At 43.4% G+C, this 57,671-nt stretch carries 52 protein-coding genes, 1 tRNA gene and 1 riboswitch (1 of these 54 running past the window's edge); of the genes, 12 read left to right on the forward strand and 41 right to left on the reverse strand.

Annotated elements, in window-relative coordinates:
* Positions 1 to 43 precede the first annotated feature (43 nt).
* The 9 genes from purD to purC all read right to left on the reverse strand — a co-directional run bounded on the left by purD (position 44) and on the right by purC (position 9,919).
* Positions 44 to 1,330, reverse strand: coding sequence for a phosphoribosylamine--glycine ligase (gene purD / locus IGI89_RS14520; RefSeq protein ID WP_438735778.1), 1,287 nt, complete (start codon positions 1,328 to 1,330; stop codon positions 44 to 46).
* 16 nt (positions 1,331 to 1,346) lie between these two features.
* Entirely contained in the window at positions 1,347 to 2,882 is a 1,536-nt protein-coding gene (purH, locus tag IGI89_RS14525; protein WP_438735779.1) for a bifunctional phosphoribosylaminoimidazolecarboxamide formyltransferase/IMP cyclohydrolase, read from the reverse strand.
* Positions 2,875 to 3,459, reverse strand: a complete 585-nt coding sequence (purN, locus tag IGI89_RS14530; RefSeq protein WP_016620869.1) for a phosphoribosylglycinamide formyltransferase — start codon at positions 3,457 to 3,459, stop codon at positions 2,875 to 2,877. Before purN ends, purH begins: the two co-directional genes overlap by 8 nt.
* Complete coding sequence (gene purM / locus IGI89_RS14535; protein WP_438735780.1) at positions 3,456 to 4,502, reverse strand: phosphoribosylformylglycinamidine cyclo-ligase; 1,047 nt, start codon at positions 4,500 to 4,502, stop codon at positions 3,456 to 3,458. Before purM ends, purN begins: the two co-directional genes overlap by 4 nt.
* A 124-nt stretch (positions 4,503 to 4,626) precedes the next feature.
* A complete protein-coding gene (purF, locus tag IGI89_RS14540) occupies positions 4,627 to 6,051 on the reverse strand; it encodes an amidophosphoribosyltransferase (protein ID WP_016613330.1) in 1,425 nt (474 codons plus the stop codon).
* On the reverse strand, positions 6,036 to 8,264 hold the full coding sequence (gene purL / locus IGI89_RS14545; protein ID WP_016620870.1) for a phosphoribosylformylglycinamidine synthase subunit PurL: 2,229 nt from the start codon (positions 8,262 to 8,264) through the stop codon (positions 6,036 to 6,038). Before purL ends, purF begins: the two co-directional genes overlap by 16 nt.
* Positions 8,257 to 8,934 (reverse strand): phosphoribosylformylglycinamidine synthase subunit PurQ, encoded by a 678-nt coding sequence (gene purQ, locus IGI89_RS14550; protein WP_438735781.1) that lies wholly within the window; start codon positions 8,932 to 8,934, stop codon positions 8,257 to 8,259. The genes purL and purQ overlap by 8 nt, the downstream gene beginning before the upstream one ends.
* The gene (gene purS, locus IGI89_RS14555; RefSeq protein WP_005230018.1) at positions 8,931 to 9,203 is read right to left on the reverse strand and encodes a phosphoribosylformylglycinamidine synthase subunit PurS; all 273 of its coding nucleotides are present in this window, start codon (positions 9,201 to 9,203) and stop codon (positions 8,931 to 8,933) included. The genes purQ and purS overlap by 4 nt, the downstream gene beginning before the upstream one ends.
* On the reverse strand, positions 9,194 to 9,919 hold the full coding sequence (gene purC, locus IGI89_RS14560; protein ID WP_005236408.1) for a phosphoribosylaminoimidazolesuccinocarboxamide synthase: 726 nt from the start codon (positions 9,917 to 9,919) through the stop codon (positions 9,194 to 9,196). The genes purS and purC overlap by 10 nt, the downstream gene beginning before the upstream one ends.
* 214 nt (positions 9,920 to 10,133) lie before the next feature.
* Between purC and IGI89_RS14565 the strand changes: the two genes are divergently transcribed.
* The 3 genes from IGI89_RS14565 to pbp4 all read left to right on the forward strand — a co-directional run bounded on the left by IGI89_RS14565 (position 10,134) and on the right by pbp4 (position 13,325).
* A complete protein-coding gene (locus IGI89_RS14565) occupies positions 10,134 to 10,568 on the forward strand; it encodes a hypothetical protein (protein ID WP_086332312.1) in 435 nt (144 codons plus the stop codon).
* Between the two features lie 101 nt (positions 10,569 to 10,669).
* On the forward strand, positions 10,670 to 11,275 hold the full coding sequence (locus tag IGI89_RS14570; protein ID WP_438735782.1) for a DUF1054 domain-containing protein: 606 nt from the start codon (positions 10,670 to 10,672) through the stop codon (positions 11,273 to 11,275).
* A 1-nt stretch (position 11,276) separates the two neighbouring features.
* The gene (gene pbp4 / locus IGI89_RS14575) at positions 11,277 to 13,325 is read left to right on the forward strand and encodes a penicillin-binding protein PBP4(5) (protein ID WP_438735783.1); all 2,049 of its coding nucleotides are present in this window, start codon (positions 11,277 to 11,279) and stop codon (positions 13,323 to 13,325) included.
* A 45-nt stretch (positions 13,326 to 13,370) separates the two neighbouring features.
* On the opposite strand, the gene purB is transcribed toward pbp4, so the two are convergent.
* The 9 genes from purB to IGI89_RS14620 form a co-directional block, all read right to left on the reverse strand.
* Positions 13,371 to 14,669, reverse strand: a complete 1,299-nt coding sequence (purB, locus tag IGI89_RS14580) for an adenylosuccinate lyase (protein WP_008381467.1) — start codon at positions 14,667 to 14,669, stop codon at positions 13,371 to 13,373.
* A 13-nt stretch (positions 14,670 to 14,682) separates the two neighbouring features.
* The gene (purK, locus tag IGI89_RS14585) at positions 14,683 to 15,801 is read right to left on the reverse strand and encodes a 5-(carboxyamino)imidazole ribonucleotide synthase (RefSeq protein WP_172634721.1); all 1,119 of its coding nucleotides are present in this window, start codon (positions 15,799 to 15,801) and stop codon (positions 14,683 to 14,685) included.
* Complete coding sequence (gene purE, locus IGI89_RS14590) at positions 15,794 to 16,282, reverse strand: 5-(carboxyamino)imidazole ribonucleotide mutase (RefSeq protein ID WP_139960191.1); 489 nt, start codon at positions 16,280 to 16,282, stop codon at positions 15,794 to 15,796. Before purE ends, purK begins: the two co-directional genes overlap by 8 nt.
* A 331-nt stretch (positions 16,283 to 16,613) precedes the next feature.
* Entirely contained in the window at positions 16,614 to 17,918 is a 1,305-nt protein-coding gene (locus IGI89_RS14595) for a nucleobase:cation symporter-2 family protein (RefSeq protein ID WP_438735785.1), read from the reverse strand.
* On the reverse strand, positions 17,918 to 18,499 hold the full coding sequence (locus tag IGI89_RS14600) for a xanthine phosphoribosyltransferase (RefSeq protein WP_016613323.1): 582 nt from the start codon (positions 18,497 to 18,499) through the stop codon (positions 17,918 to 17,920). The genes IGI89_RS14595 and IGI89_RS14600 overlap by 1 nt, the downstream gene beginning before the upstream one ends.
* Positions 18,500 to 18,575: 76 nt before the next feature.
* A riboswitch (purine riboswitch) is annotated at positions 18,576 to 18,673 on the reverse strand.
* Between the two features lie 82 nt (positions 18,674 to 18,755).
* Positions 18,756 to 19,433, reverse strand: a complete 678-nt coding sequence (locus IGI89_RS14605) for a hydrolase (protein WP_008381475.1) — start codon at positions 19,431 to 19,433, stop codon at positions 18,756 to 18,758.
* A 20-nt stretch (positions 19,434 to 19,453) separates the two neighbouring features.
* Positions 19,454 to 20,059 carry a glycoside hydrolase family 73 protein gene (locus IGI89_RS14610; protein WP_005236425.1) on the reverse strand — a complete coding sequence of 202 codons (606 nt, stop codon included), beginning with the start codon at positions 20,057 to 20,059 and terminating at the stop codon, positions 19,454 to 19,456.
* Positions 20,056 to 21,066, reverse strand: a complete 1,011-nt coding sequence (locus tag IGI89_RS14615; RefSeq protein WP_016620877.1) for a M15 family metallopeptidase — start codon at positions 21,064 to 21,066, stop codon at positions 20,056 to 20,058. Before IGI89_RS14615 ends, IGI89_RS14610 begins: the two co-directional genes overlap by 4 nt.
* A 32-nt stretch (positions 21,067 to 21,098) precedes the next feature.
* Positions 21,099 to 21,602 (reverse strand): hypothetical protein, encoded by a 504-nt coding sequence (locus tag IGI89_RS14620; protein WP_139960193.1) that lies wholly within the window; start codon positions 21,600 to 21,602, stop codon positions 21,099 to 21,101.
* 123 nt (positions 21,603 to 21,725) lie between these two features.
* Here IGI89_RS14620 and IGI89_RS14625 point away from each other — a divergent pair, with 123 nt between their 5' ends.
* Positions 21,726 to 22,682, forward strand: coding sequence for a Gfo/Idh/MocA family protein (locus IGI89_RS14625; RefSeq protein WP_016613320.1), 957 nt, complete (start codon positions 21,726 to 21,728; stop codon positions 22,680 to 22,682).
* Positions 22,683 to 22,715: 33 nt separating this feature from the next.
* Here the strand turns inward: IGI89_RS14625 and IGI89_RS14630 are convergent, their stop codons facing one another.
* Positions 22,716 to 23,678 carry an aromatic acid exporter family protein gene (locus IGI89_RS14630; protein WP_086332307.1) on the reverse strand — a complete coding sequence of 321 codons (963 nt, stop codon included), beginning with the start codon at positions 23,676 to 23,678 and terminating at the stop codon, positions 22,716 to 22,718.
* A 98-nt stretch (positions 23,679 to 23,776) separates the two neighbouring features.
* Between IGI89_RS14630 and IGI89_RS14635 the strand changes: the two genes are divergently transcribed.
* Positions 23,777 to 24,376 (forward strand): FUSC family protein, encoded by a 600-nt coding sequence (locus IGI89_RS14635; RefSeq protein ID WP_005231932.1) that lies wholly within the window; start codon positions 23,777 to 23,779, stop codon positions 24,374 to 24,376.
* 44 nt (positions 24,377 to 24,420) lie between these two features.
* Here the strand turns inward: IGI89_RS14635 and IGI89_RS14640 are convergent, their stop codons facing one another.
* The 5 genes from IGI89_RS14640 to IGI89_RS14660 form a co-directional block, all read right to left on the reverse strand.
* Positions 24,421 to 27,843, reverse strand: coding sequence for an FtsX-like permease family protein (locus IGI89_RS14640; protein WP_438735787.1), 3,423 nt, complete (start codon positions 27,841 to 27,843; stop codon positions 24,421 to 24,423).
* A complete protein-coding gene (locus tag IGI89_RS14645) occupies positions 27,844 to 28,545 on the reverse strand; it encodes an ABC transporter ATP-binding protein (RefSeq protein WP_086317272.1) in 702 nt (233 codons plus the stop codon).
* Between the two features lie 160 nt (positions 28,546 to 28,705).
* Positions 28,706 to 29,545, reverse strand: coding sequence for an SDR family oxidoreductase (locus IGI89_RS14650; protein ID WP_438735788.1), 840 nt, complete (start codon positions 29,543 to 29,545; stop codon positions 28,706 to 28,708).
* Between the two features lie 122 nt (positions 29,546 to 29,667).
* Complete coding sequence (gene nagA, locus IGI89_RS14655) at positions 29,668 to 30,813, reverse strand: N-acetylglucosamine-6-phosphate deacetylase (protein WP_438735789.1); 1,146 nt, start codon at positions 30,811 to 30,813, stop codon at positions 29,668 to 29,670.
* Positions 30,814 to 30,881: 68 nt separating this feature from the next.
* A complete protein-coding gene (locus IGI89_RS14660) occupies positions 30,882 to 31,727 on the reverse strand; it encodes a helix-turn-helix domain-containing protein (protein WP_438735790.1) in 846 nt (281 codons plus the stop codon).
* Positions 31,728 to 31,887: 160 nt separating this feature from the next.
* Between IGI89_RS14660 and IGI89_RS14665 the strand changes: the two genes are divergently transcribed.
* Positions 31,888 to 32,067: a hypothetical protein gene (locus tag IGI89_RS14665; protein WP_005236448.1), complete on the forward strand. Its 180-nt coding sequence runs from the start codon at positions 31,888 to 31,890 to the stop codon at positions 32,065 to 32,067.
* A 55-nt stretch (positions 32,068 to 32,122) separates the two neighbouring features.
* Here the strand turns inward: IGI89_RS14665 and IGI89_RS14670 are convergent, their stop codons facing one another.
* The 4 genes from IGI89_RS14670 to IGI89_RS14685 form a co-directional block, all read right to left on the reverse strand.
* Positions 32,123 to 33,340 (reverse strand): pyridoxal phosphate-dependent aminotransferase, encoded by a 1,218-nt coding sequence (locus IGI89_RS14670; protein WP_438735791.1) that lies wholly within the window; start codon positions 33,338 to 33,340, stop codon positions 32,123 to 32,125.
* Positions 33,341 to 33,507: 167 nt separating this feature from the next.
* Positions 33,508 to 34,383 (reverse strand): ABC transporter ATP-binding protein, encoded by an 876-nt coding sequence (locus IGI89_RS14675; protein WP_194187991.1) that lies wholly within the window; start codon positions 34,381 to 34,383, stop codon positions 33,508 to 33,510.
* Between the two features lie 10 nt (positions 34,384 to 34,393).
* Complete coding sequence (locus IGI89_RS14680; RefSeq protein WP_005236453.1) at positions 34,394 to 35,608, reverse strand: ABC transporter permease subunit; 1,215 nt, start codon at positions 35,606 to 35,608, stop codon at positions 34,394 to 34,396.
* Positions 35,605 to 36,717 carry a hypothetical protein gene (locus IGI89_RS14685; protein ID WP_016621170.1) on the reverse strand — a complete coding sequence of 371 codons (1,113 nt, stop codon included), beginning with the start codon at positions 36,715 to 36,717 and terminating at the stop codon, positions 35,605 to 35,607. Before IGI89_RS14685 ends, IGI89_RS14680 begins: the two co-directional genes overlap by 4 nt.
* Before the next feature lie 196 nt (positions 36,718 to 36,913).
* Between IGI89_RS14685 and IGI89_RS14690 the strand changes: the two genes are divergently transcribed.
* The 3 genes from IGI89_RS14690 to IGI89_RS14700 all read left to right on the forward strand — a co-directional run bounded on the left by IGI89_RS14690 (position 36,914) and on the right by IGI89_RS14700 (position 40,053).
* Positions 36,914 to 36,996, forward strand: a tRNA-Leu gene (locus tag IGI89_RS14690).
* A 404-nt stretch (positions 36,997 to 37,400) separates the two neighbouring features.
* A complete protein-coding gene (locus tag IGI89_RS14695; protein ID WP_086338129.1) occupies positions 37,401 to 38,636 on the forward strand; it encodes an Ltp family lipoprotein in 1,236 nt (411 codons plus the stop codon).
* Positions 38,637 to 38,781: 145 nt separating this feature from the next.
* On the forward strand, positions 38,782 to 40,053 hold the full coding sequence (locus tag IGI89_RS14700) for a hypothetical protein (protein ID WP_086338128.1): 1,272 nt from the start codon (positions 38,782 to 38,784) through the stop codon (positions 40,051 to 40,053).
* 92 nt (positions 40,054 to 40,145) lie between these two features.
* Here the strand turns inward: IGI89_RS14700 and IGI89_RS14705 are convergent, their stop codons facing one another.
* The 12 genes from IGI89_RS14705 to IGI89_RS14760 all read right to left on the reverse strand — a co-directional run bounded on the left by IGI89_RS14705 (position 40,146) and on the right by IGI89_RS14760 (position 52,015).
* Positions 40,146 to 40,373: a hypothetical protein gene (locus tag IGI89_RS14705; protein WP_005229963.1), complete on the reverse strand. Its 228-nt coding sequence runs from the start codon at positions 40,371 to 40,373 to the stop codon at positions 40,146 to 40,148.
* A 64-nt stretch (positions 40,374 to 40,437) separates the two neighbouring features.
* Positions 40,438 to 41,310 (reverse strand): VOC family protein, encoded by an 873-nt coding sequence (locus IGI89_RS14710; protein WP_086338127.1) that lies wholly within the window; start codon positions 41,308 to 41,310, stop codon positions 40,438 to 40,440.
* 165 nt (positions 41,311 to 41,475) lie between these two features.
* Entirely contained in the window at positions 41,476 to 42,309 is an 834-nt protein-coding gene (locus tag IGI89_RS14715) for a sugar phosphate isomerase/epimerase family protein (protein WP_438735792.1), read from the reverse strand.
* Positions 42,310 to 42,458: 149 nt separating this feature from the next.
* Entirely contained in the window at positions 42,459 to 43,952 is a 1,494-nt protein-coding gene (locus IGI89_RS14720) for an extracellular solute-binding protein (RefSeq protein WP_016613309.1), read from the reverse strand.
* A 3-nt stretch (positions 43,953 to 43,955) separates the two neighbouring features.
* Positions 43,956 to 45,548: a glycoside hydrolase family 43 protein gene (locus IGI89_RS14725; RefSeq protein WP_438735794.1), complete on the reverse strand. Its 1,593-nt coding sequence runs from the start codon at positions 45,546 to 45,548 to the stop codon at positions 43,956 to 43,958.
* Positions 45,545 to 45,991 carry a DUF4064 domain-containing protein gene (locus tag IGI89_RS14730; RefSeq protein WP_086299534.1) on the reverse strand — a complete coding sequence of 149 codons (447 nt, stop codon included), beginning with the start codon at positions 45,989 to 45,991 and terminating at the stop codon, positions 45,545 to 45,547. Before IGI89_RS14730 ends, IGI89_RS14725 begins: the two co-directional genes overlap by 4 nt.
* On the reverse strand, positions 45,988 to 46,905 hold the full coding sequence (locus IGI89_RS14735) for a pectinesterase family protein (protein ID WP_086299535.1): 918 nt from the start codon (positions 46,903 to 46,905) through the stop codon (positions 45,988 to 45,990). The genes IGI89_RS14730 and IGI89_RS14735 overlap by 4 nt, the downstream gene beginning before the upstream one ends.
* On the reverse strand, positions 46,866 to 47,756 hold the full coding sequence (locus tag IGI89_RS14740; RefSeq protein WP_429969922.1) for a dienelactone hydrolase family protein: 891 nt from the start codon (positions 47,754 to 47,756) through the stop codon (positions 46,866 to 46,868). The genes IGI89_RS14735 and IGI89_RS14740 overlap by 40 nt, the downstream gene beginning before the upstream one ends.
* On the reverse strand, positions 47,753 to 49,069 hold the full coding sequence (locus IGI89_RS14745; protein WP_086299537.1) for a glycoside hydrolase family 28 protein: 1,317 nt from the start codon (positions 49,067 to 49,069) through the stop codon (positions 47,753 to 47,755). Before IGI89_RS14745 ends, IGI89_RS14740 begins: the two co-directional genes overlap by 4 nt.
* Positions 49,066 to 50,187 carry a glycoside hydrolase family 88/105 protein gene (locus tag IGI89_RS14750; RefSeq protein ID WP_429969923.1) on the reverse strand — a complete coding sequence of 374 codons (1,122 nt, stop codon included), beginning with the start codon at positions 50,185 to 50,187 and terminating at the stop codon, positions 49,066 to 49,068. Before IGI89_RS14750 ends, IGI89_RS14745 begins: the two co-directional genes overlap by 4 nt.
* A 166-nt stretch (positions 50,188 to 50,353) precedes the next feature.
* Positions 50,354 to 51,031, reverse strand: a complete 678-nt coding sequence (locus tag IGI89_RS14755; RefSeq protein WP_438735795.1) for a DUF624 domain-containing protein — start codon at positions 51,029 to 51,031, stop codon at positions 50,354 to 50,356.
* Between the two features lie 15 nt (positions 51,032 to 51,046).
* Positions 51,047 to 52,015: an ABC transporter permease gene (locus IGI89_RS14760; RefSeq protein ID WP_438735796.1), complete on the reverse strand. Its 969-nt coding sequence runs from the start codon at positions 52,013 to 52,015 to the stop codon at positions 51,047 to 51,049.
* Positions 52,016 to 52,274: 259 nt separating this feature from the next.
* Between IGI89_RS14760 and IGI89_RS14765 the strand changes: the two genes are divergently transcribed.
* On the forward strand, positions 52,275 to 53,162 hold the full coding sequence (locus IGI89_RS14765) for a carbohydrate ABC transporter permease (protein WP_008381527.1): 888 nt from the start codon (positions 52,275 to 52,277) through the stop codon (positions 53,160 to 53,162).
* 62 nt (positions 53,163 to 53,224) lie between these two features.
* Here IGI89_RS14765 and IGI89_RS14770 read toward each other — a convergent pair whose 3' ends face one another.
* Complete coding sequence (locus IGI89_RS14770; RefSeq protein ID WP_086317240.1) at positions 53,225 to 55,438, reverse strand: AraC family transcriptional regulator; 2,214 nt, start codon at positions 55,436 to 55,438, stop codon at positions 53,225 to 53,227.
* Positions 55,439 to 55,600: 162 nt separating this feature from the next.
* On the opposite strand from IGI89_RS14770, the gene IGI89_RS14775 reads away from it, so the two are divergent.
* Both IGI89_RS14775 and IGI89_RS14780 read left to right on the forward strand, forming a co-directional pair.
* A complete protein-coding gene (locus IGI89_RS14775; RefSeq protein ID WP_087664232.1) occupies positions 55,601 to 56,581 on the forward strand; it encodes a LacI family DNA-binding transcriptional regulator in 981 nt (326 codons plus the stop codon).
* A 70-nt stretch (positions 56,582 to 56,651) separates the two neighbouring features.
* Positions 56,652 to 57,671: the 5' portion of a tagaturonate reductase gene (locus IGI89_RS14780; RefSeq protein WP_438735797.1), read on the forward strand. Its footprint extends 384 nt past the window's final position; 1,020 of the gene's 1,404 nt are visible here — the first part of the coding sequence; its start codon is at positions 56,652 to 56,654; its stop codon lies off the right edge, out of view.

Consider the following 57,671-nt stretch of genomic DNA (forward strand, 5'->3'; position numbering starts at 1 on the left):
GCCCTCCTTTTTTTTCAGTTTGTGTTATGCACAGAAATATTCTTTACTTCATCGCCTTTGATGAGTTGCTATATTGCAAGGCTTTATCGCCGATATCGTTTCGGTAATATAAGCCAGATAAAGACAACCTGCTGATTGCTTCATAGACGTTCTTTTGTGCAGCAGCTAAATTCTCAGCTGATGCTTCCACAAGAAAAACGCGCCCACCAGCTGCCGTCAAACCACCTTGGTCGGCAGCTTCATCCACTCCTGCATAAAAGAATTGCGTTCCTTCTCCTTCTGGGCTTGGGACAGGCATTCCTTGCTGATACTTGCCTGGATATCCTTGAGAGGCAATCACGACACCGATCGAAGCCGATTGATTCCATTGGATCGTAGGTACTTGGTCCTGTAAGAGATCATCAATGATCTGGGCTAGACTGCTTTCTAAGCGACTTAGCACGACTTGTGTTTCTGGATCGCCAAAACGCGCATTGAATTCGATGACTTTCGGTCCATCATTGGTAGCAATCAGACCTGCATAGAGAATCCCCGTAAACGGTGTATTGTTGCGAATCATCCCTTTTGCTGCAGGAAGTAAAACTTCTGCTACCGCTTGATCGACCATTTCTTGCGGAATCTGCGGTACCGGCGTATAAGCCCCCATACCTCCTGTATTCGGACCTAAATCGCCATCGAAGGCACGTTTATGGTCTTGGGCAATGACCATTGGATAGACGGCTTCGCCCTTCACAAATGCCAATAGCGAAAACTCCTCGCCAGCCAAAAACTCTTCGATCACCACTTTTGCACCACTTTCACCGAAAGCATTTTGCTCCAGCATCGCTTCGACTGCTGCGTTTGCTTCTTCAATGGTTTCCGCGACAACCACGCCTTTGCCCGCCGCTAAACCATCTGCTTTGATGACGATTGGCGCACCTTTACGTTGGATATAGGCTTTTGCCTGGGCACTATCTGTAAAGCTTTGATAGTCTGCTGTTGGAATGTGATTGTCCCGCATCAATTCTTTGGCAAACTCTTTTGATCCTTCGATCATCGCTGCTTGGCGATTGGGGCCAAAAATTTTCAAGCCCGCCGCCTGAAAATCATCTACGATGCCATTTAGCAACGGAACTTCCGGACCAACGAAGGTCCAATCAACCTCCTGCTCTTGAGCAAAAGCAATTAGACTTTCATGATCGGACTCTTCAATTGCGACTGTCTTGATCCCGTCTTTTCGCATACCGGGATTACCCTTCGCACAAAAGACTGTTTCCACTTGAGGATCCTGCAGAAACTTTTTTGCGACGGCATGCTCTCTACCGCCACTACCAATAACAAGTATTTTCATCGTCTTCTCCTATTTCTTAGTGTTTAAAATGACGAACACCAGTAAAGACCATCGCCACACCGTATTTATCTGCCATGTCGATCGACTCTTGATCTTTTATACTGCCACCAGGTTGAATAATCGCTTTGATTCCTTGTTGCGCTGCATATTCAACACTGTCATCCATTGGGAAAAAGGCGTCGCTTGCCAGCACTGAACCGGCCAATTTATTGTTTTCACGGGCTTGTTCGACGGCGATTTTCACCGAACCCACGCGGTTCATTTGACCAGCGCCGATCCCGACGGTTTGCTGTTGATTGGCTAAAACGATGGCATTAGATTTCACGTGTTTCACCGCTTTCCAAGCAAAAGCCAAAGCTGCGCTTTCTTCTGTTGTTGGCTTTCTCTTTGTCACCACGGTCCAATCTTCTGGTGTTTCCATTTGATCATCTGGTTCTTGCACCAATAAGCCTCCAAGGACAGAGACAACTTCTGGCTGTTTGGCTGCTTTTTCGAAATCAACAACCAGCAGGCGCAGATTTTTTTTCTTCGTTAAGATTTCTAGTGCTTCTTCTTCAAATGCAGGTGCAATGATGATCTCAAGAAAAATCCGCTGCAGTTGCTCCGCAGTTGCCACATCAACTGGACGATTCAAAACAATGATCCCGCCAAAAATCGACACTGGGTCTGCTTCGTAAGCTTCTTGGAAAGCTTCAGCAATCGTTTCTCCACTTCCGATTCCACAGGGATTCATGTGCTTGAGGGCTACTGCAGTTGGCTCTGTAAATTCTTCTGCGATCCGCAAGGCAGCGTCAGCATCTTTAATGTTGTTGTAAGACAATTCTTTGCCGTGGATTTGTTTTGCGCTGGCAATCGAATAGGGCACGGGTAATGCATCTTGATAGAAGGAAGCTTTCTGATGACTATTTTCACCATAACGCAATGTTTGTTTCAAAACATAGGTTTTCGTCAAGGTCTCTGTTTCTGTTTCAGCCACCGCTTTGGTCAAGTATTCACCAATCAAGGCATCGTAAGCGGCGGTATGGCGGAAGACTTTGGCAGCTAATTTCTTTCTTGATGCCAACGTCGTATTGCCTTCCTTCAGCTCAGTTAAAACCCAGTCGTAATCGTTGGGATCAACGACAACAGTTACTGAGGCATGATTTTTCGCCGCAGAACGTAGCATGCTTGGTCCGCCGATGTCGATATTTTCGATTGCGTCGGCTTCTGTGACGTCAAGCTTACTGATGGTTTCTTTAAATGGATAAAGATTGACGACAACAAGGTCGATCGGTAAAATGCCATGCTCAGCCATTGCCTCCATATGAGAAGGCAGATCACGCCGTCCTAACAGACCACCATGCACCCGTGGATGTAGCGTCTTGACCCTACCATCCATCATTTCAGGAAATTCTGTGACCGCTTCGATGCCGATCGGTTGAAGCCCCGCTTGTTCCAAGGCCGTTTTTGTCCCGCCGGTTGAGATAATCTCAAATCCTAAATTGGTCAATTCTTGGACAAATGGTACGAGTCCTTCTTTGTCAGACACACTGATTAATGCACGTTTATTCACGATTCGATAGCCCCTTTTCCACGATTTCAGCTAAAACAGCTGGATAGATTTGATGTTCTACTTGATGAATTTTTTCTGTCACATTTGCTAATGTATCGTCGGTGTCGATCCGAACGATTTCTTGGGCAATGATTGGCCCTGTGTCAATGCCGGCATCGACATAATGAACCGTCACTCCCGTCACTTTCACGCCGTAAGCGAAGGCATCCGCGATCCCAGATTTACCTGGGAAACTCGGCAACAAGGAGGGATGGATATTGATGACTCTGCCTTCATAAGCGGATAATAGAGTGTTGCCGATGATTCGCATATACCCTGCTAAAACAATAAAATCGATGGCATGATCCTGCAATTCTTCGATCAATTTATTTTCAAAGGCTGCTTTTGATGCAAATGCCGCTGGCTCTATGACAAGCGTTTCATAGTCTCTCGCGCGGGCTTTTTCTATTACTGGCGCTGCAGGTTTATCGGAAAAGACCAACCCGATCTGCGCTCCTTTGATTTTATTTGCTTGGATCGCATCGGCGATCGCTGTAAAATTGCTGCCCGTTCCAGAAGCAAAGACGGCGATCCTCATCGGACTGCCTCTTTGAAGCAAACGGCTTCGTTGTTACGTTTGGTCACTTTACCGATCCGGTATGCTTGTTCTTCATTGGCGGATAGAAGTGCCATCACTGCCGCAACATTTTCTGGCGCAACGGCTAAGACCATACCGATACCCATATTGAAAATCTCGAACATTTCTTGATGAGGAATCGCGCCATGAGTAGCGATCATATCAAATATTGGCAACTGCGGCCAAGTGTCTAAGGCGATTTCTGCCGCAAGTCCTTCAGGCAGCATCCGTGGGATATTTTCAACAAAGCCGCCACCAGTGATATGAGAAATTCCAGCTAACAATCCTTCTGTCAATAAAGGTTTCAGTGCATCAACGTAAATTCTCGTTGGCGTCAATAAACTTTCTGCAAGCGTTTGGTTACCAAGTTCCGTAAACGTTTCTGCTCCTGTATAGCCATGCTGTTCAAAAAAGATTTTTCTGACTAAAGAGTACCCATTGGAGTGAATGCCTGAAGAAGGCAAACCAATCAGCTCATCGCCTTCTTTAATGGTTTCTCCAGTGATCAAGCGACTTTTTTCGACGATCCCTACGGCGAAACCAGCAAGATCATATTCTTCTGGCTGATACATCCCCGGCATCTCAGCGGTTTCCCCACCAATCAGGGCAGCCCCCGCTTGCACACAGCCCTCTGCGACACCAGCAATGATTTGTTCGATCTTTGCCGGATCGTTTTTACCAACTGCAACATAGTCAAGGAAGTAGATAGGTTCTGCCCCTTGAGCGACGATATCATTCACGCACATCGCGACGCAATCAATGCCGATCGTTGTGTGCTGTTCTTGTTGGATCGCCAACAAAAGCTTGGTTCCTACACCATCTGTCCCAGAAACGAGTACCGGTTCTTTCAATTGGTACGATGATAAGTCAAAACAGCCACCAAAGCCCCCGATTGCCCCCATCACGCCTAGCCGTTCTGTTCGTTTCACATGCTTTTTGATCCGTTCGACTACTTCATAACCGGCTTCGACATCGACACCGGCTTTTGCATATGCATTTGCCACGTTCGTTCCTCCTCAATCATTCATCCGCTTTTCTTCATTCAGCTCATTCGTCGTTAACGCAAGTAAACCAGCGGTCCTTCACTGCTTCGTTTGAAAAACCATTTTTGCCTACTATTTATTCAGCTTATTCAGCTAAAGACGCGAGATAGTTTTCTTCATAATCATACAAAGGGGTTGGATAATCGCCATTGAAATAGGCCATACACAATCCTGAGTAAGGTGCGTCGAAATCTAAACCGATCGCTTCGATCAACCCGTCTTCACTTAAAAAGGCCAAAGAATCTGCTTCGATTTTTTCGCAAATCTCAGCTTCCGTATATTTGGCTGCGATTAATTCTTTTCTCGTTTGAATGTCGATCCCGTAAAAACATGGATAGCGCAAAGGCGGCGAACCGATACGCACATGAACTTCTTTGGCACCTGCCTCTTTTAGCAGTTGCACGATACGGCGGCTGGTGGTTCCTCGGACGATCGAATCGTCGACTAGAATCACTCGTTTGCCTTCGACTACGCCACGAACAGCTGAGAGCTTCATTCGCACGCCTTGCTCTCTTAACTCCTGTGTCGGTTGAATAAACGTTCGTGCAATGTATTGATTTTTTACTAAGCCCAATTCATAAGGAATACCTGAAGCTTCTGCGTACCCGCTGGCAGCAGATAAGGATGAATTCGGTACACCAATGACCATATCCGCTTCGATCGGCGCCTCTTTTGCCAAGCGACGGCCCATATTTTTACGGGCACGATGAACATTGACGCCAGCGATGTTGGAATCAGGACGGGCAAAATAAATAAACTCCATCGAACAAATCGCCGGTTGTACTTCTTGGGTATACTGCTCGATTTGAATGCCTGCATCATCAATGATCACGACTTCGCCCGGTCGGACATCACGAATAAATTCCGCACCGATGACTTCCAACGCACAGGTTTCTGAAGCCACCACATAAGCACCATTGACCATTTTCCCGATTGACAATGGCCGAAAGCCATTGGGGTCTAGTGCTGCGATCATGGCATTTTCCGTCAGTAAAAGGTACGCAAATCCACCTTTAACTTGATTTAATGCCTCCTTGACCCGATCCATAAAAAGCGGTTCTTCGCTGCGACGGATCAAGTGCATGAGAATCTCTGTATCGGAATTCGAGTGGAAAATCGCACCAGCCTCTTCTAATGATTTCCGTAGACTTTTCGCATTCGTCAAGTTGCCGTTATGAGCTAAGCCAATCTGCTGATCAAAAAATTTGAATAAAAATGGTTGAATATTATCAACGCTACCATTACCAGCAGTTGCGTAACGAACGTGACCAATGGCAGCATCTCCTGTCAGACGCTGGAGGACACGTTCATCCGAAAACACTTCCGCTAGCAAACCTAAATCACGGTGACCATTGAGTTTTCCCGCATCATTCGTGACGATCCCAGCACCTTCTTGGCCGCGATGTTGCAAACTGTGTAGTCCGAAGTAGGTGACACGAGCGGCATCTGGATGACCCCAAACACCAAAAACCCCACATTCCTCGTTGAGGCTCTTTACTTCATTAAACATGGAATGGCTTCCTCCCATTTCAATTTCGCCTCAGTAAGGGGCATCTCGATCGTATCATCTTGTGCTTGCATGCGAATCTGGCCATCAGCAGTCACTTCCCCGATCGCTATTGCAGCAGCACCTACCAGTGCTTCAAAAGCTGCTTGCTTATCAGGTGCGACTGAAAGCACAAAACGGGATTGGGTTTCTGAAAACAATTGTGCTGCTGGCAATGACACGGTCACATTTAGACCAAAGCCCTTGTCAAAAGCGGATTCGGCTAAAGCGATCGCTAAACCACCTTCGGCACAGTCGTGGGCACTTTGAACAAGACCTGCTTGGATCGCTGCGGTAACCAATTGTTGGTTCATTTTTTCTGTTTCAAGGTCAAAGGACATTAAACGCCCAGCGATCTTTCCTGTCTGCAGTTTTTGCAATTCAGACCCATTGAAATCAGCATGGGTTTCCCCTAGGACATAGATCACATCCCCTGCTGCTTGGAAATGCTGCGTCGTGATATGCGCCAGCTCTTCGATCAATCCGACCATCCCAATTACAGGCGTTGGATAGACCGATTGTCCGTCCGTTTCGTTGTATAAGGAGACGTTCCCAGAGATTACTGGTGTCTCTAGTACACGACAAGCTTCTGAGATCCCGTCAGCAGCCGTAGATAACTCCCAGAATCCTTCTGGTTTATCTGGCGAGCCGAAGTTAAGGCAGTCAGTGATCGCCAATGGACGCCCACCGGAAGCGACGATATTTCGAGCAGCTTCTGCAACTGCGATCTGTCCGCCGACTTCAGGATCTAAGTAGAGGTAACGAGCATTACAGTCAGTCGTCATCGCCAAGGCTTTATTGGTTCCCTTGATTCGTAAAACGGCCGCATCACTGCCGGGTCCTACCACGGTATTGGTACGAACTTGCGAATCGTAGGTTTCAAAAATCGAGCGTTTCGAAGCGATCGTCGGCTGCTGCAGCAGGTCCGCAAATACAGACGTTGCTGAATGAATCACTGGAACAAAGTCCGGTGTTTCCTTAAACACTTTGATCCGTGCTGGTTCTGCCATCTCTTTGTAGTAAGTCGGTGCATCTTCAGCTAAAGCATCCACTGGTAAATTAGCGACTTCCTGTCCATGATGGAACAAACGATAGTTGCCATCATCCGTCACTTCACCGATCACGACTGCTTCTAGATCGTATTTCTTAAAGAGGGCTTCCACTTCAGCTTCATGCCCTTTTTTGACACAGATAAGCATCCGCTCTTGGGATTCTGACAACATCATTTCATAAGGCGTCATATTGGTTTCTCGTTGTGGAACATCATCTAATGTTAAGCGCAAACCTGATCCGGCTTTTGATGCCATCTCGGCACTAGAAGAAACCAATCCAGCAGCACCCATATCTTGAATTCCGACTAAAATGTCCGAATGATCCACGATCAATTCCAAACAAGCTTCCAACAAAAGTTTTTCCATAAAAGGATCACCGACTTGTACGGCGGAACGTTGTTGTTCTTCTCCTTCGACAAATTCTTCCGATGCAAAAGTCGCCCCATGTATCCCGTCGCGTCCTGTTTTTGCGCCGACATACATGATGGTGTTCCCAACACCTTTGGCCTGCCCTTTTTGAATATCCTTGTGGGCAATGATCCCTACACACATGGCATTGACTAACGGATTGCCTTCATAACAAGGATCAAATGCCACTTCACCACCAACGGTCGGAATCCCGATACAGTTGCCATAGCCACTGATCCCAGCAACGACTTCTTCCAAAAGATATTTCGTTCTTGGATTATCTAACTCACCAAATCGTAAGGAGTCTAAAACAGCAATCGGTCTTGCTCCCATACTAAAGATGTCGCGGATGATCCCACCAACACCAGTTGCTGCTCCTTCATAAGGTTCCACCGCAGAAGGATGATTATGGCTTTCCGCTTTAAATACGACAGCTAGATCATCGCCGATATCCACGATGCCCGCACCTTCTCCCGGACCTTGCAGTACTTGCGGCCCATCTGTCGGGAATTTCCGCAAAACAGGTTTGGAATTTTTGTAAGAACAATGTTCACTCCACATCACTGAAAAGAGTCCAGTTTCGGTATAGTTTGGTAAACGTCCCAAAATATCTTCTGAGATCATCCGATATTCTTCTTGGGTCAATCCCCATTGCTCGTATAATTTCGTGTCTTTGATTTCTTGTGGTGTAGGTTCTTTTACGATCATTTTATCCATTTACCGGCACCTTCCCAAAATTTTTCAATAATGAAGCAAAAAACTTCTTGCCATCTTCTGAGCCTAATAAACTTTCCATCGCTCGTTCTGGATGGGGCATCATGCCTAGGACATTGCCTGCTTTGTTGCAGATACCAGCGATATTGTGTAGACTGCCGTTGACGTTATCTTCATAACGGAAAACGATTTGATTGTTGGCAACCAATTCCTGATAAGTCGTTTCATCACAATAATAATTGCCCTCACCATGAGCGACAGGAAGCGTAATGACTTGATCCGTTTCATATTCAGAAGTAAAAGCTGTTTGATTATTCACTTGCAGACGGACCGGCTTGCAAATAAAATGCAATGATTCATTTCTTTGTAAAACCCCTGGTAACAAGCCCGCTTCCGTTAAAATTTGAAACCCATTGCAGGTACCAAAGACAGGTTTGCCTTCATTTGACAAACGAATGACCTCTGACATGATCGTAGAAAAACGGGCAATCGCTCCGCATCTTAAGTAATCACCATAAGAAAATCCTCCTGGAAGCAAAACACCGTCAAAACCGGCTAAGCTTTCTGCATCATGGCGCACATATTCTGCTTCTGCCCCCATGATATCTTTGATTGCCCACATCAAATCAACATCACAATTTGATCCAGGAAAGACGATCACTGCAAATTTCATAGGGCTGCTTCCTCCATTTGAACTATTTCATAACGGTAGGTTTCCATATTGACGTTTGCTAAAAGTTTGTCACAGATCGCTTCAATCTCCTCTGCTACTGCTGCTTGTGTTTGATTGTTGGAAGGTGTCACTTTGATTTCAAAGTATTTCCCGATGCGAATATCACTGACATCTTGATATCCTAAGCGATGAACAGCTCCTTTGACGGCTTCTCCTTGAGGGTCCAAAACAGATTCCTTATAAGTGACGTAAACTTTGACTAAATACATGTTGAATTCTCCTTTTCTAAACGATTTAAAACTTCTTCATAAACAGGAACGATGTCCCCTAAATCACGACGATAGACATCTTTATCAAGATGTTCATTTGTACCCATATCCCATAAGCGGCAAGTATCTGGTGAGATCTCATCAGCCAGGAGCAACTCGCCCTTCTTGGTTTTGCCGATCTCGATTTTAAAATCGATCAGTTGAATCTGGATACTTGCAAAGATTTCCAGTAACGCAGCGTTGACTTGTAGTGCCAGTTTTTTGATCAGGTCCAGTTCCTCTTTTGTGGCAAGACCCAAATAGAACACATGATCGTCATTGATAAACGGATCATCTAAGCGATCCTCTTTGTAGTAAAACTCCACGATCGGCTTTGGCAGTTTGGTTCCTTCTTCGATGCCCAAGCGCTTTGAAAAACTACCAGCAGCCGTATTGCGAACAACGACTTCTAAAGGAATCATGGTGACAGCTCGAATTAATTGTTCGTGTTTAGACACTAATTGAAGAAAGTGACTTGGGACATTTTTATCAGCTAAACGCTGAAAAAGATGCGCAGTGATCTGATTGTTTAGGGCACCCTTCCCTGCGACTGCATCTTTCTTTAAACCGTTCAGCGCAGTTGCTTGGTCCAGATAAAGGACTCTCAACACATCTTCTTCGTTGGTTTTAAACAATTTCTTGGCTTTTCCTTCATAAAGAAGCACTTCTGATTCCATATTCCACCTCAGTTAAGTATTATTTTTCACATAGCGATGACACACATCTTTATTTGTTTATTATTCTAACAACGCTGAAAAAGCGGGTCAACGATTATCTGTACATTTACACATTAATAAACACGAATGTTCGCCTTTTATCCCATCAAGCAAGTTTACCTCTCCCGTTTGACTGGCGAAGGGTTTTATAAAGCGTTTACAACATTCTATTTTCATGCTATATTTAGGTCGTATTGTAGCTACATTCAAGGAGGAGTACTATATGTGGTCGCTAAAGAATCGTGCTGAACTTTTTTTAGCTCATCTAACAGACAAAGAAAAACAACAGCTCCATAACGAATTATTGGCCGTGCAGCAAATCCTTTCCATTAACCAACAAACGAGTTTCTATGTATTCAGTCCCTTCAAAAAAGGGGCACGTCCTCACTATGCAGAAGAACAAAAAAGAGTTCTACAATTTCAAAATGGCCGCAATGACGAATTGATCATTCACCAGATACATCGTCAAAGCTTATTTAAACATACGTATTCTTTCCGTATTTATTTTAATTTAGAAGAAACGGACTTTTCTTTTTTAGACGATCTTTTGCATCTTTTGAAGGAACAAAGTCAAGCCCCTACCTTTAACTTAAGTCACGCTACGCACTGACGGGTAATCACTAAATAAAAATAAGATAAAATAAACAAAAGCCCGAAATTTTACGGGCTTTTTTTGTTATACTGTTTTCAGACAAAAGAAAGGACACGATTATGCTATTTACAAAACAGTCATTTGATGCTTTTGCTTTAGAAACATTAGAAGAAAGAATGGAAAAAATCCGTTCAGAGATCCAGCCGGTTTTCCAAACCATCGGCGAGGCAGCGATCCCATTATTTGAAGAAAGCTGTCAAGACCCTTTTTATTTGCATATCGCACAGCATCGGCGTAGAACCGTCTACCCTCCTGCCGAAACGTGGGCGGGGATCGGCCCTAACAAGCGTGGTTATAAAATGGATGCCCACTTTCAAATTGGAATCAATCAAGCGTATGTCTTTGTTTGGCTCAGTGTGATCGATCAACCGAAAAATCAAGCAACGATCGCGGAATCTTGGCTGGCTCAAAAAGAATTATTTGATCACTTGCCAGCAGACTTTACGCTATCTCCTGATCATACCAAGTATGACCACTCTCCAATCGCTAAATGGCCAACCTACTTAGAACGATTACAGAAAGTCAAAAAAAGTGAACTTCAAATTGGCAAGATCTTTCCAAAAGAAATGATCGAAGACGTTGAAATGGCGGATATTTTAGCAGTTTATCAAACGCTGTTGCCGCTTTATCACGCCCGTTTGTCGGCACTAAAGGAGGAACAATAATATGTCAGAAAACCGGCGCTCTCGCAAAGAAAAACCAGCGAAAAAACCTAAGCGTTTCGTCTGGCTGGCACTCCCTGCCGCCTTATTAGTACTTGGTGGCGGTTATTATGGCTATACAGTCTATCAAAATCGACAAGAAGAAGCAGCAGCAAAAAAAGTCCTCAATTCCTTTATCGATGCTATATCTGATCAGAAGTACAGCGATCTATCTGCTTTACTGACCGAAGAAAGTTTGGAATCAAACGGCTTTACCGCAGACGAAGTCTCAGCAAAATACGAAGCAATTTTCACTGGTATCGGTGCCGAATCATTTAAAGCTTCAGGAATTGAGGTAACGCCCGATGATAAGGATTCCGATCAATTCAATTTCCAATACAACGGTTCCTTAACCACCTCGTTAGGTGAATTAACCGAGCTGTCTTATAGTGGCACGATTACTCTGGCTGATGACCAAGCCAAGATCGATTGGTCGCCTCAATTGATTTTTCCGGGAATGGAAGGACAAGACAAAGTTAGTATCTCTGTAGATAATGCCACACGTGGAGAAATCTTAGACCGAAACAACGAACCGCTAGCAGAAAATGGCACGCTCTATCAACTAGGCGTCATTCCAGGGCAGCTGGGTACGGGAGACGAAAAAACCGCCGATATCAAAGCAATCGCGGAACGTTTTGACCTATCAGAAGAAGCGATCGATCAAGCGTTGGCGCAATCGTGGGTCCAAGATGAGTTGTTCGTTCCCTTGAAGATTATCGAACCAACCGACGAAATGCCAACTGGAACAAGTTTAAAAGAAACGACGGGACGGACTTATCCTCTTGGAGAAGCCGCTGCCCAGTTGATTGGTTATCTAGGGAACGTGACTGCAGAAGATATCGAAAAAGATGAAACACTAGCAAGTAACGGACAAATTGGTCGTAGTGGTCTGGAAGCTGCCTTTGACAAAGAGTTGCGGGGCGAAAATGGCGGAAAAATTGCCATCACTGATGAAGACGGTGCTGAAAAATCGGTTCTTTTAGAAAAAGAACGGGCAGATGGTAAAGATATCCAACTGACCATTGACGCACAAGCCCAAAAGACAGCTTTTGACGCCTTACAAAATCAGGCGGGCTCCACGGTCGTCACAGAACCAAAAACCGGTGATCTGCTAGTATTAGCCAGCTCACCAAGTTATGATCCCAATAAAATGACCCAAGGAATCTCACAAGAAGACTATGATGCGTATGAACAAAATGAAGACTTGCCTTTCATCAGCCGCTTTGCTACGGCCTATGCGCCAGGTTCGACCTTTAAGACCATCACGGCAGCGATTGGCTTAGAAAACAGTACGATCGACCCTACCCAAAGTATTGCGATTGATGGATTGAAGTGGCAAAAAGACAGCTCGTGGGGAGACTACTTTGTCACCAGAGTCAGCGATGTAGCTTCTGTCAATCTAAAAGATGCACTGGTTTACTCTGATAACATCTATATGGCACAACAAACCTTAGCTATGGGTGAAGATGCTTTTCGTAATGGCTTGTCGAAATTGATTTTTGGCGAAACGTTTGATTTACCGATTGCGATGAATCCTGCTCAAATTTCCAATGAAGACTCCTTCAACTCAGAGATTTTACTGGCAGATACCGGCTATGGACAAGGAGAACTGTTACTGAATCCCATTCAACAAGCTGCTGCTTACTCGGTCTTTGCCAATCAAGGGAAGCTGGTCTATCCCCGTTTATTGAAAGAGACAGAACAAAAGGACAAAGAAGTCTTTAAAGCAGAGACGATTGAGCAAATCAATCAAGATTTAACGGCGGTTGTCTCAGATGCCAACGGAACGGCACACTCTTTGGCAGCGCTGAACATTCCACTAGCTGCCAAAACAGGAACTGCTGAAATCAAAGAAAAGCAAGATGAAAAAGGCCAAGAAAACAGCTTCTTATTCGCCTTCGATTCGCAAGATCAAGGATTTCTGATGGTTTCCATGTTAGAAGATCGCCAGGATAACCAATCAGCAACTGGTTTAGCACCTGATCTATTGACCTACTTAGCTGAAAATTATTAAAAAAGCCGCAACCTTAAGACGGAGGTCTCAAGGTTGCAGCTTTTTTTATTCGGCTAAACCGACACGTTCAAAGATCGTGTCAACTTGTTTTAAATGATGGTTGTAATCAAACGCATCATCCAAATCAGCTTTGGTCAAAACATCCGTGATTGCTGGATCAGCTTCTAACAATGGGCGGAAATCCGTTTGTTCATCCCAAGCTTGCGCTGTTTTCGGCTGAACCAAGTCATAGGCTTGCTCTCTGGTCATCCCGTGATCGATCAATTTCAACATCACCCGTTGGCTGTAGATCAATCCAAAGGTCGCATTCATATTGCGCTTCATATTCTCTGGGAAAACGGTCAGATTTTTGACGATATTGCCAAAGCGATTCAGCATGTAATCGATCAAAATCGTCGTATCCGGAATAATGATCCGTTCTGCCGATGAATGTGAGATATCCCGTTCATGCCAAAGGGAGACATTTTCATAAGCCGTCACCATATGACCGCGAACGACTCTTGCAAGTCCGGCCATATTTTCAGAACCGATTGGGTTACGCTTATGGGGCATGGCAGAAGAACCTTTTTGTCCTTTGGCGAAGAATTCTTCAACTTCCCGCGTTTCTGATTTTTGTAGTCCACGGATCTCGGTGGCGAATTTCTCAATGCTGGTTGCGATCAATGCCATTGCTGAGAAATATTCTGCATGTAGGTCACGAGGCAATACTTGCGTGGAAATATCTTGCGCACGAATCCCTAGTTTTTCACAGACATACTCTTCGACAAATGGAGGGATATTTGCAAAGGTTCCAACAGCACCACTGATCTTTCCAGCTTCGACCCCTTTTGCTGCCCGCTCAAAACGTTCAACATTGCGTTTCATTTCTGAATACCACAAGGCTAATTTCAAGCCAAAGGTCGTTGGTTCCGCATGAACACCATGGGTACGTCCCATCATCACGGTATGCTTGTATTCTTTGGCTTTTTCGCCAATGATCGTCACGAAACGGTTCAAATCTTCCCGAATCAAATCGTTGGCCTGTTTCATCAAGTAACCATACGCCGTATCAACAACATCCGTCGACGTCAAGCCGTAGTGGACCCATTTACTTTCATCACCCAAAGATTCAGAGACTGCTCGGGTAAAAGCAACCACATCATGTCGCGTTTGCGCTTCGATCTCTAAGATACGGTCGATATCAAAGGATGCTTTTTCACGAATCAATGCAACATCCTCTTTCGGTATCTCTCCTAATTCCGCCCAAGCTTCGTCAGCTAAAATCTCGACTTCTAGCCACGCTTGGTAGCGATTTTGATCGGTCCAAATAGCACCCATTTCTGGTCTTGTATAACGCTCTAACATGTTTTTATCTCCTTTAATCCCAAATATTGGTTTGATAGATTTCTTCAGTGGTTTCTGCAATGTCTTCCGTCAAAATAGTGATATGTCCCATTTTGCGACCGGTTTTTGCTTCTTCTTTGCCATAGTAATGAAATTGCCAAGCAGGTTTTGTGGCAATCAGATCATAGGTTTCTGTCAATTCATCTCCTAAGACATTGACCATGACTGCTGGTGAAAGCAAAGAAACTTCCGGCAACGGCCAGCCACAGATGCCGCGGATATGAGCGTCAAACTGACTCATGGAGCAAGCTTCGATCGAATAGTGACCCGAATTATGCGGACGTGGCGCCAATTCATTGACATACAAGCCGCCGCTTTTGGTCAGGAACATTTCGATGGCTAAAACGCCTTGCAGATCCAAAGCTTTTGCAATAATGTGAGCGATCCGTTTGGCTTCTTCGGCAACTTCTGGATCAATGTGCGCAGGAGCGATCGTTTGATGCAAAATATTGTTACGGTGGATATTTTCTACCACTGGGAAAGTGGTAAAGGTTTCTCCATTACCGGCAACTAAAATCGATAATTCTTTTTCAAAAGGAATCCATGCTTCTAATTCGCAAGTTCCTTCGCGAAGTAAATTCATGGAAGGCGCCAAATCAGCCGTACTGTAAAGCACGTGCTGTCCTTTTCCGTCATAGCCGCCTCTGGTGGTTTTTAATACACAAGGGTAACCAATGCTATCGATGGCATCTTGGATGTCTGTCGGGCTGATGATCGTGGCATAAGGTGCAATCACGATATTGTTTGCCTCTAAAAATGACTTCTCTAACAAACGATCTTGAGTGATTGCTAACAGATCGGTGCCTTGAGGGATATGTGAGTAAGGCAAAATAGAGTTCAATGCTTCAACACTGACATTTTCAAATTCATAGGTGATTACATCGGCACGTCGAGCCATTTCTTCTAAAGCAAACACATCATCATAGGCAGCAACAATATGCCAATCAGCGACTTGGGCTGTTGGACAATTGGCAGTAGGGTCTAAAACGCCAACCCGAAAGCCCATTTCTTTGGCACTCATTGCCATCATACGACCTAGCTGTCCTCCGCCAACGATTCCGATCGTTGCGTTGGGCATTAAAGGTTTAATCAAGTTGATCACTACTTTCCAATACGATTTCTTTTAATGTATTTCTTCGTGCGTCTAATTTCTCCGCTATCTCTAAATCATACATGGAAAGCATCTGGGCTGCAAGTAGTCCTGCGTTAGTTGCGCCAGCTTTTCCGATCGCCGTTGTTGCTACTGGTACACCACCCGGCATTTGCACGATCGATAAAAGGGAATCCAAACCGTTTAATGCGCGGGATTGGACGGGAACACCAATGACCGGCAATGTTGTTTTAGCTGCCACCATTCCAGGCAAATGAGCAGCGCCACCCGCTCCTGCAACAATGACTTTAATCCCTTTTTCTCGGGCTGTTTCTGCAAATTCGAACATCAAATCTGGTGTACGATGTGCCGAAACGACTTTTTTCTGATAAGGTATCGCTAACTCATCTAAAATCAAGCAGCACTCCTTCATTGTTTCCCAATCTGACTTGCTCCCCATAATCACTGCAACTGCTGGTTTCATTTGATTTTCCCTCCAACGATTTTTTACGATTCTCTTCTGAATAAACCTCAGAAGTATTTTTCTTACGAAAATCATTTTGTTAGCAACCTTTTATCGCTACGCCTGAGATATCCCGAAGTCACATGGCTCTGCTAACAATCACTTTCACCTCTAAATAGTAACGAGTAGCCCGAGCAATGTCAAAATATTTTCGAACTATTAACAAATTTTACTTTTCATTGTTCGCTTTTATCTCAAAGATATGTATTCAACACGTCAGATATCCGATAATAAGACAAATAAAGGAACAATACAAAAAATCCAGACGAATCCTCGTCTGGATCAAATAAACTTACTGTTGCAAGCGCAATTCCGTCACTTCGTCTGTTTCTTTCGGCAGTCCATTAAAGAACAGATTCAAAACAATGGCAGTCAAACTACTCATGACGATCCCATTGCCTGTAAACATTTGAACGGTTTCAGGCATTTGACTGAATAAAGTGGGCATCATATTGAACCCTAAACCAAAACCGATTGATACTGCAATCACTAACAAGTTCTTGTCATTCATAAAATCAACTTTGCTCAGCATTCTCATCCCTTGAACAGCCACCATGCCAAACATCACTAACATGCCGCCGCCAAGCACTGCCTCTGGAATGATCTGTGCGATGGCACCGACTTTTGGAAACAACCCTAATACGATCAAAAAGATTGCTGAAAAGAAAATCGGACGGCGCGTCTTAATGCCTGAAAGTTGAACCAAACCTACGTTTTGTGAAAATCCAGTATAAGGAAACGTATTGAAGATCCCACCAAGGATCACCGCCAAGCCCTCCGCACGATAGCCGCGCTTTAAGTCATTGCCTGTAATCGGTTTTTCAGTAATGTCTCCCAGTGCAAAATAAACGCCTGTGGATTCTACCAAACTAACGATGGAAATAATGATCATCAAGACGATCGACCACAGATCAAAGGTTGGTAAACCGAAAAAAAAAGGCTGAGGCAAATGAAACACAGGTGCATGAGTGATGGCAGAAAGATCAACCAAGCCTAATAATGCTGCTAAAATAGTCCCACCGATCAAACCGATCAGTACGGCAATCGAGCGAATAAAGCCTTTGCCAAACACTTGCACGCCAATGATCAGGGCAATCGTCACAAAGCCTAACAATAAATTCGTTGGATCACCAAAGTTAGCAGCTGCGGCATCCCCTCCACCGATTTTGGTGATGGCGACTGGAATCAAGGTCAAACCGATGACGGTAATCACCGTTCCCGTCACCAATGGGGGAAACAAAACTTTGATTTTCGAAAAAATGCCGGCGATCAAGACAATGAAAATCCCAGCGGCAATGATCGCTCCGTAAATCGCACTGATTCCTGATTTGGTGCCAATCAAAATCAATGGGGAGACAGCTTGGATGGCACAACCTAAAACGACTGGTAGGCCAATCCCAAAAAAGCGGGTGACGACTAATTGCAAAAGCGTAGCGATTCCGCACATGAAAATATCGATCGAGATCAAATACGTCATCTGCGCTTCATTAAAGCCGAGGCCTGTTCCAATCAACAAAGGGACGGCAACAGCTCCTGCATACATCGCTAGCAAATGCTGCAAGCCCAAAACTGCTGAACGGCTATTCGTCTCTTTCATTAGGCATCTCCTTCTAAAAAGCTAACTTGGCCTTCCGACAATGAGGCGATTCGTGCTAAGGAAACAACGGGGATTCCCATTTCTTCAAGCAATTGTCGACCAGTTTGGAATGATTTTTCAATGACGATCCCAATGCCAACGACTTTTGCGCCTGCTTGCTGACACAATTCGATCAATCCTTTTGCAGCTTGTCCGTTTGCTAAGAAATCATCAATTATTAATACCGTATCATCTGAAGATAAGAATTTCTTGGAAATCGATACTTGGCTGGTCACTTGCTTAGTAAAGGAATAGACCGATGCGGTCAACAACTCTTCATCCATCGTCAGACTCTTTGCTTTTCGAGCAAAGATCATTGGTACCTGCAACTTTTCTGCAGTATAAAGTGCTGGTGCGATCCCTGAAGCTTCGATGGTCACTACTTTGGTGATCCCACTTTCTTGAAATCGTTCTGCAAAAACTGTACCGATTTCTCTCATCAACTCATAATCCACTTGGTGGGTCAAAAACTGGTCCACTTTGAGAACCCCTTCACCCAAGACGTTCCCGTGTGTTTTGATACGCTCAACTAATTTATCCATCCTAGCTCTCCTCGTTCCTTTCTATTCCATCCTGAAAAAAAAGACACTCTTTTTGCCAAAGCAAAAAAAGTGTCTAACAGGCACGATTTTTACTTATAGTCCGATATTTACGGTATCGGGTAGAGACTGTCGACCATATTTCGACGATATACAAGTAATTTTTAAATGATAGATTCGATTATGCCTGTCTTTGATTAAAAACACAAGCATGGAATGCCCTTTATAAATAAAAATATTCTCATTTGTGGATCATTTGCTACTCTGGTTTCTCCATATCACGATAGTGCTCCATCTTTTTACTGAAAAGCTCCCCGTTGGAAGGCGGCGTGTAAGTGATCGCATTCGCACCTGCTTCAATCGTTTCTAAGATGCTCTCCTCAGTTGGACCACCCGTTGCAATGATCGGCAGCTTCGGATATTTTTTACGGAAGAAAGCCACGGTATCCGCTGTGTCCTTGCCGGCACTGATATTGATGACCTTCACACCAGCTTCAAGTTTGGCATCAATTTCAGTATACTTACTCGTTACGGTACTGATAACGGGAATATCCACGACTTTACAGACTTGCTCCACAGTTTTCAATGGCGTGGGTCCGTTTAAGACGACCCCGATCGATCCCTGAGCTTCAGCAAACATGCTCATATAAGAAGAGCGGAATCCTTGGGTCAAGCCGCCGCCGACACCAGAAAACACTGGAATATCTGCTGCTTCGATAATTGCTTTCGTAATTGCTGGGTGCGGTGTAAAAGGATAGACCGCTATCACAGCGTCCGCATTTGTATTACGGATGATCGCAATATCCGTAGTAAAAATAATGGAGCGGATTTGTTTCCCAAATATTTGAATGCCGCTAGCCTCTCGAATAACTTTAGGCACTTTGACGATATCTTTGCGTAAATCAGTGGTGATTTTTGGCATATATTTTTCTTCCATAAGCAGCCAACTCTCTTTTCTTATTGATCAAATCGATTCAATTGGTAGGTTTCAATGACTTGAATGATTTTGCTGGCATAATCTGGATCCGTTGCATACCCTGCATCTTGTAAGGCTTGTGCGGCACTGCGGTAGTCGTTTGCTGTCAAGACATCTACATAAAGCGCAGGATTCCAATCAACACCATTTACAAACAACATCGTATGATCATCCATTGATTCTTCCCAAGTATCATAGACACGAAAATCTCCTTGAATCGTGACCCATTCTCCATTATAAAACTCTTGGGTATCTAATGTCACCTTTTTTGAATGACCAAATGACTTGATGCCAAATAAATTATTGTATTTGCTGGCTAGAGAACTCTGGCCCCAATCTGATTCAAGAATCGCCTGACCTATAATGATACTTGGTAAAATCCCATAGCCTTTTTGCAGTTCTTGCGCGTAAGGAGCAATGCGATCGATAAATTCTTCATGAGAGATCGCTTCAGTATTTGTTTCTTCCTCTTTCGGAAGAGGATCCGCCAAACTATTTAAGGAAAAAATAAAAGCAATCCCAATTAAGAATAACCCTAGAAAGACTAATGGGAAACGAGTCTTCTGTTTTTTTCGTCTTGCGCTCATTTTTTCACTTCCTTTGTCTGACTAAACACGTTCTTAGCGAACAAGTCGCCTCCACTCATCAACAACTCTTCTTGTGCTCGTTGACTATTTTCTTGATTTCTAGTAAGAGAATTAGTAAAGATCCAGTCCTCCTGCAAAGGATCTGCCAATTCGTGATACGACAGCTCTGCTTCTTTACGAGTGATGTGTTCTTTTGCCTCATCAAGAAACTCTTCGAATGTTACCTCATGTTCTTCAATATATGTCGCCACTTCGACGCCTACATAGCGTAAATGCCATGGTTCATAATCGATTTGGGTAATGTCATGTTTCCCTTTCGGATAACGGATGATGAACCCATACTCTCTCGCATGGGCTTGTAGCCATTTTCCACCGTCTGTAACGCCGAACCCCTCATTGAGAAGTTCGCCTGTATGATTTTGATACCAGTCTTCATCGATTACGTCAATCGCAAGACCGGTATGGTGCTCACTATATCCCGGCTCAGTAAAGGTCAGTTTCGTGATACGAATTGCTTCTTCTTTTGTATTCCCTTGGCGGATCAAGCTATTGACATTGGCATCGAATATTTCCTGTTGATACTCTACCGAACGGTAAGCAGAGACCATGACTAAAGGATGTCCAGCCACCTTTGCTGCCTCAGCTAGTTCTTCGTATGCCGAAACGATTCGCTTGTCCACAAGGTAGCCATTTGATAATTTCCCTAAATCTTCTTGCGCGATTTCGCTGACGATTTTATTTTTTGGTCCTACCAGAGCCAATGACCAATCATTCAATGAGACAGTTGGGAAATCATCTTCGTTCACTTCATCACTAACAGCTGCTTGTTCTTGCGCATCCTCTGAGTATTCCGTCGAAGTTTGACTGCTGGATTCAGTTGTTGTGCTCGTCACTGTTTGAGTAGTAGAACGAGCGATACTTAGATTCTTTATTGGGGTGACTGCGGTCACTCGATTCACTTGTATGGTTAGGAGAACCAAAAACAAGAATCCTGCTGCCGCAGCCATTCCATAATACTTTTTCAAAAAATACCCTACCTTTAATTATAAGTTTCTTCCAGATTTTCTTTAACCCACTCTAACAACTCGATTTTTTCATTGCGGATCTGCTGCTGAACAACAGCGGGCAATCGGAAGTTTAATATATCATCATAACCCCACTCATCATACGTAATACTGACTCTCAAATCAAGGTATTGGGCTGTTTCTTCAGATTCTGTTAACAATTCGACTTTTGCTAAATCGCTACCTAGCCACGTTCTGGCGATTTGGGTTTTCATTTTTTTGAACTCGACGACCGCTTGATTGCGTTTTTCTGGATAAATGACGGTCTGGCGAATGATTTTTTGGATCAGCATCCATTCATAATCCGAAAACAGCAGTTTCACTTTCTGATTTTCAGCAGGCGATAAACTCATTGTGCCGTTTTTCCAAGCTTCCCATTGCTCCTCAGTGATTCCTAAATGTGTCTGATAAAACTGTTTTTCTGATGTGTATTGCTCGATAATCGTATTTAAAATAATGGCTATTGATACATTATGCATATGTTATCCCTCCTCTTCTATATTTTACTGAAAGTCAGCCGTAATGGAAACTTTTTGCGATTGTTTTTGATTATTTTAAAGAATTCATTTCTTTTGTTATACTAAATATGAAGGAGATGATCAATGATGAAAAAATACCGTTGGGGAATGATTGGACTTGGAGACATCGCGACGCAATTTGCCGCTGGTTTTTCCAATGAAGCAAGTGAACTGTATGGAGTCAGCGCCCGCAGTTTGCCAAAAGTCCAGGCCTTTGCCGAAAAATACGCTATCCCCCATGCTTATGAAAGCACAGATGCTATGCTGGAAGATCCGCAAATTGATATTGTGTACATTGCAGTACCTAATGATCTTCATCACGAATTTATTATGAAAGCTCTAATGGCCGGAAAACATGTCCTCTGTGAAAAAGCCATTACGACCAGTGCCGATGAATTAGCTGAAGAATTGACCTTAGCCAAAGAAAAAAATCTGATCTTAGAAGAAGCTATGACGATCTTCAATATGCCGGTTTATGCACGTTTGAAAGAAGAGATCGATGCTGGACGCTTAGGAAAATTAAAAATGATCCAAGCACCATTTGGCAGCTATAAAGATCCTGATCCCACCAATCGTTTCTTCAACCCAGATTTAGGTGGCGGTGCGTTACTGGATATTGGCACATATGCCGTTTCATTTGCTCGCTTTTTCATGACGGATACGCCAGAAGTGGCGTTTAGCAGCATGAAGCCCTTCTCTACAGGTGTGGATGAACAATCTGTAACGATCCTCCAAAATCCAGCTGATGAAATGGCTAGTGTCACGCTGACTTTCCAAGCGAAAATGCCTAAAACAGGTATCGTTGCTTTTGAAGAAGGGTACATTACGGTGGATGAGTATCCTCGTGCGGACAAAGCCATGATTCATTTCCGCGATGGGTCAAATGAGGTCATCGAAGCTGGTGACAGTAATCAAGCCCTTAATTATGAAATTGCCAATATGATCAAAGCCATCAATGGCGATATCGAAGGATCAATCCACTTGACCACCGATGTCATTGACGTTCTTGATCAAATGCAAGCTTTTTGGGAACAACAGTAAAAGTGAAAAGACTCCTTTGCAGGAGTCTTTTTTTTAGCGCTCCATCGTCTGAATCTGTTCAGAAAAGTCGGCTTTGATTTCAATAAAACTTTTAAAGGTTTGCAGAAACTGAAACAGTTGGGCCCGATTTTCAAATTCTGCTCTTGTTTGCGGCAATGGTTTTTGTCGATAATCTTCGTATAAAGCTGCAATTTTTGCCAAGATCTCTTTTCCATCGTTATTTTCATGAAAGGACTGGGCGGTAAAGGATAGCAGCTCTTGAAACGCATTTGTATAGGCTTCTTCTACCCAAAACAATTGTAATAGATCAACCATTTCCAAGAGTAAGCGCGCTTGACTTTGCCGCATGGTGAAATACTCTTCATAATAAGAGGCTTCTCCTCGCCACTGGTTTTCACTATGAACCATCGCTTGCTGTTTGCCTTGCTTGATTTCTCCTAACAATGCTTGGCAAACATGAGGGAGCGTCGCCTTTTCTTTTTCTGTTAACGCGATCGACATGTCTTTTAAAAGACTTTTAAACGTTTCTTCCACCAACTGCTGTTTTTCTTTCAATGCCCGTTCGCCGTCTGGCATATACAAGTTAAATAAAAGTGCAAAGCCGATGCCAATACTCATCAACAAAAAAGCATTTCCAATCAATGGCCAAGCAAAAGAACGTTCCATCATATAATGGGTCACCAAGACCGAATTGACCACGATCCCATCGGTTAATTTGAAATAGACTGCCGTCGGAATAAATAGGAAGAGAAAAAGAACAAAGCCCAGCGGACCAAAGCCTAAAAGATGAAAGCTGACAAAAGCTAGGAGCGTCGCGATCGCCAAGGAAACCAAGCGACCGATTCCTGTAAAGAGCGAGGTTTTCTTTGTATTCCCAACACTCAAAATTGCGATGATCCCTGCGGCTGGTGCATACAATAGACCGATCTGCTGAGCAAGAAACATGGACAAACCGGAAGCAACTGCTGTCTTCACTGTTCTCAATCCAATTTTCATTTTTGTCACCTCCTTTGAAAAGTATACTAAATTGTGAGGAATAAGACTAGAATTTCTCAACAGCATTGGGTATGATTAAGTAAAGGGGGCATTCTACCATGAAACTGGGGCGTTTTCGCTTAGGTATGCGAACGATAAAAACAGCCATCGCTGTCATGCTTTGTATTCTGCTCTTTCATTTCCTTGATCGCGGCCAGCCTTTGATTGCTGCCTTGTCTGCTGTCTTTTCATTGCGACAAGACCTGACAACAACAATCTCTTTTGGGAAATCACGGGTGTTAGGAAATACGATCGGCGGCGGTACAGCCATTTTTTATTTTTTGACGAAGCAATATTTTCAAAATGATTTTCTGATCGAATTGTTTGTCCTGCCCGCACTGGTCATCTTTGTCATCGTTTTTTCAGATGGCATCAATAACAATTCTGGCATCATCTCTGCCATTGCGACGATGCTGTTGATCACTTCCAGTGTCCCACAAGGTGAATCGATCATCTTTGCATTGGACCGTGTGCTTGATACCTTTATCGGTACCTTAGTTGCCCTGTCAATCAATTTTGTTATTCGACCACCTGAGGAAGAGAAAAAGGATGAGATTCAAGAAGATTTGGTCGTGCTAAGGCAAAAAGAGCTTGAACTAAAAGCCATGCTAGAAGAAGTCCAAGGGGAAATCTCTGAGCAAGAAAAACAAGAAAAATAAAAACAGCCTTTTTCCAGAATGCTTCTGAAAAAAGGCTGTTTTTGTTACTCATTGGCTTTCAAGGCATCGATCATATTGACATGTTTCAACTTGAAATACATCGCGATCCCTACCACGCCTGAAAACAAGCAGGTCAATCCCGCTGCATACACATAGCTCATTGGTTCGACTGTCGGTGAAAACATGGCGATATCAACTTCGATGGTCTGTAAGACAAATTGATGCTGAAGCACCCCTAATAACAAGCCAAAACCAATACCGAAAATCGTTAAAAAGATATTCTCACGAAAGACGTACATCGTCACTTCTCGATCATAAAAGCCTAATACTTTGATAGTCGACAACTCGCGGATCCGTTCCGCTATATTGATATTGTTCAAGTTGTACAACACGATAAAGGCTAATGCCCCTGCTGACGTGATCAAGATCCAAATGACGATGTTCAAGGTTGCTGTCGTGTCATCTAAGGCATCCGCTGAAGCTGAGAGGAAGGAAACATTGATGACATTATCTTGTGCCATCAGGTCAGCTGCGATCGCTTCTTCATCTGTTTTGCTTAAGCGCTGATTGAATTTCAATAACTCACTATTGTAAGCAGGCGTTTCCTGAAAGATCTTTTCGTACGTTTCAGGTGTCAAATAAGCAAAATGGCCCGTGTAGTTTTCTGCGATGGCAGCTACCTTCAGTTGAAATTCCTCGCCGCTTTCATTCGTCAACGTTATCGTATCACCCACCGATAATCCAAACAACTTAGCAAGCTTTTCATTGATGATGGCGCCCTCTTCTTCTAGCTCGTAAGCTTCTCCTGAAACCCGATCATTCAAGTGGACAAATCTCGATAAAGCCGCAGGATCTTCTGGCACGGTGACGGTTACTTCTTGCTGCGTGACCCCCGATTGAGCCAACGTCAGACTTTCCGTATGCAAGAATAACCCTGATTCAAAGCCTTCAATATCTTCTGAGGCGACTTTTGTTTCACTCATTGCTTCCGAATCCTCATCATCAAAGGTGATCACCGCCTGATACTGCCAGATTTTCTCAAACTGTAAAGGAATGATATTGCTGATAGAATCTCTCAGGCCAAACCCAGTTAAAATCATCGACGTGCAGCCAGCGATCCCTAAGATGGTCATGAGCATTCTGGACTTGTAGCGAAACAGGTTTCGCATTGTAACTTTTTGAATAAAACTTAAGTGCCGCCATATAACGGTGATTCTTTCTAAGAGAATTCGTTTCCCTGTTTTTGGGGCCTTTGGTCTCAACAAGGAAGCCGATGACTGTCTTAAATCAAATCGTAAAACCAGCAGCGCAATTCCGATGGTGCAAAGCAAGCTAACACCCACAGCAATCAATGAAAGCCGCAAATACCATGGGGTGTCATACTCCGTGAGATTGTAAAGTGGTCCATAAGCTTGAATGATGATTGCTGGAAAAAAGGAAAAGCCTACTGCTAGGCCCAATACAGCACCTGTGATGCCTGCTGCAGAGGAATAAAGCAAAAATTTCTGTCCAATCTCCCAGTTGCGATAGCCTAGTGCTTTCAACGTTCCGATCTCACTGCGTTTTTCATCGATCATCCGCGTCATAGTGGTTAGACTCACTAAGGCTGCGATCAAAAAGAAAATGACTGGAAAAATCGTCGCTAACGAAGAAACGCGTTCCGCATTGTCTTGGTATTCTGAATAACCAGGATTCGCATCGCGGTTTTCGACACGATAAACTGCCGGTTTTAGCTCCAACAATTCCTGCTCTTTTTCCGCAACTTCTTTTTTGACATCTTCAAGCTTTTCGCGTTCTTTTGGTGCTCTTTCTTTAAATTCGGCTAGCTTTTCTTGAAGGGTTGCTTCGTTTTCTCGGTATTCCAGCCAGCCCTTGTCTAGCAAAGACTGACCATTAGCTTGCTCAGAAGCTAAAGTCTCACGAGCAACACTCAGCTGCGATTCTCCTTGAGTGATCTGGGTCTGAGCCTGTGCCAATTCTTGGCGTCCGGCACTGACCTGGCTCCAGCCAGCGTTGACTTGCTGTTGCGCCCGTTGAAGTTGCACTTCTTGTTCATTGATTGCAGCCAGTTGTCCGCTTAATTGGGCACGTTGTTGCTCACCTTCAGCAATGAGTGGATTCAATGTATCTTCAGCTGCCGTCAGCATAGTAGCAATCATCGTTTCATCGATTTCCTCCAGATCAGGAATCGGACCAAGGACATCTGTCGGTAGGTTCAACTGTGCCAGAGCGGCTGTTACTTGTGCATAGACGGTAGGCAGCTGGGCCATTTGCTCCTCTGCAGAAAGTTGACCCACACTTCTGATTTGATCCATGCCTTGGTATGCCAGCGCAAGTTGCTCCTCCACTTGTTGGATGCCACTTTGTAGTTCTGACTTTTGTGCCGAAATGGGCGCTAACTGGGCTTGGGCTGATTTTACTTGGGCTTCTTGCTGAAGCAACGCTTGTTCGCTTTGATCCAGCAGTCGTTGGTTTTCCGCCAACGCTTGCTTACCCTCAGCTATTTTTTGTGCTTCACTATTCAACTGCTCTTGGGCAGCTTGAATTTCTGTTTGGAATGCTGCTTCTTGTTCCGTCAGTTCCCGGTGCGCCTGCGCTAATTTTTCTTGTGCGTCGTCGAGTTCCCTTTGTGCTTCTTGCAGAGCCGTTTCTCCGTTGCGGATCTGTTCTTTGGCTTCGTCAATGGCTGGTTGTGCTTCATCGATCAGCTCTTGTCTGCGTCCTTGCGCCCGAGGAGCCAACTTTTTCTCAACTTCAGCACTTATTTGATCTCTTTTCGTCTGATACGCCACTGAATAGCTTTCCATTTGAGATAAGTCATCAAAGCGAACTAAAAATCGGGCGTACGCACTTTCTTTAAAATCCTCCTCAGGAATCACCGCAAAGTAATCCACAGTCCCATTACCAACGGTACTGTTCCCCCGATGAAAGTTCTCAATATATTCAGGACTATTGACAAAGCCCACGATCGTGAAGGTATGGGTTTTTAATTGATTTTCGCCACTTTCTGGCAACTCAAAGGATTCATCTAATTCGAAACCACCACTATTTTGTGCCGCTTGATCTAAGGCGATTTCCCCTGATTTTTGCGGCAATCGACCAGAAGTCACCTCATATTGATTGACAGATCGATCAGTTGAAAGAGAGAAGACACGAATCACAGCACGATGATTTTCGGCATTGATATCAGCGATCTGCTCCGTCTCAACCGCTGTGACGCCAGGCATTTCCTCAATGATTTGCCGATCGGTATCCGACAACCCCAAAGTTGAAGCAATTGTAAGGTCGGCTAATTGTTGGCGAGAAAAGTAATCTTCAGCAGCTTGTTTCATATTAGGGCCGGTGGCGCTGATCCCGACAAAAAAAGCGACTCCTAAAAAGATAATGCCTAAAATGGACAAAAACCGCCCGGGTGCTTGCCTAATTTCACGTAAACTGGAACGTAATAATGTTTTTTTCATAGGCATTTACCAAGAAATAGAGGCAATTGGAATCGGATGAGTATTTTTTTCCATCTTGCGAACCTTTGCGTCATTGATATGGATCACGCGATCCGCCATGGGAGCCAATGCACTGTTGTGTGTAATGATCAAAACGGTCGTCCCAGTCTCGCGAGCTGTTTTTTCTAAAATAGCCAAAATCTGTTTTCCCGTTTCATAGTCAAGTGCCCCAGTTGGTTCATCACAAAGCAGCAGTTTGGGCTTCTTGGCTATGGCACGAGCAATCGTGACCCTTTGCTGTTCACCGCCAGACAATTGTGCAGGAAAGTGATCCAAACGATCACCTAATCCAACTTGGGTCAAAATCTCAGCTGCATCAAGTGCTTCGGGTACGATTTGTGCCGACAGTTCCACATTTTCTCTAGCCGTCAAGTTCGGCACCAAATTGTAAAATTGAAAGACAAATCCGACGTCTTTGCGACGATAGGTCGTTAGTTGTTTAGCATCAAAACCAGCAATATCCGTTCCATCGACAATCACTTGGCCGCTGTCACATTGATCCATCCCGCCTAGTATGTTCAAAACGGTGGACTTACCGGCGCCACTAGGACCAAGGATCAGCGCGATCTCGCCTTTCTCTACGGAAAAAGAGACGCCATCATTGGCAGCAATCATCGTATCGCCCATTGTGTATTTCTTCACTTCTTTCACTACTTCAATATAACTCATTTTATTCCTCCAAGAATTCCAGCGCCGCATGCGCTTTCTCGCTTAACAGTGTATCACACTTTTTCCCTTGAAAGAAACCGCAAAAAAGCAGCACAAGGTCGTGCTGCTAAAAAACAAGTCATTTATTCAAAGTGATCCAGATTGGCAAAAGCAAAACAAATCATTTTGTGTGGTCCGCAATTCTTTGTTGCGTTTCTTGCCATAGTTTCTGTGCTTGTTGCTGCTCCTTCGGGATCTCGGTTAGGACTGCTTGACGATCAACAAAGTAGCGGCCACTGATACCCGCAACGTCTGGACTTAGCGCTAAGTAAATCGCTGTATCTGCCCCTTCTTCGGCTGTTTTAAAAAAAGGCGTCAACATTTTATAAATAGATTGACCAAATCCTGTTTGTCGACTGACCCCTAAGCTGGTCGCCACAGCTCCCGGATGCAAGGAATTAGCAGTAACGGTCGTATTGCGTAGCTGAAACGCAAGCGCATCCGTAAATAAAATCAGGGCTTTTTTTGAGCGGCCATATTCCCGCCAAGGGAAAAAATCCGGTACATCGAAAAAGCGCTGATCCTTTTTCTTTACAAATTTGTAGGCGCCGGATGACACATTGACGATCCTGCCGGCATCGGCACGTTTTATTAGCGGCAATAACTGACGGGTCAGTTCAAAATGCCCCACGTAGTTTACGCCCAGCATTTGTTCAAATCCATCGGCTGTTCGCTCTTTTTTTAAATTGACGATGCCCGCATTATTGATCAGTACATCCAATTTCTCAAAGCGGGCGTTGATTTCAGCGGCTGACTTGCGTACGCTAGCCAACGACCCCAAATCACCGATCACTAGATCGATGCTTGGATTGCCTGTCTCTTTCTTCAAACGTTGCTGTGCTGCCTGCCCTCGTTCAGCAGAACGGCAATACAAAATCACATGCATCCCCAATTCTGCCAATTGTTTGGCTGTTGCAAAGCCCATACCGGCATTGGCGCCGGTAACTAAAATCGTCTTCAAATCCCCATCATCTCCTTCATAGGATGTCGTTTTCTTTCATCATAACTGAAAACAAAAAAATCTGCTCAAAAAACAGATCAAGAGAAGCTCTCTTCTTGTTTCTTTAAGCAGATTGTTTTATTTTACGCCTGGTAGCGGCAGACGCCATCTAAATAGGTGGCTGTTACATTCATTTCTTGATCCAAAACAATAAAGTCAGCTGGGCGACCTTGTTTGATCATGCCGCAAGCATGGTCAATTTTACAGCTGATTGCTGGAATCAAGCTGGCCATCATGACCGCTTCTTGAGGGGTAGCGATTCCCCAGTCTACTACATTTTTCACAGCTTCTTTTAGTTTCAAAATACTACCAGCAAGATTGCCAGTTTCCATTCGAGCCGTTCCGTCTTTCACCACTACTGGAAATTCACCTAAAATATAATCACCATCTGGCATGCCGCCAGCCATCATACAGTCAGTGATCAAGGCAACATGGTCGTGACCAGCTTTTTCCATCAAAATCTCAGCTGCTTGAGGATGCACATGGTGGCCATCACAAATCAACTCTGAAAAAACTTCTTTTAATGAAAGTAGGGCACCAACCATTCCAGGCTCGCGATGGTTTAATCCGCGCATACCGTTGAATGCATGAACAAAAACGCTAGCACCAGCTTCAACTGCTGTTTGCGCTTCTTGTAATGTACCGTTACTATGGCCTAGAGCAACCACTACGCCTTCTTCCGTCACTTGCGAAACAAACTCACTCACACCTTCTCGCTCAGGAGCCAAGGCGATTTTTTTGATAATTCCACCAGAAGCTTCTTGCCATTCATGGAAGGTATCGATATCAGGATCACCAAAATAAATTGGATTTTGTGCACCTTTATGTTCTTCAGTAAAGAATGGGCCTTCAAAATAGATCCCTTGGATTTTTGCTCCTGTAACTTCGTCTTTGACTTTCCCAACGGTTTCAGCAACATCCCGCAACCGTTCTTTGCTGGATGTTAAGGTTGTTGGCAAGAAGGAAGTCACACCACATGATAAAAGGCCTTCCGACATGGCATTAATGCCTTCTGCATCGTTGTCCATCACATCATGGTTCATAAATCCGTGGATATGAGTATCCACAAGACCCGGTGCTACCCATTTGCCTGAATAATCTTCTACGTCTGCACCAGAAGGGACTTCATCGACGATCGCTCCGAATTTCCCCTCTTTGACCTCCAGGTAACCAGGGCCATGAACCGCTGATTTTAGAAAGAATTTGTCTGCGTAAATATATTTATTCATCTTGATCGCTCCTCTATTTCTTTTCTTCCTTAAAAGTACTCTTATTTAGGGAAGAAGTCAAGAAAGGTCTACACCACTTTGTCAGATTGGCGAATATCCATGACAGCACGATACAGCTGAAAACTTTTTTCGGCTGCATTTTCTTCTTTCAGTCTATAAAGTAAGTGTCCCTTCAGTTCAAACAATTCTTCTAGAAAATACAAACTGTTTTTTTCTCTGGCTAAGGAAATGCCTTCGTTCGTTACCTTTAGCGCGAGGCAATCTTCTTGTTGCTCCTTTAAAAAGACCGCATAATTGTAGTAAATTTTGGTCAATGATGTGGAGAGACGTTCCGGCGGCAGTGCGTGCATGGCATCGTAAGCTTTTTCTAAGTAAAAACGAGCCTCACCCAGTTGCAGCAAATCACTATAGACGCGACCCATGCAGCTCAGGATACGAATTTCCATCACCGACACATTGGTCTTATCCTGTTGATAGGAGTAGGCCAATCCTTTTTTCAGCGCCTCAAGGCCGGCATCATAGTTTTGATCGAGGAAATAATCACAGCTGCCTAGATAGTAGTAATACATTTGCATATCTGAATCCAGATACAAATAATCCTTGATCGCCTTATCTTCCATTTTTTCCCGCATTTCTTGAAACTGCTTATGGACAAAATGTGATTCGATTTCGGCAAAGATTTGATTGGTTTTGTTGATCTCTTCCGAATGAAGCATCATTACTTGATCTAAGGTGACTCCTAAGCGTTGGCAGATTTGGTACATCACCCAGACATTCGGCAACTCTTCGTTGTTTTCAATACGGCTTAAAACACTTTGCGAACAAATATCTTCCGCTAACATCTTCTGTGTCATCTTTCGTTTCAACCGAATCGAACGGATATTTTGACCAAAAGATTCTTCTTTTTTCTTCATAATTGTCCTCCAGGGGGAATTCTTATAAAAACCGAACGTTTCTTGTCAAAAATGCGAATTCGCATTTTTAATTTTCTTTATTTTAGCACATAATGACAAAAAGGAAAGCAATTTCAAGAATGTCTTGTTATTTTTCCACAATTTCAAATGAGGTGTTAAGATGACGATCGACAGTACGATCTTTTTTACATGGGATGGCAAGAAGTATCAAGGGATCATCGAACGAGAATATGAGAACTCTGTTCTGGTTCAAGTCACCGATCCTAGTGCTGAAATGCTGGATAAATTTACCAATCGAATGATTGTGAGCAAAAAAATTTGTCAACCAGTTGCCGAATAAAAACATAAGCACCACTCCCTCACGGTTGTTGAAGGAGCGGTGCTTTTTTATATTCTTATTTCTGACGATAGGACGCCAAAAATTCTGTCATTTTTTCAGCAGTCGTTTTTAAGTCTTCCATATTAGGAAGATAAACGATTCGGAAATGATCTGGCTGTTGCCAGTTGAACCCACCGCCGTGAACCAGCAAGATGTGGTGCTCGTGTAAAAAGTCTAAAACAAATTGTTCATCATTGGTGATATTAAAGCGTTGAATATCAATTTTAGGGAAAATATAAAAGGCGGCTTTCGGTTTCACCGCTGACAATCCCGGAATGTCATTGATTGCCTTGTGGATAAACGCTCTTTGTTCATAAATACGACCACCTGGTAATAGTAACTCATCAGAACTTTGATAGCCTCCTAATGCGGTCTGAACGATTTGTTGCGATAAGACATTCGAACACAGTCGCATCGAAGATAGCATATTCAAGCCTTCGATATAGTCTTTCACATGGGACTTGTCGCCACTGAGGACCATCCAGCCCACACGGAAACCTGCCACTCGATGAGACTTAGACAAGCCACCTAGCGTCACAACGAATCGATCTGGCGCTAATGTAGCAATCGGCACATGGACATAATCATCCATGACTAACCGGTCATAGATCTCATCAGAGAAAATGATCAAGTCATGCTCACGAGCAACCTCGACGATTTGTTGTAAAACTTCTTTCGGATAAACGGCGCCGGTGGGATTATTTGGATTAATAATGACGATGGCCTTCGTCTTGATGGTTACTTTGGCTTTGATATCCTCGATATCAGGATTCCAATCTGCTTGTTCATCACAAATATAATGGACGGGTTTTCCGCCAGCTAATGAGATCGAAGCAGTCCACAAAGGATAGTCTGGCATCGGCACGAGCACTTCGTCCCCATTGTTACATAACCCTTGCATACACATCGTGATCAGCTCGGAAACACCATTACCTGTGTAAATATCATTGATGGTCACATCAGGAAATTTTTGTAATTGATAATATTGCTCGATCGCTTTACGTGCCGAGAAAATCCCTTTTGAATCAGAATAGCCTTCCGACTCTCGCACATTCATAATCAAATCTCTAACGATTTCATTTGGGGCTTCAAAGCCAAAAGGCGCGGGATTCCCCGTATTTAATTTTAAGATACTGATGCCTTCTTCTTGCATCCGATCAGCTTCTTCTAAAACCGGGCCGCGTACATCATAACTGACCCCTTCAAGTTTTGACGACTTCGAAAATTTCTTCATATTCCATTTCTCCTTTAACCATAGGTCAACGTCAGGTTATTGGTTCTCGTCGTTGATCTCTTTTCAGATTGAACCTATTATAGCAAAAAAATTTTAACTGTGGCGAAAATTTTTCGCCTCTCGGTCGAGAGCGCTTGCCCTGCGTTCATCCACTGAATTTGGTTCATTCAGGAATTTTCAGGAAAATACTTCAAGTACAATTCATTTAACGCCAAATGCCCCACCGAAAAATCAGTGATTCCTGCTGCGATAAAACGTTGCGGCAACTGCGGATCGCTGATTTCTACCAGATAGATCCGTCCTTGCAGATCGATGGTCACCGTCGTTAATTCTGGAAAAGCCACCAAAAAATCTGCCGAGTCCGTTTTTAAGTACAACGGTTGATTGACTAACGACTTGCGACCAAAGTATTCGTGAATGATCTTGCCGTCTTTTAAAAACAAGACCCGATCCGCGTAGGAATCCAAATTGGTCAAAATATGCGAAGCAATCACGATCGCTTTCTTTTGCGCTCGCAAGGCTTTTAATACGTTAGAGATCAATTCCACATTGGTCGGATCCAAGCCATTCATGACTTCATCCATCAGCATATAAGGCGTATCCGTCACGATCTGCATCGCAAAACACAGACGTTGCCGCATGCCCAGCGAATAGGTACCCACAGGACGTTTGATATAGTCACTCATCCGCAAACGATCAATCGTTTCTTCCACTAAGTGTTCCTCTGAACGCCACATTCGCTGATACAGCTTGAGATGCTCGAAACCACTCAAATCATTGTACAAATCATTTTGGTCAGGAAAAAACGAAATTTGTTGATGCGCTGCCACTTCTGATTTTTTGGTCACATATACTTGACTGCCATTCAAAAATACTGCGCCTTCATTCGGCTGGATGAAATTCATCGCCACATTCAATAGCGTGGATTTCCCGGTGCCGTTAGGGGCGACTAACCCGACGATTTCCCCGGGAGAAAAGGCAATGGAAAGCTGATCCAATACTTTTCTCGTATACGTGACCGTCACATTTTTCAGTTCTAACATATCGTTCCTCCTATGCCAAATGAAATTTTTTGCGTTGGATCGTCACGAAGAAACACATTTCGATCAGAAGCCAAACGCCTCCTAATAAAAGCAACCCTTTTTCCATCGTAAACCCTGCAGAACCAAAATAAAAACGTGTCCAGCCTGAAAGGACTTGTCCCACATTTTGATACAGATAGACATACAGCGTTTTATCAAGGTAAGCACTGAACCAACGTCTTTGGAAAATATAGGGTGAAAGCAAGCAAAAACCAGCCAAAAGCAAATTAACCAGTTCTGAGCGAAACAGGGCACTGAACAACAAGATGCCGCGACAATAAATAAACTGCAAAAAAAGCGTCGCAAGAAAACATTGGCCTATAAAAAGACCGATGGCTTGTGTTTCAAAAGCGTTGAAATCTGTGATCGGGTAGCGGGCATCAAAGGTCGGTGATAAAATCGTGACCGGTAGTTCCAGGGAACCAAAGCCGAATTGAATGCCAGAACCCAACCAGAGAAAGAACATGGTCCCAAGCGTTGCAATTGCAGAACCGACCATCAATACTGCCGTTTTGCTCCAAAGGATCTCTTCTGCCGATAATGGCAGTGAAAGAAATAGGGATTTATGTCTTCGTTCTTTTGGCAAACAATCGATCGCCAAAAATAAAGAAACAGCAAGCAATAGAATCGGTAAATATCCAGTAAAACTTCGCTGCAATGCCTGTATCCCCGTTTTTTGCTCCATGACTGCTTGCGAGAGTTTCTTATTCGGCAACTGGCTGAAGGCTTCCATAAGCTTAGCGGTTGAAGCATAACCAAAGCGACCGTCATAGGCAGCGTAGTAATTTTGAAACGTATAATAATCCGGTGTATAAAAAACATTTCGTTCATCGGTAAACTGCAACGCCAACTGGTACCACGTAGTTGTTCCTCGTGCATAAGCTTGCCAGTTTTCATCAGCTAGTGCATCTAATCGTTGTTTTTCCGCTTCGTTCCATGGGGTAAACATTTCAACTGCTAAGCTTGCCGACCAATGGTCAGAAGGATTGGCTGCTTGTTGATCAAGAAAATCTTGTCGCACAGTATAGCGTTGTTGCATTTCTGTTTTATCTACTCGTTCAATCGGGCGAAAATCTTTTTGCCAAAAACTGTAAACGCCGCTATAGATAAGAAGCAAGCAAAAAAGACCAATAGTTTTCTTGCTCTTTAAGAGTTGTCGTAATTCAAATAAAAAATAGTCTTTCATCCTTTGCCTCCTCTCAACAAGCGGTTCTGTTTATCCGCAACGAGCATCAAAGCTATACAAAGGAAGATCCACACCACCGTCAGCAGCCAACTAGCATAGACTCCCCAAGAAGTACCAGAACCCGATGCAAAGGCGCCCGAATAAAATTTATCCATAGCAGCTATATGAACTGGTAACAGTGGGATCTTTTGCAACATCGGAATCAAGCCGAGCCCATAAAAAAGCACCAGCAAAAAGAAAGAGACGTATCGATTGGCTGCGATCATGTTCATGACAAAACCTAAGCATTCGATCAAACCAATCAGCAAGCCAAAAGAAACCAGGCTATATAAAACGCTCTGCCAAAAAGGTAAGGCTACCCAATCCCCATTGAGATAGACGGCTACTGGATACTGCCAATCCCCGAACTCCCCCAGAAGGCTCATTGAAAGAAAGACGCCTAAGAAGAACACAATCAAAACGCCTAAATTTGTAATCCCTTTAACCACAATTTTACTTAACATCCGAATCGGAAAAATCTGCGGGTACGAGCGAATCAAAGAGAAGTGTTCTCTTTCTTCTATCAAATTGTCACTGGCAAAAAAAGCCCAAAAGAAGAAGCCAAAATTCAGCAAAAACGTTATTGCCAAAGCGACAGCGGTCTGGGCATTGGCAGCAGTGAGGACCGGCTCTTTTTCTTGCTCGACTAAAGCTTGATAGACCTTCTGATCTTGTTCGATTGCCCATAAAGGTGGCAAAAATCCTTTGTCATCAACTTCTGACGCCCAAATCTGCTTTTTTAGTTCTGCAATTTGAATACTCGTTTGATTAAATCGTTCGTATTCTTCCATAATCAAGTTGGATAACTGTCGCGAAGTCAGTGTATTGTTTTCAAGCAAAAGTTGATACACCTCTTGTTCAGCAGGTGAACCCGACTGATTGGCTTGGTAGCGATCAACAAGCCGTGAGGCTTCCGCTTTTTCTGCAGTGATCGTGGCGGGTAAGTTGATGGGTTCCATCAGCTTCAAATAAATGGAAAAACAGCAACCTAAACTAAAGGCACCAATGAGCAGGAAGAGGAACGTTTTCTGTTTGACAGATTTAGCTAACTGGTTTTTAAAGTAGTTCATTTGCTCTCCTCTCAAAAAAATAATTATTCATTCTTTTAGCATACCTTTTATGGGAGAAAATGCAATCTAAAGTCTGAAAATTCTTTCAAATAGCATTAGGAAAAGTTATTGACAAACCTGTTGAAAATCAGGTAAGATATTTTCTAGACGCGGCGTGACAGAACTACCTCAGCCTGCGTTTCCTTCTATAGTATTTGCGGAAATGACGGAATGGCAGACGTGCAAGATTGAGGGTCTTGTGAGCAATCGCTCGTGTGGGTTCAAATCCCATTTTCCGCATCCTTACAGCTTCCCTATTATGGGAAGCTGTTTTTTTGTTTGCTCAAAAGATTCCCCATGGCGATCCTTCGATGAATTCTTTCGATCGCTTTGATCTTGAGCGTCTACTCCTAGAAAGTTGATACGAAGCTTCCTTTCCCAAATGTAAAAATCGATAAAAACTCTTTTATCATTGCATTTCAAACCATTTTTCATATAAAATGAATAATATAACAATTATTCTCGAAAGCTGGTTCGATGCTCCGCTTTTTCTTATTGGCGGATCAGAAACAGTTGCCTGAATTTACTGGTGATGAAAAATCTTTTCAGCATTTTTCCCATTCACCTTCTCTCCTCCTTCCCCCAGATAAACAAACCTCTTCCGACCGTTTTCTCAGTTACTTTCGATAGAAAGAAGGAGCCTAATGAAAAAAAGAGTACTGATCACCCTATTGTCATTCGTTATTTTGCTTATCGGTTGCGCAAAGGCAGATGAAGAACTGTCAGAGACCGTTGCACTTGGCATCGACGCACGACTGGAATATACAAACCAATCCGGAACGGGCTGGGCCTATTATCACCCAGCAACCTTAGAGTTGTTGATTGCCGGCAGTCAAGCCGAATTGGCTATTTTGGAAGAGCTTGATTCTTCCGACGAAGATCTTTATCAGTTAATCAGCCACACAATTGATTTGATGGCAACCGCTGAACGAGCGTTAGTGGAGCGTCGGATCGATGTCCCTGCTTGGTTTGCTGCCCGCATTGGTTATAGCGAGGCTCTGGCTGCGATTCATGAACGGAGCCCTATCATTCTCAGTAATCAAGACAACCTCAACCGTCTACTGGAGGTAGCAAACGAAACGATTCCTGAAGCCGACCCGCGTCAAAAGCTGGGGCTTTTGGCAGACGATATTGCGCAGCTTCAGCAGCTCACCGAAGATGAGCTAACTCTTTATCGCAGGATCAAACTTGACGACGAACTCACCGCCACTGTTTACCACACAAGTGAAATGAATGTTGACGTCTTCGTTTTTTCGAAGCCCGAAGAGGAGTACGCATCTGGATTTACTGTTCTTAATCGGGAAACTGCCGACGAGCAAAAAGCTGCATTCTATGAAACGATTTTACGAGGGCTGGTCGTAAATATTCCTCGTGAATCGTTGATGTTTATGAATCGATTCGATCAATCTTCAGATGAACATCAGCTGGCTGTGATGACCTATGGCTTTGATCATGACATTGATCAAGACATGGTCACTACCGTGTATCAACAGCTTCAAGAAGCAAACGCAAAACAAGAAGCAGCTACGGCTTTGCAGCAAGAGCAAAGCCAGCAAAACCAGGACGAACAAACTCAGACCGAGAATGAAGGAGCTTCAGAACAAAGACGAGCGATCGCACGTGCCGAATCCTATACGAACCTCATGGCTTTCTCACGTGCACGATTGATCCAACAATTAGAATTTGAAGGGTTTACCCATAATGATGCGCAATGGGCAGTTGATCAGCTCACGATTGATTGGAACGAGCAGGCGTTGAAGAAAGCAAATAGTTACCATTCCTTGATGAGTCTTCCTCCAGACAACATTCGCCGGTTATTGGCTTCCGAAGACTTTTCAGAAGAACAAATCGACTACGCGATGACAAACATGGGTAACTAAAAACTAGCGAACAAAAGGACATCGCGATGCCTTTATGATAGCCCTTATATTGTTGCTATTTTTTATACCCAAGAAAGTGCTCGATCTGATGCGTTCATTCGAACAAAATGGCGAAGTTTACCAGAGTCCCCGAGGAGGAGAAAAAATGAAAAAACAAGTTTTGTTGCCATTATTACTGATACTATCCCTGATTTCAGGATGTGGGACGATAAATTTAGCAAGTCCTGAGGAACTTTCTGAGCGCATCGGCGCCGCTTTGGATGCAGGTTGGGAACATACCTATCATGCAGAAAAGCTTACTTATGAGTTAAGTATTGAAAATTTAGAACTGATGATTCGTGGCAAAGAAGCAGAATTGGCCTTTCTAGAACAGGTCAATAGCAACTCAAAACACAAGGCGGCATTCATTGAAAACACGGAAAAGATGATTCAACTCGCCCAAGAAGCGATCGAAGCTCGCTATCTGGATATGCCCAGTTGGGTTGCCGCTCGGAATGGTCGTATCGCAGCCTTACTTGCCATCCATGAGGAAAGCCCGATCATCGTCAGTAGACGAGCAAAATTGCAAGAATTATTCAAAGAATACGAAGAGGATTTGGCACTAGTGACAGCTAGGGCAAACACTCCATTTGCCGATGAAGAAGCGTTCAATGAAGATACACGAGAAAAGCTTGGTTTGACGCCTGATACACTTGAACGTTTACACCAACAAAGCGACGACCAAGATATCGAGTGGCAGACCACTATTGATTTGGTGAACGGCGTGACCATGAATGTCTTTTCAACAAAACATGAGCCAGTGGAGATTCTCACATTTACGAATGCTGGCGAAAAATACCCTGCCGCAATCACTTTGTTTAATGGGCAAACGACGGAAATCGTTCCCGAGATAATGACTCCTTACGAAGCCGTTTCCGCTTATTTTTACGAAATTGCCGATGCAGTTTATGAAACGATTCCAGTCGGTTATCGATTTCTGGTTGAATCACTATGGCTTGAACTGGAAAACGACAATCGTTTTCAATTTAGAACCTACGTGTTTGATAACGAAGTGACCGAGGAAACGATTTTAGCAGGGTTTCATTTCGCCCCGACTGTAGCAGCACGCTATGAGCGCGAAAACAATGCGACAGAACGAGAACGTGAAGCCTTTTTCCTCGTTAGAGCGCAAGGAAATCGTCGCTTTTATTCAAAACAAGAGATGGCAGAACTGTTAGAAACAGAAGGTTTCACTGCGGAGGAAACACAATGGGCACTAGAGACCCTTGACGTAGATTGGTATCGCCATGCTTTAGGGCGCGCCAATCAATCCCGCCGGGTGTTAGGGATCCGTCAAAGAAATATGGCCGCTCATCTTGAAGGGAACGGCTTCTTACCTGATGAGATCGAATTTGCGATTGAAAACATGGAAAATTAGTATGTAGTGGACGAGACAGATCCCATTCCCCATTTTTTCTTAGCGTAAACAAAAAACCGACCAATCTTCCTGTTTAAGATTGGCCGGTTTCTTTATTTTTTGGTTTTGATTGGTACCATGGCTTTGCGCCGATGCTGTTTCATTATTGCTTGAAGACCATAGACACCAACTCCGATAATTCCTGCAAAAGCCGAAAAAGCAATAAAAATCACAGGAGACGCCCCACTTTCTATTAATTGTTTCCCTTGGACAAAGAAAAATAAGCCCATGCTGATCAATAATGCTAGAAATAGTGATTGTCCCGCCCCGTTTTTTTTCATGCTTGCTCTCCTTTTACTTGATTATAGGTTATTCTCTCATTTCATGAATGAAAAAACCTCCATCTTAAGGCTGATTCTTTCTTTCGATGATCAGATTGATCCCATTCGGATCAGTCAAATGCAAGCGGCTGTCTGTTTCTAACTCATAAGAAACGCCACTTGCCTTTAGATGACTTCGTAACGTAGAAAAAGCCAAAGCTGGCAAAACGATCGTAAAGTACGCTAAGCCTAGATCCTTTTCCTCCATAGCTGGAACATTTCTTCCCATCCAAATATTCGATCCGATATGGTGATGATACGAACCAGCAGCAAAAAACTTTGCTTGGCTACCAAAATCTGAAGTCAAATGCATGCCTAAAACTTCGGTGTAGAATTCTTCTGTTTTTGCCAGATCCGCCACTTTCAAATGGACATGCCCCACCGTGGTGCCAACTGGAAAAGTCGTTTGTGATCGGTCAGCGGCTCCCAGCACGCCTTGCGCGTCCATTTCGATAGTAACGCCTACGATCTCACCGTCTGCTCGAATATCCCATTCACTCTTCGGTTTGTCACGATACACTTCGATCCCGTTTCCTTCTGGATCGGTCAGGTATAACGCTTCACTATACCCATGATCGCTAGCACCATCCAGAGGGGCTTTGGCCTCCAAATAATGAACCAGCATATTTCCTAGGTCTTTACGGCTAGGCAAAAGAAACGCCGTATGGAAAAGGCCTGTTTTCCGTGTCAAAGGCAACGGATCACTTACCTTCTCTAGGACTAAGAGCTCTTGTGTCCCCACGCCCAATCGCGCGTGATCTACACTTTGCTCCAATAAAGTTAGGCCAATCACGTCCGAATAAAACCGGCTCATTTTTTCCATATTCGCTACTTTTAAAACGACTTTGCCAATTGCGGCTGTTGCATCGATTTGATAGGTTGATTGAATCATTGTCATCGCCATTTCCTCTTTTCTAAACAGTTAAATTCACTTGTACCTTTAAGTATAACACTAACTTTTAGTAAGTAAATAAATCTGCTTGTTGAGGAAAGGATTCCTTGATCTCCCGTGACTCCTTGTAACAAAGCTTTTCCTCATCAGTCACAATCAAAGACAGCTCGCTCACTTTTGCAATGCTTCAATCAGTGAAATGGCCGGCTGCATCGCTTCTTCGGTCGTCCCTTCTAACACAACATAACAAAATGGCTTGTATTCAGCGGTGATGGCCAATAGTTGTTGATAATCAATCCTTCCTTCTCCCAATGGCACTACCTTGATTTTACCATCGATTACTTGATAGTCCTTCAAGTGCAAGCAAACGATGGCATCACCAAAGCGGGAAAAAGCTTCCCTTGCCAAAGCGACTTGCTCTTGATAGTTCTTCGCCGTAATCAGATTGGTTGGATCAAAGATGATCCCTAAATAGTCAGACGGTACTCGTTCCAGCAATTCTTCGATTCGATCGATCGATGATAGTGGATGATTCAAGCCCGCTTCAATCCCTAGCATCACTTGATGTCTCTTAGCCACTTGGACCAAACGCTTGATCACCTGAACCAAATCATCGAAAACGACGTCACTAAAATTTTCCTCGGTATACCCCATATTTGGCAAAACCGAACCAGTTTCACTTGCAACCATAGCTGCATCAAAGTATTTGGCATGTGCGAGATAGGTCTCGAATCTGGATAAAATCGCTTCCCGTTTTTCCAGATCAGGATGGATCAGATTACTATAACAACTCAATAAAGCGACCTGAACATGAGATTGCCCAAAAACACGTTTGAAAAAGCGGCCTAAACCAGGGCTTAATTGCTCTGGCTCTGCCCATTGCGGGAAGGATTTATTTAATGCAAATTGAATGTTATGAATGTTTTTGGCGGCAATTTTTTGCGCTAATTCTTCTGGGGACCCATAATTCTTTAAATCATGCCCCCGAACAGTTAGTTGAAACATAGCTTCTCCTTTCTTCATTGCTTTTGAAGCAAAAAGAAGACCAAGCAGCGAATCACTTCAACTGGTCTTGGTCTTCCAATCATTCAGCAGTAGCGGCTCCTCACTTCATCCATTCCTTCTCAACAGATGATCAGAACCTTTTGTGACCTTTATTGTTGTGAACGATAATCTTCCGTGAACTCATCAATGATTTGCTGTCCACCATTTCTTAAGAAGGTTTCGATCGCTGTATCAAACCCATCGATCTCGATTTCCCCAGTCATATATTGGTAGTAAGCGTCTGAGATTCCTTCAATCAAGCTTGACCATGAACGATCATAGGTTTCAGAGGTCAGCGATTGTGCAGGATTGATCACCGCAAACTCTTCATTTTCCCGAATCTTTTCATTGGCTAAGTTGACATAGGGGTTGCTTGAAGGGAAAACTGTTACTAATTCTGATGGACGAGACGAAGAAAATGGTTGTACTTCTTGTTGCCACTTCGTATCATCTAAACGGACATAGACACCCTCATCATCAATTTCATAATGGACCCCTTCGATCCCTTGCGTCATCAAGGTAAACGGCTCTTCGTCCATCAAATCGTTGATAAATTTCAAAACAACACGTAAGTCTTCTTCGGTTTCAACATTGTTTTTCGGAATGGCTAACCAACCGCCCATTCCACCATTGGTATCAGAAAGGATACGACGTTCCACATTTTCATGGACGATATCATTGATCAAGACCCATTCCATATGCTCTTCATCAGTACCAGCTGCATCATCAATGTAGTTACGTACTTCTTGCAAACCACTCAATACAATCCCACCACGACCTTGAACGATATAGTTCTTCTGATCATTTTTCGCCATTACCGCAAAATCAGAATTCATCCAGCCGTTATCATAGATATTACGGAACCATTCCATTGCTTCTTTGTATTCTGGTTGCATAAAGGATGGCATCACTTCATCATCATCCGTGATCGTAAACCAATTGTCTGCACCAAAGTAACCTGAAAGTGAACGGAACCCAACATTAAAGGACTCATCACGTTCAACGAATCCGACCGTGTCATCTACCCCATTGCCATCTGGGTCTCCTTCTGTAAAGGCTTGTGCCACAGCTGATAATTCTTCTAAAGTCGATGGCACGTCCAACCCTAAATTGTCTAACCAATCTTTTCTTACGAGGACACCATAACGAGCGATCGGTTTTAGAAACGGTACACCATAGATATGACCATCGATACGAGAAGATTCTAAGCGATCCTCAGAAATTTCTGCCAGATTCGGAAACTCTTCTAAATAGGGTTCCACATCCCAGAACATTCCAGATGCTAGCGAACTACGGACGGTTGTGTTATTGATTTCTGTCAAACTTACGATATCTGCTAAAGAATTTGACGCTAATGCTGCATTCAAGCGTTCTGTTTTTGATGCGTCCGGCACCCATGTAAAGTCGATCTCGACCCCTGTATATTCTTCTAACTTTTGTGTTACATCCCCAGACGGAGGTGAAGCGGTATGCAGCATCGCCATCCAAGAAATACTTGTTTTTTCATCACTTTCTGGTCCATCAGATGAACCTCCGCCATCGCCGCAGCCTGCTAAAAACAGTCCTGCACATAATAATAAACTTGCTACTTTCAACTTTTTCATTCGTTACCCTTCTTTCTCTATTTTTAGGGAATCATCATCGAGCGGATCTTTCCCTTGATACTTAAAGTACGTAAAATCGGCATAGCTTCCAGCAAAGTGATCTAGATCATGGGCACTGATTCCAATGAAATTCCCTGTAAAACCACCAGACAAGAACTGGATGTTTTGCTTTTTAAAGGGATGCCACGTTTGTGATTGCCGATAGAACCATTCTGCTTCTAGATAAGAACCGACTACTTTCAATCCGATCGGCTCACTTGAAGCAGCGAGGGCCAATTTATCTGGGAACAAGTGAAATTCTCCTTCACAACACCGAATCAGACGAAGGATCTTGCCGTCTTTTTCATCATAAGTCACATAGAAAAACAAATAGTTTTCTTCGTTTAAGAACAACGACAATCCAGCCATCTGATTAAACGATTGGGGGTGGTATTCCATCACTGTTTCAGCTTCAAAACAAACGTCTTGTTGACGAATCGCCAATAAGTGCTTATGAAAGTTCGATTGCATCGATTCTCCGCCGATCAATCGCAAATACCCTGGTCGCTCACTCAGATTGCACCACTCTTCATTGGGCAGCAATCGTCTACCGTTCCATGCTTTTTGCAACGATCCTTTAAAGTCATCAATAAAAACAGCAGGTGATGCCCTTTGCTTCTGAGCATCGCTAGCGAGCCTGATGGTTTGATCTGGGATCGTATCGTTATTGCTAAGACGCAGCCATCCTTCGTGATCCCAATAGACAGTTTGGAGTGCTGTCTCTCGTCCAAGGATCGCTGCCCCTTCTACTGGCCGAGTCATCAAATAGCTCATGACCCATTCTCCTGATGGCGCAATCGTCAAACTGCCATGACCTGTACATTGAAAAGGGGAATCTTCGCGCTGATAGGCACGCATCATGGGAAAATGCGGATCTACTTCATAAGGTCCAGTGATGGTTTTACTACGACAAACTGTTACCGCATGACCTGCACCCGTTCCTCCTTCTGCCGTCAGTAAGTAATAACACTCATTGTGGTAATAAAGATGCGGTGCTTCAGTCTTCGCCAACTGGGTTCCAGAAAAAATTGGCACTCTGTCACCGATCAATCGGCCTTGTACTTCAGAGTATTCTTGGAGCACGATCCCCACCGATTTATTTGGTGTATCCTTACGATAATCCCAAAGCGCATTCAATAACCAGATACGCCCCTCTTGATCATGAAACAAGGACGGATCAAAGCCACTACCATTTAAGTAAATGGGCTCACTCCATGGCCCATGAATCGTAGGAGCCGTGATGAGATAGTTTCGACAGTCTTTGAAGGGACGTGTCGTGTTGCGAACATTTGTATAGACACAATAGTATTGTCCGTTTGCGTAACTGATTTGCGGTGCCCAAATGCTGCAATTTGCTGTGTTACCTAATAAATCCACCTGATTGGTCAGAATATCTGTTTCATGGGACCAATTGACTAGATCTCGAGAACAGTAGACCCGAATTCCTGGCAACCACTCAAAGGAAGAAACCGCTAAATAATAAGTATCCTCGACTTTTAAAATACTCGGATCAGGATGAAACCCTCTTAAAATCGGATTATTGATCATTGCCTTCATGCAACCCCTCCTTGTTTGCTGACTGTGTCCGTTGTTTTTTTGTTGTGTCGGTCATCGCGATGGAGAAAACAAAAACCCGCCGCTAAAAAGAAACAAAAGGCAATCGGAAAAGCGATCATTTGACTACCAATCAATGTCACGACACCAGTCAAAAAATAAATAGCACAAGATTGCTTTCGATAATTACGATAGCGAACAAGCATCGTCGCCACTGAAACCAATATCAGGAGTGCCAACAGCGTGAAGCCAAACCAAGCACCGAGTGTTTGAAATTGCACCAATGCTGCTTCTGCCGTCATTTGATTCAGTACAGTGGGAAACACACGTTGAAAGATCTCTTCGAACTGCTGGACAGTCATTTGATTGATCGCCAAGGAAAAGCCGCCCATCAACACCAGAGCGAGAACCATCCCGATCCAGCCAGACCATTTTGCCTTGCTCATTTTTCTATCACTCCTTCGATAGTCACCCATTCAGGACGTTTGGGGCTTGTTTGGTAACAACACATTCGCTCCGTGAACGCGACCGTTTGGTGGCTTGCTGTTTTTCCCCAATCAGACCATCCGCAAGGGGCGAGCTGTTGATCAAAGCAGCAGGATAAAAAGGTTACTTTGGCTTCATTGCGCCAAGGGCGGCCTAGATAATAGGCTTTGTCCCCTGTCACCCGACACCGATCGAAGGTTAACCCGCTTGCTTGTTTGCTAGTTGAGGCAGCAGTTACGTAGTTCGTTTGTGGTGTATTTTTACAATGCAGGCGACACTCTTCAAAGGTGACGGAACCACCGCCAAAAATAAAATCGACTGTTCCACTGATCCTGCAATGCAAAAACAAACTCTGTTGTTGGTCAAAGATTGTTTTTCGCCAAGGACTGATCATTGGTTCGCCTTCTTTGGTATATTTTGGCAATGGACCCAGACACAAGGTATCTTGAAAAGCATCGAGATGACAGCGTTCGAAGCGAATGTCATCCCCTTCGATATAGACGGCAACTGCTTGCCCGACTGCTTGCCCATACCCTGCGTCATTGATGATGGTCAGGTTTTTTACAAAGACTTCTCGGCTATTGATAAAGAGCGTCGCTGTTTGAAAGGTTCCTCTTTTTTGCCCATTTTCATCGGTTTGCTCGGCAGCCAAGTGGTAGCATAAGAACGTGTGGGGTTCCGCGATCAACGTAAGCTGGTTTTTATAGATTTTCACCTGTTCTTGATACACGCCAGAGGCGATCGTGATCTCACAAGGTGCGTTTAAGGCTTCAGCAGCCAACACGGCTGCTTGGATACTCGTAAAATCACCCTTTTGCGGCTCTTTACTAACCTTTAGCTTGATAGGAGGTGTTGTTTTAGAAATTCGATCCACTGCGCTCTCATCTCCTTGGTTTCTTCATGACCACCTGGCAAGCAACACGCCTGCCAATGCTCCTTGTAGCCTATTGCTTCATAATGCTGCCCGACCTGCTGATCCAAACGAGCGACGCCGCTTGAGGGGCAGCCACGATCCTCTTTGCCAACCAAACTCAAACGCGGGCGTGGTGCGATCTGTTTTTGGATCGCCGCAGTCGTAAAGTCTTTCAACACATTAGGAACATAATAGTAAAACCCATGTTTGCTTAGACGGTCCTCTTCGATCAATGCTTGATAGTCCACTTGTGCTGCCATGTCCACCACCACTGATATCCGTTCATCAAGCGCTGCCAACCACCAACTCATCAAGCCGCCCATGGAAAGTCCCAATGTGGCGATAGCGGAATGTTTCACTTCTTTGCGGGAAGCAAGATACGTCAAAAACTGTTGATTGTCATAGATTCGCTGACCCCATAACGTTTTGCCTTGCAAGAGAAATCGCTTGTAGCTATCATTTTCACCATTTTTTCGTTCGCCAAAGCCCCACATGTCGATCACCCCAACAGCGACGCCCAGCTTCATAAATGCAGCGAATAGGCTTTCCTTTTGCATATAAGGCGGACTTTGCCGAAGTTCTTCTTTCCCTATCGTGAAGTCACCGCCATGAGAATGATTGAACAAAACGAGTGGAACCGGTTGCTGAGAGCTAGGATAAGCAAAGTAAGCAGGGACATCTTCTTCTTGATTTAATCGTAGAAGTAAATGTTCCAAGGTATAATTTTGCACCTGCTCTTTTGTTTGCTGAACCACTTGTGGTGCAACTTTCATATCAGGACCTAGCAGCTGAAGTAACTGAGGATCCCTCACAAAAAATCTCCTTGAAATGCCAGAGGCTGACGATTCTCAAAAGACTGTGTGACGGTGATTTCCCGACTGTTCTCGATATGGAACGCTTCAGTTACACCTTCCAAATTGATACGATCAAACTGAATATTCCGTCCACAGCCAATATAAAAGCCTTGTTTTGTCATCTCTTCGATACCTGTCATCATTGCAGGCTTTCCTGGAATTGGGTGTTCAGCCATAGAGACAGCAATATCTTGGAAAGTGATATCTGAAATAAATTGTTCAGCCAAGCCATAAACAAACCCAGCGGCCGCATGGACATTCCGAGCCGAGATATTTGCAAAATGGATTCTCCGGAAATGAGGGGTTTCCTCGGTGATCGGATACGGATTTTTATCCCAAACATACTTCTCTTTGCCTTTCGGTCCACAGAAATAGTAAAGATTTAAAGTGAATGGACAGATGACATTATCCATCACAATGTTATTCACTCGAATATCTTCGATCGTTCCGCCACGTCCACGACGTGATTTCAAACGAATCCCACGATCGGTATCTTGAAAAATACAATTACTAATAGTGACATTACGAATATCGCCGCTCATCTCACTCCCTAGAACGACGGCCCCATGCCCATGAAGCATATGGCAATTTACGATCGTGATATTCTCACAAGCGACCCGTTCTTTAGTGTCCTCCGTTCCTGATTTGATGGCGATGCAATCATCACCAACATCGATATGACAGTTACTGATGCGGACATTTTTACAAGATTCAGGATCGATCCCATCCGTATTTGGCGAATCCGCTGGATTTTTGATACGAAGATTATCGATCGTTAGATTTTGACAAAGAATCGGATTGACGGTCCAACTGGGTGAATCGACAAGACGGATATCTTTCAACGTAATTTGCTGGCAAGAGTCAAAACTGATTAATTTTGGTCGTGGATAAGCAAGCTGTTCACGATTTTCCCGAAAGGTCTTCCACCATCTTTGCCCTTGCCCATCAAGCATTCCTAGTCCTGTGACAGCGATATTTTCCGCATTCTCGGCATATAAACAAGAGGCATAAACTTCCCGTTTGACCCCTTCCCAGCGAGACACGACGACGGGATAGTCTTTGGGATCATCAGAAAATACTAAGGTCGCCCCCAATAGTAGGTGCAGTTCAATGTTACTTTTTAAAAAGAGCGCACCCGTCGGATAGCGTCCTGCTGAAAAAGTGATTCTGCCTCCTCCTTGTTGATGCAATTCATCAATTTTTTCTTGAATCGCTTCTGTCAACAGACCTTCTTTTCCTTGTAAATCAGCTGTAGTCAATTGGATATTCATTTCTTGCTTCCTTCCTCCGTTAATGGTTGCAGCAGTAAACTCGCTTGTAAAAAGGCACCGTATCCTTTGAAATCATTCGTGATAACGGGTTCACTGATATAGTAAACAAACGTACCATCCCGATTATCTGGTCCACCAAGACCAGCAACTTCACAGTTTCTGATCAGATTCAACCAACCTTCTTTTGTTAAAAAGACAAACTCATCCAGCAATCCTTGATAGGTCTCTTGGGCAAACACTTGCCATTTTTGATCGATGATCCCTGCTTTGACCGCTTTCGCTGTTGCGTAACAAATCATTGAAGAAGCGGATGCTTCTAAATAATTCCCACGCTCCCTGCCTTTATCTAAGACTTGATACCACACTTTTTTCTGGGGATCTCTTACTTTAGCAAGAGCTTCTAGACAGGAGACAAACATGTTTTCTAATGGATTCTTCTGCTCTGATTCCCCTAATAGCACCATCGTATCTGCGAGAGCCATCATGAACCATCCCATTGACCGTCCCCAGAAATTTTTTGAACAACCGGTCTCAGGATCTGCCCACGGCTGGACTTTTTGTTCATCCCACGCGTGATACAAAAGACCCGTTTTTGGATCTAGGGTATGCGTAAAGCATAAGGTGAATTGCTTGATTACATCTGCCAATGCTTCTTCTTTCTCAAATGTCAGTGCGTATTCTGTCAAAAAGGGGGCTCCCATATATAAGCCATCTAACCACATTTGATACGGATAGATTTTTTTATGCCAGAACCCACCTTCGCTTGTTCTTGGCATCTGCTGTAATTGTTGATACAGCGTGTCCAAGGCGATCTTGTATTTTGAAGCACCTGTTTCTTTGTATAGTAAGAATAAACATTTGCCATTATTGATGTAATCGATATTCATCGCATCCATCTGATAGTTTTTGATACGACCGTCTTCGTCAATATAAACATCCATCGTGTTTTGGATATAGTCGAAATAGCGTTTATCACCAGTTTGCTCATAGGCTTCTTTCACGCCTTGTAAAACGACCCCGATGTCATAGGACCATTTTCCGTGATAAATTTTTTCTTTGCATAAGTAGTCATAGCGCTCAAATAATGTGTTCAAAGCAATTTCCGAATAGTTCTTCATGTACGATACTTCCTTTTATTGTAGTCTCCTCAATTCATAGAGCTGTTTCAATGAATCCGTTTTACTGGCTGTATTTCATGAGGGTTCAACTTGTTTTGCTATTTTTCAGGTGTTTTCTAGTAACCGTTTTGTTCACGGACCAGTAAAAGTCTTTGAGCCGTTTTCTTTAGATAATGACCTCATCTTCTTTACTGGCAACGGTTTGCTCCGTAGTCGATGCCGTTTTTGAAACCACCTGATCTGTTTCAATTGGGTGGATATCTTGAAGAATTTTTTTACCAGCAAGGGCAAAAACACCACCAACTAAGCTGCTCCCCATCAAAATGAGGCCGATCAAGAAATAGCTGCCAAGAACTAAATAGCCAACGATCAAAATCGACCAACTAATGATCGAATAATGCAGATAGCCTAAACCTAACAACGCACTCCCTCGCAGGATCTCAAACACGGTCACAAAGTTAGTGGCTGCCATGACGGTATACACGTGCATGAATAGAAAGAGAAACGCAATCAAAAAGAGGACATTCGCTACTTGGATAAACCATGGAAATGGCGCAAATATATTGGTGATCACGATTGCTGCGATGATCAGAAACAACCAACTGATCAGCACCGATTGTCGGAACCGTTCTTTACTATAGTAGAAAAAACTTTTGATCAAAGGCGGTCGTTCGTGAAGACGAAGCCAGCGATCATAATATTTCATCATGGCATACGAGGCTGGTCCGATTCCCAAAAAGATTCCCCCCAGAAGTGTCACACTTAGCCAAAGAAAATGAAGGGCGATCAGGGTCAAAAACGCGGTTAGCCCATCGTTGATTTTCGTGATTTTCTCAATCGTCATATGATCCCCTCTTTCTTAATAGATACCATCTTCCCCAATTTTTTTCGCCAAACGATTCGCAAAAACAACGAGGATCAAACCTACAAAACCTTTAAACAGCCCAACAGCTGTCGAGTAACTCAATTGACCATTTTGAATCCCGGCGGTATAGACAAAGGTATCAAAGATTTGGGCAACCTCACGGTTCATTGAGTTCATTAATAGGAACATATGCTCAAAGCCCATATCTAAGATCGAACCGATTTTTAAAATCATTAAGGTCACAATCGTCGGACGAATACACGGCAACGTGATGTGCCACATTTTACGTAGTTTGCCAGCCCCATCCATATCCGCAGCTTCATAAAGCTGTTCATCAACATTGGTAATAGCGGCTAGATAGACGATCGTCCCCCAACCGGCACCTTTCCAAAGATCTTGGAAAATGTACATTGGACGTAGCCAAGTACGGCTAGTTAAGAATGGGATACGTTCCCCACCAAGACTTTCGATCATGTTATTGATCACACCGCCTTCAGTCGTCAACAGGACGTAGAAGATTGAAACTACGATCACCCACGACATAAAATGAGGCAAATAAATAATCGTCTGGATACTTTTTTTCAAGCGACGGTTATTTACTTCATTTAACATAAGCGCCAATAAAATAGGAAAAGGGAAGGAAATCGTGATATTTAAGAAAAACATGATCAGCGTGTTGCGCATCAACATCACAAAAGTATCTTCAGTAAAGAGCCGAATAAAATGAGTAAACCCAACAAAGGGACTGCCTAAGATCCCTAAGAATGGCTGGTAGTCTTGAAAAGCGATGACTAAACCGCCCATTGGAATGTAACGAAAGATAATAAAATATAAAATACCTGGCAATACCATAATATAGAGCGCACGATTTTTTCTGATTTGCGCCCATTTTTTCTTTTTCAACCGCAGTCGCTGTTCTTCTTCAGTAAGTGGTGAGAAGTAATTATCAACTTTTGTTTCCATACTTGTTCCTCCGAGTTTTTTTGATTTGATAGTCCCATGGTAGCGTGTAAGAAAGATAACGTATATAATCATTTTCTCAGCATTGGAAAGGCATACAATTTTTAGGATTATTTCTCGGTCGAATTGGAAAACCATTGATTTATCAACGTTTGTCATTATTGTGATTTTTTTAACATGTAAAAGTGATTATATACGTTGTCCCCGCCTCATGATACGTTGGAAATACCTATTTAAGTAAAAAAAGATGGAGGTTTTTCCTATGCAACAAACCCTAAAAAAAACGAACCGCCCGAAGAGTGAACGGGTTGTTCAAGGATTTATTATCGGTTTTCTACTACTCTTTACCTTAATGTGTCTCTTGCCTTTTCTGAACATTCTCGGAAGCTCCTTTGCTTCTTCTTCTGAGATTGCGACACGAACATTTATCATTATCCCACGTGAATTTAGCTTAAATGCTTACCGGTATATTCTCTCGACTCCCACGATTTTTACGAGTATTGGTGTTTCCCTTTTTGTGACCATCGTCGGAACGGTTCTTTCAATGATCTTGACCTCTTTTATGGCCTATGCTCTTTCAAGAAAATATTTGCATGGACGTGGCATCTTCAATTTTATTGTCGTATTTACGATGTTGTTTAGCGGAGGGATGATCCCAAGTTTTATTTTGGTACAAAGCCTCGGCTTGATCGATTCTCTCTGGGCACTGATCTTACCGAGCGCCATCAGTGCATATAATATGATCATTATGAGAAACTTTTTCCAAGGGATTCCTGATAGTTTAGAGGAATCAGCAAAAATGGATGGTTGCTCTGATTGGGGCGTCTTTTTCCGTATCATCTTACCTCTTTCCTTACCATCGATTGCGACGATCTCTTTGTTCTACGCTGTTAGTTATTGGAATACTTATCAATCAGCGATTTTGTACATCAATGATTCAGCGAAATGGCCGATCCAAGTGCTCCTTCGACAAATCGTGATTGTCTCCAGCGGGATGAACGCCGATGCCGCTAGTGTCGATGTTGTCCCCCCAGCACAATCCGTGAAAATGGCCGTGATCGTCGTTGCGACTTTGCCAATGTTGATCGCCTATCCATTTGTCCAGAAGTATTTCGTGAAAGGTGCCATGGTTGGTTCCGTCAAAGGGTAGCCAACAGGCAGCAAAGAAAAAAAGCGTTTTTTGATCAACGATCAAAAAACGCTTTTTTTCTTTTAATCTTTGGATCGTTTGCGATACTCTCCGGGTGTCATCTGTTCTTTCTTTTTGAAAAAGCGGATAAAGTTTTGAGAGTTGGTATATTGTAGGTTGGCGGCGATTTCTTTGATGGTCAAATCGGTTTCTCTTAACCACTTTTTCGCGACTTGCAATCGATAGTTTTGTAAGTAATCGGCAAAATTGATGGATAATTCCTTTTTAAACACATTACTTAAGTAATTGGCATTATAATGCAACTGTTCAGCAATGCTATCTAAGGAGAGATCTTGGTCGTATTGTTGGTGTACGATCAAGACCATCTTTTCAGACAAGGAGCGAATTTCTCGATCTGTTTTGGCTTGTGTCGTTTCAACGATAGGTAAAACTAACTCTTGATAGATGATTTGCTCAACTTTGAACAAACTGGTTTGGTTGAGCACGGATTGATAGACTTTACGACTATTCTGCAAGCTAGTATGATCTGCTCCTAGGAGTTGTCCTAGCTGAACGATACTGTTGATCAACTTAAACAAGGCACTTTCAATCGTCAACGGATTTTTGTTTTCATGAATGATTTCGCGTACGACTTCTGTGTAACTCGTTTTGATGGTCGCTAGATCCCCACTACGCATTGCATCCAAAAAGGTGCTTTCTGCTTCTCTAGGGTACTGAACGATCGCGTTATTGTCTAATTGTGCCGCAATGTCGTCAAAAAAGATAATGACTTCTTCCCCTAAATTCATTCGATAGTGCAAGGCTTCTTTAGCGTTATCAACCGCTAATTTGGTTTCTACGAGGCGGTCGTAGGATTGTGAGACCCCACAACTTATTTTGATTTTCAAGTAATCTTTTGCCGCTTGATGGATCTTTTGACAATAGGTCAATACTTGTTTTTGGTCAACTGATTCAGGAAGCTTTAAAATTGTTCCTTGGGTTTCTTGACTGGAGATGATTGGCTGAAAACGCAAATTGGCCGGAATGATTTCAGAAACGAGATTCTCGATGGCAAGCAAGAAAATATCAATAGTCGCTGTTTCTCGTCCACACAAATCATCGATTTGAATCAGTAATACGGCAAAGTGTTCCGTTTCGGATACTTCATACCCAAATTGTGACAGTTTTAAGTGACTATCTGCTTCTGAGATACAGCCGCGAAACAAGTTTAATAGAAACAAGGATTCTAACTCGGGCTTTTGATGTTCAACTTTAACAGCAAGATCGTGGTTTTGATGTAAGACCTGGTCGATATCGGAAATCAACTGATTAACTTCTAATTTCTGACCTTGTTTTTTTGGCTTTAAAAGCTCACCGATCCGATTGATGGGTGAGGTAGCCACGATCGCAATGCGATAGGATACTAATAAAAAGAGGATGATCAAAAGACTGCCAATCACGATCAAACCGCTTCTTAATTCACGGATTGCTTGCGAAACGCTAGCAGGTGCCAGACGGATCACATGATACCACTGATTGTAATCCGATTGTGTGACCACATACTTATTGTTTTCTTTGTCAGTGAAGATGCCATCGCCGTGGGCAGCTGCAATCATTGTTTCTTGTAAGGCAGAATCGATCACTTCACCATTATCGAAAAGCAGTTGTCCGTCCGCATGAAAAATATTCAAAAAGGAATCGTCATGATCTGCCACCAACTGCGCAATGGTATGGTCTTGGATTTCAGCGATCCCCAAAGCAGTGGTTTCCTGTCGAAAAACAGGCAGCGTCATCACCATTTTTAAATAGCCATCTTCTGGCAACCAATACAAGTAGCGTTGGTTGTCAATCAACGCTTGAAAAGCAGCGAATTCAGTATCATCGATCTGTTTTAAGGAGCCTTCTTCGATTTTCCAATGCTGATTCAAATTCACCAATTGGTAGCTGGCGTTTTCGATTCCCATCACACCAATGTAAGCCAGTTGCGAATTGATCTCTCGCACTTGTCGATAATTCGTCACGGAAAATGGCTGTTCCATCGTATCGGAAAAGCTTTGAGTACTGCTATATGTAGAAAAGGCATACTCTACCATCTGAATTTTTTGATCCAGATTTTCTTTGACTTGGTTGACCAAATTATGTTGACTTTGCAGAAACGTTTCTTGAATGTTTTGATACGTTCGATGATAAATGACCCCACTAAACCCAATGATTAAAGCGCTACCAATTAGAAAAATCAAAATAAATATTTTATAAAACAAGTTGGATGTTTGATGATAGCTTAAAAAGAATTTCATAGACTCCCTCCCATTACCTAACTATCTTCTTTTATACTAGCACATCCCAGAAAAAGTTCCTATGTTATTTCGAAAAATGTTTCACGTGTGCATCCGTGGTGTATTGACATTCTCGTGGGAACAAGCTATGCTTGAATCAAGCAAAAAGGAAGAAGGTTTTCTATGGTCACGATCAAAGATATCGCCAAAGTCGCTGGTGTTTCACATACAACTGTTTCTCGTGCGTTAAACGATAGCCCATTAATCAAGCCAGAAACAAAAAAGAAGATCGCAGCCATCGCTGAATCTTTACACTATGTGCCCAATGTCAATGCCAAAAGTCTGGTGAATCAGAAATCTTATATCATTGGTCTTTATTTTTCTCATCTATCCATTGGTACTTCCGATAGCTTTTTAGTCGAAGTGATCAAAGGAATCAGTGATACACTACCATCCGAATATACTTTGGCGGTTCATGAATTATTGCAATCCGATACATTTGATGAAGAGCCGAATCGCCTCGATGGAGCGATCGTGATGAGTCAAAGTGATCGTGATGACGGCTTTATCGCTGCTCTTTCAAAGAAAAACATTCCCATCGTCGTTTTGAATCGTCAATTGCAGGATGCAACCTTGATGAATGTCACTAGTAATGATGCCCGAGGGGTCTATCAAATGATCACCTATGTGCTTGAACAAGGCTTTCGAAAGATCGCCATGATCGAAGGGATCGCTTCCTTTGGTTCCGCTAGAGAGCGTCGCAAAGGATTTATGAAAGCGATTCAAGAAAAGCAGCTTGTCTGCCCGAAAGAATACTTCGTTGCTGGCGACTTCTCTTTGGAAAGTGGTCAGCTGGGTGCCCAGCAACTACTCGCTTTACCTGAACCACCTGAAGTAATTTTTTGCGCCAATGATGATATGGCGATCGGTGCGATCAATGCCTGTCATCAAGCAGGACGAAAGATCCCAGAGGAGATCGGTATCATCGGTTTTGATGATAGTTCTTTTTCTCCCTATACGTATCCCCCATTAACAACGATCCGCAAACCAGTCTATGAAATGAGTCAATTGGCAGCAACTCTGCTGTTGCAAGCATTTGCCAATCAAGTAGTTGAGAAACAACATTTCTTTGATACCTCGTTAATCATTCGTCAATCGCTGTAAGCCTCTTGTTTTCAAGAGCGCTTACGCAAAAATGTTAACGTGTGCATAACTATTTTTTAAGGAGGATTCTATGAAAAAAATTACCGAACACCCCCATCAAACCTATCCAGCCCGAGTGATTCAATTCGGGGAAGGCAATTTTATGCGGGGCTTTTTTAACTGGCAGCTGCAGCAAATGAACAAACAAGGGCTTTTTAACGGCAGTGCCGTTGTGGTACAGCCGATTGATCACGGCTTGAAAGAGCTGTTGGCACAACAAGAAAATCTTTACACCGTTATCTTAGAAGGACTTGTCGATGGCGCTTTATCTCAAACATTTGAAGTCGTCTCCACCATTTATCAAGTGTTGAATCCATATCAGCAATGGGAAGACTATCTTGCTTTAGCAGAAGACGAGCAACTTGAGATCATCGTTTCTAATACGACGGAAGCAGGTATTGCGTTTCACCCAGAGGATACCTTACACGATACCCCTCCCCACAGTTTTCCCGCAAAACTGACCGCTCTTTTGTATCGTCGTTTTCAACGACAAAAACCGGGATTTTTGATCATTCCTTGTGAATTAATCGATCGGAATGGGGAAAAACTAAAAGAGATCGTCTTACAATATGCCGCATTATGGTCTTTGGAATCAGACTTCGTCAACTGGTTAGAAAAAGAAAACACCTTCTGCTGCAGCTTAGTCGATCGGATCGTTCCAGGATATCCTCGCGACAAAGTGGCACAATACCAAGAGGTTCTTGGCTATGAAGATGCCGTAATGGTCACTGCGGAACCCTTTATGCTATGGGTGATCGAAGGAAACGGCGTAGCCGAAAAGCTCCCTTTGCAAGAAGCTGGGTTGAATGTGATCGTGACAGAAGATATGACTCCTTACCGTGAACAAAAAGTACATTTATTAAATGGTCCTCATACGGCGATGGTTCCCCTCGGTCTTTTAGCGGGTTTAGAAACCGTTGAAGAAGTAATGAACGACCGTGAATTTGCAGCCTTTTTAGATGGTCTTTTTCAGGAAGAGTTGATTCCAATGCTTGATTTGCCTAAAGCGCAGCTTGCAGCTTATGCGGACCAAATCAAAGAGCGCTTCAGA

The sequence above is a fragment of the Enterococcus sp. AZ141 genome, from assembly GCF_051714385.1.
Classification (GTDB): Bacteria; Bacillota; Bacilli; order Lactobacillales; family Enterococcaceae; genus Enterococcus_D; species Enterococcus_D entomosocium.

Excerpts from the sequence above, each read along its gene's own strand:
- IGI89_RS14665 (WP_005236448.1), top strand. The coding sequence starts at position 31,888 with ATGACGATCGACAGTACGATCTTTTTTACATGGGATGGCAAGAAGTAT.
- IGI89_RS14630 (WP_086332307.1), bottom strand. The coding sequence starts at position 23,678 with ATGAAAATTGGATTGAGAACAGTGAAGACAGCAGTTGCTTCCGGTTTG.
- IGI89_RS14625 (WP_016613320.1), top strand. The coding sequence starts at position 21,726 with ATGATGAAAAAATACCGTTGGGGAATGATTGGACTTGGAGACATCGCG.
- IGI89_RS14730 (WP_086299534.1), bottom strand. The coding sequence starts at position 45,991 with ATGAGCAAGGCAAAATGGTCTGGCTGGATCGGGATGGTTCTCGCTCTG.
- IGI89_RS14595 (WP_438735785.1), bottom strand. The coding sequence starts at position 17,918 with ATGAAAGAGACGAATAGCCGTTCAGCAGTTTTGGGCTTGCAGCATTTG.
- IGI89_RS14750 (WP_429969923.1), bottom strand. The coding sequence starts at position 50,187 with ATGAAGAACTATTCGGAAATTGCTTTGAACACATTATTTGAGCGCTAT.
- IGI89_RS14660 (WP_438735790.1), bottom strand. The coding sequence starts at position 31,727 with ATGAAGAAAAAAGAAGAATCTTTTGGTCAAAATATCCGTTCGATTCGG.
- purF (WP_016613330.1), bottom strand. The coding sequence starts at position 6,051 with ATGTTTAATGAAGTAAAGAGCCTCAACGAGGAATGTGGGGTTTTTGGT.
- IGI89_RS14720 (WP_016613309.1), bottom strand. The coding sequence starts at position 43,952 with ATGAAAAAGTTGAAAGTAGCAAGTTTATTATTATGTGCAGGACTGTTT.
- purC (WP_005236408.1), bottom strand. The coding sequence starts at position 9,919 with ATGGAATCAGAAGTGCTTCTTTATGAAGGAAAAGCCAAGAAATTGTTT.
- purN (WP_016620869.1), bottom strand. The coding sequence starts at position 3,459 with ATGAGGATCGCCGTCTTTGCTTCTGGAACGGGCAGCAATTTTACAGCG.
- IGI89_RS14745 (WP_086299537.1), bottom strand. The coding sequence starts at position 49,069 with ATGAATATCCAATTGACTACAGCTGATTTACAAGGAAAAGAAGGTCTG.
- purB (WP_008381467.1), bottom strand. The coding sequence starts at position 14,669 with ATGTTAGAGCGTTATACAAGACCAGAAATGGGTGCTATTTGGACCGAT.
- purE (WP_139960191.1), bottom strand. The coding sequence starts at position 16,282 with ATGAAACCAGCAGTTGCAGTGATTATGGGGAGCAAGTCAGATTGGGAA.
- IGI89_RS14760 (WP_438735796.1), bottom strand. The coding sequence starts at position 52,015 with ATGGAAACAAAAGTTGATAATTACTTCTCACCACTTACTGAAGAAGAA.
- IGI89_RS14715 (WP_438735792.1), bottom strand. The coding sequence starts at position 42,309 with ATGTTTCAACTAACTGTTCGGGGGCATGATTTAAAGAATTATGGGTCC.
- IGI89_RS14680 (WP_005236453.1), bottom strand. The coding sequence starts at position 35,608 with ATGAAAGACTATTTTTTATTTGAATTACGACAACTCTTAAAGAGCAAG.
- IGI89_RS14700 (WP_086338128.1), top strand. The coding sequence starts at position 38,782 with ATGAAAAAACAAGTTTTGTTGCCATTATTACTGATACTATCCCTGATT.
- IGI89_RS14600 (WP_016613323.1), bottom strand. The coding sequence starts at position 18,499 with ATGGATAAATTAGTTGAGCGTATCAAAACACACGGGAACGTCTTGGGT.
- IGI89_RS14705 (WP_005229963.1), bottom strand. The coding sequence starts at position 40,373 with ATGAAAAAAAACGGGGCGGGACAATCACTATTTCTAGCATTATTGATC.
- IGI89_RS14570 (WP_438735782.1), top strand. The coding sequence starts at position 10,670 with ATGCTATTTACAAAACAGTCATTTGATGCTTTTGCTTTAGAAACATTA.
- IGI89_RS14565 (WP_086332312.1), top strand. The coding sequence starts at position 10,134 with ATGCTATATTTAGGTCGTATTGTAGCTACATTCAAGGAGGAGTACTAT.
- IGI89_RS14635 (WP_005231932.1), top strand. The coding sequence starts at position 23,777 with ATGAAACTGGGGCGTTTTCGCTTAGGTATGCGAACGATAAAAACAGCC.
- IGI89_RS14710 (WP_086338127.1), bottom strand. The coding sequence starts at position 41,310 with ATGACAATGATTCAATCAACCTATCAAATCGATGCAACAGCCGCAATT.
- nagA (WP_438735789.1), bottom strand. The coding sequence starts at position 30,813 with ATGAATAAATATATTTACGCAGACAAATTCTTTCTAAAATCAGCGGTT.
- IGI89_RS14605 (WP_008381475.1), bottom strand. The coding sequence starts at position 19,433 with ATGGAAGAAAAATATATGCCAAAAATCACCACTGATTTACGCAAAGAT.
- IGI89_RS14685 (WP_016621170.1), bottom strand. The coding sequence starts at position 36,717 with ATGAACTACTTTAAAAACCAGTTAGCTAAATCTGTCAAACAGAAAACG.
- IGI89_RS14765 (WP_008381527.1), top strand. The coding sequence starts at position 52,275 with ATGCAACAAACCCTAAAAAAAACGAACCGCCCGAAGAGTGAACGGGTT.
- IGI89_RS14610 (WP_005236425.1), bottom strand. The coding sequence starts at position 20,059 with ATGAGCGCAAGACGAAAAAAACAGAAGACTCGTTTCCCATTAGTCTTT.
- purS (WP_005230018.1), bottom strand. The coding sequence starts at position 9,203 with ATGTATTTAGTCAAAGTTTACGTCACTTATAAGGAATCTGTTTTGGAC.
- purL (WP_016620870.1), bottom strand. The coding sequence starts at position 8,264 with ATGGATAAAATGATCGTAAAAGAACCTACACCACAAGAAATCAAAGAC.
- IGI89_RS14640 (WP_438735787.1), bottom strand. The coding sequence starts at position 27,843 with ATGCCTATGAAAAAAACATTATTACGTTCCAGTTTACGTGAAATTAGG.
- IGI89_RS14620 (WP_139960193.1), bottom strand. The coding sequence starts at position 21,602 with ATGCATAATGTATCAATAGCCATTATTTTAAATACGATTATCGAGCAA.
- IGI89_RS14755 (WP_438735795.1), bottom strand. The coding sequence starts at position 51,031 with ATGACGATTGAGAAAATCACGAAAATCAACGATGGGCTAACCGCGTTT.
- IGI89_RS14695 (WP_086338129.1), top strand. The coding sequence starts at position 37,401 with ATGAAAAAAAGAGTACTGATCACCCTATTGTCATTCGTTATTTTGCTT.
- IGI89_RS14615 (WP_016620877.1), bottom strand. The coding sequence starts at position 21,066 with ATGGCTGCGGCAGCAGGATTCTTGTTTTTGGTTCTCCTAACCATACAA.
- pbp4 (WP_438735783.1), top strand. The coding sequence starts at position 11,277 with ATGTCAGAAAACCGGCGCTCTCGCAAAGAAAAACCAGCGAAAAAACCT.
- IGI89_RS14725 (WP_438735794.1), bottom strand. The coding sequence starts at position 45,548 with ATGAAGGCAATGATCAATAATCCGATTTTAAGAGGGTTTCATCCTGAT.
- IGI89_RS14775 (WP_087664232.1), top strand. The coding sequence starts at position 55,601 with ATGGTCACGATCAAAGATATCGCCAAAGTCGCTGGTGTTTCACATACA.
- IGI89_RS14645 (WP_086317272.1), bottom strand. The coding sequence starts at position 28,545 with ATGAGTTATATTGAAGTAGTGAAAGAAGTGAAGAAATACACAATGGGC.
- IGI89_RS14670 (WP_438735791.1), bottom strand. The coding sequence starts at position 33,340 with ATGAAGAAATTTTCGAAGTCGTCAAAACTTGAAGGGGTCAGTTATGAT.
- IGI89_RS14675 (WP_194187991.1), bottom strand. The coding sequence starts at position 34,383 with ATGTTAGAACTGAAAAATGTGACGGTCACGTATACGAGAAAAGTATTG.
- purQ (WP_438735781.1), bottom strand. The coding sequence starts at position 8,934 with ATGAAATTTGCAGTGATCGTCTTTCCTGGATCAAATTGTGATGTTGAT.
- IGI89_RS14770 (WP_086317240.1), bottom strand. The coding sequence starts at position 55,438 with ATGAAATTCTTTTTAAGCTATCATCAAACATCCAACTTGTTTTATAAA.
- purD (WP_438735778.1), bottom strand. The coding sequence starts at position 1,330 with ATGAAAATACTTGTTATTGGTAGTGGCGGTAGAGAGCATGCCGTCGCA.